General features: G+C 46.0%; 45 protein-coding genes, 3 pseudogenes and 1 riboswitch (2 of these 49 cut by a window edge). Of the genes and pseudogenes, 42 read left to right on the top strand and 6 right to left on the bottom strand.

Annotated features, from left to right (window positions below; all coding sequences use genetic code 11):
* The 3 genes in view from ACSR9A_RS07930 to ACSR9A_RS07920 are tightly spaced (at most 24 nt apart) and all read left to right on the top strand, a layout consistent with a single transcriptional unit that may run on beyond the window.
* Nucleotides 1-1,035, top strand: partial view of a DUF5704 domain-containing protein gene (locus ACSR9A_RS07930; protein WP_473756539.1) — the end only. 2,331 nt of this gene lie to the left of the window's left edge; the window shows 1,035 of its 3,366 coding nt (coding positions 2,332-3,366); its start codon lies off the left edge, out of view; the stop codon is at nt 1,033-1,035.
* A gap of 24 nt (nt 1,036-1,059) precedes the next feature.
* A complete protein-coding gene (locus tag ACSR9A_RS07925) occupies nt 1,060-3,282 on the top strand; it encodes a hypothetical protein (RefSeq protein WP_473756538.1) in 2,223 nt (740 codons plus the stop codon).
* An 11-nt stretch (nt 3,283-3,293) separates the two neighbouring features.
* Nucleotides 3,294-3,896 (top strand): pentapeptide repeat-containing protein, encoded by a 603-nt coding sequence (locus ACSR9A_RS07920; protein ID WP_473756537.1) that lies wholly within the window; start codon nt 3,294-3,296, stop codon nt 3,894-3,896.
* 628 nt (nt 3,897-4,524) lie between these two features.
* On the opposite strand, the pseudogene ACSR9A_RS07915 reads toward ACSR9A_RS07920, so the two are convergent.
* Nucleotides 4,525-4,782 (bottom strand): annotated as a pseudogene (locus tag ACSR9A_RS07915) (IS3 family transposase); the annotation flags it as partial.
* Nucleotides 4,783-4,965: 183 nt separating this feature from the next.
* Between ACSR9A_RS07915 and ACSR9A_RS07910 the strand changes: the two are divergent.
* The 24 genes from ACSR9A_RS07910 to ACSR9A_RS07795 all read left to right on the top strand — a co-directional run bounded on the left by ACSR9A_RS07910 (nt 4,966) and on the right by ACSR9A_RS07795 (nt 33,423).
* Nucleotides 4,966-5,406, top strand: a complete 441-nt coding sequence (locus ACSR9A_RS07910) for a hypothetical protein (RefSeq protein ID WP_473756536.1) — start codon at nt 4,966-4,968, stop codon at nt 5,404-5,406.
* A gap of 242 nt (nt 5,407-5,648) precedes the next feature.
* A complete protein-coding gene (locus ACSR9A_RS07905; RefSeq protein WP_473756535.1) occupies nt 5,649-7,850 on the top strand; it encodes an HNH endonuclease signature motif containing protein in 2,202 nt (733 codons plus the stop codon).
* A gap of 21 nt (nt 7,851-7,871) precedes the next feature.
* On the top strand, nt 7,872-8,345 hold the full coding sequence (locus ACSR9A_RS07900; protein WP_341281086.1) for an SMI1/KNR4 family protein: 474 nt from the start codon (nt 7,872-7,874) through the stop codon (nt 8,343-8,345).
* Nucleotides 8,346-8,749: 404 nt separating this feature from the next.
* Nucleotides 8,750-8,849: riboswitch (purine riboswitch) on the top strand.
* 496 nt (nt 8,850-9,345) lie between these two features.
* Nucleotides 9,346-9,831 (top strand): 5-(carboxyamino)imidazole ribonucleotide mutase, encoded by a 486-nt coding sequence (gene purE / locus ACSR9A_RS07895; RefSeq protein WP_341281087.1) that lies wholly within the window; start codon nt 9,346-9,348, stop codon nt 9,829-9,831.
* Complete coding sequence (gene purK / locus ACSR9A_RS07890) at nt 9,831-11,015, top strand: 5-(carboxyamino)imidazole ribonucleotide synthase (protein ID WP_473756803.1); 1,185 nt, start codon at nt 9,831-9,833, stop codon at nt 11,013-11,015. The genes purE and purK overlap by 1 nt, the downstream gene beginning before the upstream one ends.
* A 4-nt stretch (nt 11,016-11,019) precedes the next feature.
* Nucleotides 11,020-12,315 carry an adenylosuccinate lyase gene (gene purB / locus ACSR9A_RS07885; protein ID WP_341281089.1) on the top strand — a complete coding sequence of 432 codons (1,296 nt, stop codon included), beginning with the start codon at nt 11,020-11,022 and terminating at the stop codon, nt 12,313-12,315.
* A 16-nt stretch (nt 12,316-12,331) separates the two neighbouring features.
* On the top strand, nt 12,332-13,231 hold the full coding sequence (locus ACSR9A_RS07880; protein ID WP_341281090.1) for a phosphoribosylaminoimidazolesuccinocarboxamide synthase: 900 nt from the start codon (nt 12,332-12,334) through the stop codon (nt 13,229-13,231).
* Nucleotides 13,232-13,390: 159 nt separating this feature from the next.
* A complete protein-coding gene (gene purS / locus ACSR9A_RS07875) occupies nt 13,391-13,633 on the top strand; it encodes a phosphoribosylformylglycinamidine synthase subunit PurS (protein ID WP_046231574.1) in 243 nt (80 codons plus the stop codon).
* 3 nt (nt 13,634-13,636) lie between these two features.
* On the top strand, nt 13,637-14,332 hold the full coding sequence (purQ, locus tag ACSR9A_RS07870; RefSeq protein WP_473756534.1) for a phosphoribosylformylglycinamidine synthase subunit PurQ: 696 nt from the start codon (nt 13,637-13,639) through the stop codon (nt 14,330-14,332).
* Nucleotides 14,310-16,553: a phosphoribosylformylglycinamidine synthase subunit PurL gene (gene purL / locus ACSR9A_RS07865; protein ID WP_341281091.1), complete on the top strand. Its 2,244-nt coding sequence runs from the start codon at nt 14,310-14,312 to the stop codon at nt 16,551-16,553. Before purQ ends, purL begins: the two co-directional genes overlap by 23 nt.
* Nucleotides 16,538-18,016 (top strand): amidophosphoribosyltransferase, encoded by a 1,479-nt coding sequence (gene purF, locus ACSR9A_RS07860; protein WP_341281092.1) that lies wholly within the window; start codon nt 16,538-16,540, stop codon nt 18,014-18,016. Before purL ends, purF begins: the two co-directional genes overlap by 16 nt.
* 126 nt (nt 18,017-18,142) lie before the next feature.
* A complete protein-coding gene (gene purM, locus ACSR9A_RS07855) occupies nt 18,143-19,186 on the top strand; it encodes a phosphoribosylformylglycinamidine cyclo-ligase (protein WP_473756802.1) in 1,044 nt (347 codons plus the stop codon).
* The gene (purN, locus tag ACSR9A_RS07850) at nt 19,186-19,812 is read left to right on the top strand and encodes a phosphoribosylglycinamide formyltransferase (RefSeq protein WP_473756533.1); all 627 of its coding nucleotides are present in this window, start codon (nt 19,186-19,188) and stop codon (nt 19,810-19,812) included. The genes purM and purN overlap by 1 nt, the downstream gene beginning before the upstream one ends.
* 69 nt (nt 19,813-19,881) lie before the next feature.
* Nucleotides 19,882-21,432, top strand: coding sequence for a bifunctional phosphoribosylaminoimidazolecarboxamide formyltransferase/IMP cyclohydrolase (gene purH / locus ACSR9A_RS07845; RefSeq protein WP_473756532.1), 1,551 nt, complete (start codon nt 19,882-19,884; stop codon nt 21,430-21,432).
* A gap of 15 nt (nt 21,433-21,447) precedes the next feature.
* Complete coding sequence (gene purD / locus ACSR9A_RS07840) at nt 21,448-22,713, top strand: phosphoribosylamine--glycine ligase (RefSeq protein ID WP_473756531.1); 1,266 nt, start codon at nt 21,448-21,450, stop codon at nt 22,711-22,713.
* Nucleotides 22,714-23,560: 847 nt separating this feature from the next.
* A complete protein-coding gene (locus ACSR9A_RS07835; protein ID WP_473756530.1) occupies nt 23,561-24,652 on the top strand; it encodes a polysaccharide deacetylase family protein in 1,092 nt (363 codons plus the stop codon).
* Nucleotides 24,653-24,695: 43 nt separating this feature from the next.
* Nucleotides 24,696-26,114, top strand: a complete 1,419-nt coding sequence (locus ACSR9A_RS07830; RefSeq protein ID WP_473756529.1) for an FG-GAP repeat domain-containing protein — start codon at nt 24,696-24,698, stop codon at nt 26,112-26,114.
* Nucleotides 26,115-26,134: 20 nt separating this feature from the next.
* The gene (locus ACSR9A_RS07825; RefSeq protein WP_473756801.1) at nt 26,135-26,896 is read left to right on the top strand and encodes a response regulator transcription factor; all 762 of its coding nucleotides are present in this window, start codon (nt 26,135-26,137) and stop codon (nt 26,894-26,896) included.
* On the top strand, nt 26,893-28,302 hold the full coding sequence (locus ACSR9A_RS07820; RefSeq protein ID WP_473756528.1) for a sensor histidine kinase: 1,410 nt from the start codon (nt 26,893-26,895) through the stop codon (nt 28,300-28,302). Before ACSR9A_RS07825 ends, ACSR9A_RS07820 begins: the two co-directional genes overlap by 4 nt.
* Before the next feature lie 361 nt (nt 28,303-28,663).
* Complete coding sequence (locus tag ACSR9A_RS07815; RefSeq protein ID WP_473756527.1) at nt 28,664-29,245, top strand: thioredoxin family protein; 582 nt, start codon at nt 28,664-28,666, stop codon at nt 29,243-29,245.
* Between the two features lie 116 nt (nt 29,246-29,361).
* Nucleotides 29,362-30,183, top strand: a complete 822-nt coding sequence (locus ACSR9A_RS07810; RefSeq protein ID WP_473756525.1) for an alpha/beta hydrolase — start codon at nt 29,362-29,364, stop codon at nt 30,181-30,183.
* A gap of 257 nt (nt 30,184-30,440) precedes the next feature.
* On the top strand, nt 30,441-31,499 hold the full coding sequence (locus ACSR9A_RS07805; protein ID WP_473756523.1) for a DUF3048 domain-containing protein: 1,059 nt from the start codon (nt 30,441-30,443) through the stop codon (nt 31,497-31,499).
* 292 nt (nt 31,500-31,791) lie between these two features.
* A complete protein-coding gene (locus ACSR9A_RS07800; RefSeq protein ID WP_341281104.1) occupies nt 31,792-32,403 on the top strand; it encodes a DUF47 domain-containing protein in 612 nt (203 codons plus the stop codon).
* Nucleotides 32,404-32,427: 24 nt separating this feature from the next.
* Nucleotides 32,428-33,423: an inorganic phosphate transporter gene (locus ACSR9A_RS07795; protein ID WP_341281105.1), complete on the top strand. Its 996-nt coding sequence runs from the start codon at nt 32,428-32,430 to the stop codon at nt 33,421-33,423.
* Nucleotides 33,424-33,623: 200 nt separating this feature from the next.
* Here ACSR9A_RS07795 and ACSR9A_RS07790 read toward each other — a convergent pair whose 3' ends face one another.
* On the bottom strand, nt 33,624-34,193 hold the full coding sequence (locus ACSR9A_RS07790) for a tyrosine protein kinase (RefSeq protein WP_473756521.1): 570 nt from the start codon (nt 34,191-34,193) through the stop codon (nt 33,624-33,626).
* A 341-nt stretch (nt 34,194-34,534) separates the two neighbouring features.
* On the opposite strand from ACSR9A_RS07790, the gene ACSR9A_RS07785 reads away from it, so the two are divergent.
* The 9 genes from ACSR9A_RS07785 to ACSR9A_RS07745 all read left to right on the top strand — a co-directional run bounded on the left by ACSR9A_RS07785 (nt 34,535) and on the right by ACSR9A_RS07745 (nt 45,873).
* A complete protein-coding gene (locus ACSR9A_RS07785; RefSeq protein WP_046231556.1) occupies nt 34,535-34,825 on the top strand; it encodes a YerC/YecD family TrpR-related protein in 291 nt (96 codons plus the stop codon).
* Between the two features lie 13 nt (nt 34,826-34,838).
* The gene (locus ACSR9A_RS07780; RefSeq protein ID WP_473756519.1) at nt 34,839-35,633 is read left to right on the top strand and encodes a sirohydrochlorin chelatase; all 795 of its coding nucleotides are present in this window, start codon (nt 34,839-34,841) and stop codon (nt 35,631-35,633) included.
* A 354-nt stretch (nt 35,634-35,987) separates the two neighbouring features.
* Nucleotides 35,988-36,905, top strand: coding sequence for a diacylglycerol kinase (locus ACSR9A_RS07775; RefSeq protein ID WP_099517062.1), 918 nt, complete (start codon nt 35,988-35,990; stop codon nt 36,903-36,905).
* A gap of 152 nt (nt 36,906-37,057) precedes the next feature.
* Nucleotides 37,058-38,593, top strand: a complete 1,536-nt coding sequence (rlmD, locus tag ACSR9A_RS07770) for a 23S rRNA (uracil(1939)-C(5))-methyltransferase RlmD (RefSeq protein WP_473756518.1) — start codon at nt 37,058-37,060, stop codon at nt 38,591-38,593.
* An 819-nt stretch (nt 38,594-39,412) separates the two neighbouring features.
* Nucleotides 39,413-40,468, top strand: a complete 1,056-nt coding sequence (locus ACSR9A_RS07765; protein ID WP_473756517.1) for a DNA cytosine methyltransferase — start codon at nt 39,413-39,415, stop codon at nt 40,466-40,468.
* Nucleotides 40,465-42,432 (top strand): hypothetical protein, encoded by a 1,968-nt coding sequence (locus ACSR9A_RS07760; RefSeq protein ID WP_473756516.1) that lies wholly within the window; start codon nt 40,465-40,467, stop codon nt 42,430-42,432. The genes ACSR9A_RS07765 and ACSR9A_RS07760 overlap by 4 nt, the downstream gene beginning before the upstream one ends.
* The gene (locus ACSR9A_RS07755) at nt 42,422-43,279 is read left to right on the top strand and encodes a hypothetical protein (RefSeq protein WP_473756514.1); all 858 of its coding nucleotides are present in this window, start codon (nt 42,422-42,424) and stop codon (nt 43,277-43,279) included. Before ACSR9A_RS07760 ends, ACSR9A_RS07755 begins: the two co-directional genes overlap by 11 nt.
* A gap of 11 nt (nt 43,280-43,290) precedes the next feature.
* The gene (locus tag ACSR9A_RS07750) at nt 43,291-44,040 is read left to right on the top strand and encodes a DUF6339 family protein (protein ID WP_473756512.1); all 750 of its coding nucleotides are present in this window, start codon (nt 43,291-43,293) and stop codon (nt 44,038-44,040) included.
* Between the two features lie 156 nt (nt 44,041-44,196).
* The gene (locus ACSR9A_RS07745; protein ID WP_473756511.1) at nt 44,197-45,873 is read left to right on the top strand and encodes a DNA cytosine methyltransferase; all 1,677 of its coding nucleotides are present in this window, start codon (nt 44,197-44,199) and stop codon (nt 45,871-45,873) included.
* Nucleotides 45,874-46,015: 142 nt separating this feature from the next.
* Here the strand turns inward: ACSR9A_RS07745 and ACSR9A_RS07740 are convergent, their stop codons facing one another.
* Together ACSR9A_RS07740 and ACSR9A_RS07735 are read right to left on the bottom strand one after the other, a co-directional pair.
* Entirely contained in the window at nt 46,016-46,348 is a 333-nt protein-coding gene (locus tag ACSR9A_RS07740) for a transposase (RefSeq protein ID WP_473756510.1), read from the bottom strand.
* 51 nt (nt 46,349-46,399) lie between these two features.
* On the bottom strand, nt 46,400-47,077 hold the full coding sequence (locus tag ACSR9A_RS07735) for an HhH-GPD family protein (protein ID WP_473756509.1): 678 nt from the start codon (nt 47,075-47,077) through the stop codon (nt 46,400-46,402).
* 123 nt (nt 47,078-47,200) lie between these two features.
* Between ACSR9A_RS07735 and ACSR9A_RS07730 the strand changes: the two genes are divergently transcribed.
* The 6 genes and pseudogenes from ACSR9A_RS07730 to ACSR9A_RS07705 all read left to right on the top strand — a co-directional run.
* Nucleotides 47,201-48,616, top strand: a complete 1,416-nt coding sequence (locus ACSR9A_RS07730) for an ATP-binding protein (RefSeq protein WP_473756508.1) — start codon at nt 47,201-47,203, stop codon at nt 48,614-48,616.
* Nucleotides 48,613-51,351 carry a Z1 domain-containing protein gene (locus tag ACSR9A_RS07725; RefSeq protein ID WP_473756507.1) on the top strand — a complete coding sequence of 913 codons (2,739 nt, stop codon included), beginning with the start codon at nt 48,613-48,615 and terminating at the stop codon, nt 51,349-51,351. The genes ACSR9A_RS07730 and ACSR9A_RS07725 overlap by 4 nt, the downstream gene beginning before the upstream one ends.
* On the top strand, nt 51,341-52,285 hold the full coding sequence (locus tag ACSR9A_RS07720; RefSeq protein ID WP_473756506.1) for a PD-(D/E)XK motif protein: 945 nt from the start codon (nt 51,341-51,343) through the stop codon (nt 52,283-52,285). The genes ACSR9A_RS07725 and ACSR9A_RS07720 overlap by 11 nt, the downstream gene beginning before the upstream one ends.
* Before the next feature lie 11 nt (nt 52,286-52,296).
* A complete protein-coding gene (locus ACSR9A_RS07715) occupies nt 52,297-54,333 on the top strand; it encodes an AIPR family protein (RefSeq protein ID WP_473756505.1) in 2,037 nt (678 codons plus the stop codon).
* Between the two features lie 19 nt (nt 54,334-54,352).
* A pseudogene (locus ACSR9A_RS07710) lies at nt 54,353-54,517 on the top strand (23S rRNA (uracil(1939)-C(5))-methyltransferase RlmD); the annotation flags it as partial.
* A pseudogene (locus ACSR9A_RS07705) lies at nt 54,502-54,705 on the top strand (IS30 family transposase); the annotation flags it as partial. The pseudogenes ACSR9A_RS07710 and ACSR9A_RS07705, both read left to right, overlap by 16 nt.
* Nucleotides 54,706-54,729: 24 nt before the next feature.
* Here ACSR9A_RS07705 and ACSR9A_RS07700 read toward each other — a convergent pair.
* Together ACSR9A_RS07700 and ACSR9A_RS07695 are read right to left on the bottom strand one after the other, a co-directional pair.
* Entirely contained in the window at nt 54,730-55,200 is a 471-nt protein-coding gene (locus tag ACSR9A_RS07700) for a hypothetical protein (protein WP_473756504.1), read from the bottom strand.
* 87 nt (nt 55,201-55,287) lie between these two features.
* Nucleotides 55,288-57,671 carry the 3' portion of a hypothetical protein gene (locus ACSR9A_RS07695; RefSeq protein WP_473756503.1) on the bottom strand. It continues 202 nt past the right edge of the window, so 2,384 of the gene's 2,586 nt are visible here — the last part of the coding sequence; its start codon lies off the right edge, out of view; the stop codon is at nt 55,288-55,290.

The raw sequence follows: 57,671 nt of genomic DNA, 5'->3' as shown, positions 1-57,671 counted from the left end.
ATTTCGGATTTCACCATCACGGACATTGGCGATCTGCGCTATGAAACCGTCTTTCGCACAGGGAAAGGCTCGAAGCAGCATTCGGGTTATGTCTATGAATCCGGTGGACGCACGAAGGACCGAGAAGAGACGGCGCTAGCGAGCCAGCCTTCACGGCTATTGCCGATTCGACCAGGCTCGCATCCAAGGGAAGCGGCCACGGTGCCGCATAATGGGTACCCGATCTCGTTCTACTTTGAGACGATCGGCAGCTACAGCGGCAAGGACGCAGGCATCCAAATCCAGCCGAGCTTCTGGTTTGTGAGCAAGCAGGGCGGAAGCGCGCAGGAGGTGGACTTGTACTACGACGTATCCGGTCCACGGAACAAGCTGATTAAGGTCGGCTCGGCGCGAGATCAGGAGCTGTACAGCCGAACGTATCAGCTGGCGGATTTGCTGCGCGGGGTGACGACGACCTCGCTGAGCCAAGCAGCGAGCTATGAATATGATTATCTGTTATCCCCAGCGAATCGATTTGGCGCTTCCTGGGAGAAGTTTTGGAAGCACTACATTACGCGGAAAACGGTTATTAGTGCAGGATACAGCCTAGAAGAGCTGTCGTATGCGTCCCGCACGCTAGTGGGCCCAAGCGGTTCACAGGTGCCAGCTAGTGTGAATGCGGTGCAAGCGCTGCGGAGCGTGCAGCGGTGGTACGGGGAGTATAGCTTGCCGATCGCGCCGTATGTGCTGCCGAAGGGCACGAATATTTTAGAGGTGGCAAGGCAAAACGGCGGGGCACTCAATGGCAGTGAGGCTGCGTTTTTGAAAAACGGCTACCTGATGGTTCATTTTGACCTGAGCGCCTACCAGCAAGAGCGCAAGGCAAATCCGGAAATTCGGTATGACGCGCCGCAAGCAAATATGTGGGAAATTGAAGGACAGCCGCTCAGCAGTGTGAGTTATAGCGGTCAGACGTATCGTTTTCAATACGGGGATATCGCGATGTTTGAATCAAGCTTCTCGGTGCGCAATGACTTCCAAGGCACGGGGAGATAGAACGGGTAAGCGAGGAGGTGTGAAATGGCAGGCAAGCAGGTTGTATTTAAACCGGATGAAGTAAAGCGCCTGCAGCAGCAAATGGTGCGAATCGGAGCTGATACGGATGAGCTACGTCGGCGGGTGAGCGGGAAGCTAGCAAGCTGGGACCGCTCATTGCCGATGCTGAGCAACCTGGAGCAAATCCAAAGGCAGCTGACGAGTTTGACGCAGGAAGCGGAGCAGATGACGGAAGTGATCAGCAAAGCGCTGAAGGGTATCGAGCGGGTGCAGGCGGAAGCAGCGCAGGAAGCGAAACAGCTGGCGAAGGGGCTCAGCGGACTGGAGCGTTTTGACCTGTTGAAGCGGGTGGGGACGACAGGTGGCGGCAGCTATACGCCCGTGCCCGTCACCTTCCGTCCGATGGTAACAAACCTAATCGACCGGATCTTGCCACAGGCCAGCCGGGACCGCTGGTCGAGCGATCCGCTGGTGAAGGAGCTGCGGCGGGTCGCAGTTCTGCAAGGCGCGACCGCGGCGGAAAAGCTGGATGCGGAAATGAAGCTGGAGGCGATATTCGCCGAGCGGGATTTGATCGCGAAGGCGCAGACGGCGTATGCGGTGTACAAGCAGTTCGGCAATCATTTGCTGATGGCGGAGATGCACAAGCAGGCGGAGATTAGCCGAGAGAAGCTGAAGGCGCTTGGGGTAGCGGAAAGCTATTTTGCCCCAAATGTGAATATGACGAGCTATTTCAAGCAGGTGCCGCTGCTGGCGTGTGACTATGATCCGTCGTTTGCGCTGGAAGGGGATCTGACGACGCGGGTGCCGCTGCCGGACAATGCACGTTATCTCTTTATGGTGATGATGGCGCAAACGCAGGGTCCAATGGGAGAACTGGCGAGGGTGCAGCTTAAGGAAATTCATGCGCTGCAGCAAACGATTCGAACCGCTGCGGGCGGATTAGTCACGGCTGTGCAGCAGGGTCAAGTCAAGGGCGGTTTAAAAGACCTGCTGACGATATTGCAAGCGAGCCAAGCCTTAAGTAAATATGGCCCCCAGCCGAAGGAGCCAGAAGTACCGAAGACAGATAGTAAGGAAGAAGGGGCTCTGGAGAAATTCTGGAGACAAACCGCCTTACAGGTAACACAAAGCTTAGCGATCGGTTGGAAGCAAATTCAAGCAGAAGGAAAAGAGGTATTAGACGGGTTTCAGGAAAAAACAGCGCAGTTAGAGAAGCTGCTCAATGAAGGGTTAACAAGCGGTAAGCAGATCGTAATAGAAGGCTATAATCAAGCTGATGCTTGGTTAAATGAAATGTATGCAGATTTGGGACCGGCACTGAATCAGGGCAAGCAGGGCTTTTATGATTTCAGTGGGGGATTCGTAGCTGCGGTGGACGATGCCATGTTTTTTGGCCTGGCACAGCATGTTGTAGAGAGTAATAATGAAGGAAGCGGAATGGCTAAGGATGCGGTGAGCTATCAGCTCGGGAAAGTAACGGGCGATACCGTGATGTTAGTGGGCGGTCTCATGGCGATGGCAGGAGGTGTTGGCGGAGAAGTAGGGGGGACGGCTCTATATGCAGCAGGATTTGGACTTGGTGGTTTTGCTGGAGCTCCCATCCAAGTAGCAAGCTGGGGGCTATTGGTCGGCGGAGGAACAGTAGTCGTCCAAAGTGCAAAAAACATCCCCGGTGACGTCAGCGATTTGTTCTCTAACATATGGAAGTCCGATAGTGGCCCGAAAGGCAAAGGGGATATTGATGTTCCTAAGGTTGATACTGGTGGTACGGGTAAAGGAAGTAAGCCCAATCTATATGATGAAGCAGGAAACTATACTGGAGGAAGAAATCAGAAAGGATTGGAGGATTTAGCAAGAGATCCTTCAAGTGGTGGGAAGATAGAACCTAAAAATGTAAATGAAAGAGATGTTGGATTAGCATTAGAAGCAAGAGGCGATTTAGGAAGAATAATTCGTGATCCCCAAGCAGAAAAGGGAGCAGAGTTTATTGACACCGCTACAGGCTTAAAGTGGGACGTGAAAAGTTTTGAATCATATCCAAGTGGTAGGAATGGAGTGCCTATAACAAATCCCAAAAAGGGTGCCTTTTCTATTAAAAATGGTATGCAAAAAATATATGAAGAGTTTTCTAAAGGGAATAACGTGATTATTGACACAAAAAAAATGGTGCCTGAGCATATTGAACAACTGAAGAAAGCTATTGATGAAGCAGGAATAGCAAATAGAATAGTATGGTATCCTTAAGGAGTGAGAAAATGGAAGAAGATATTCTTAGTATGTTTCATTTGCATAAAAAGTGGGTTGAGACAACTGGTAAAGAAGGAGAAATGTTAAAGTTAGATGAAGCGGACTTAAGAAGTTTTGATTTATCCGATATATTGCTTGAACAAGCATATTTAATAGAGTGTACTTTTGATGATCTCAAACTGGAAAATATTGATTTTCACACATCATTATTAGCATCGTCAACATTTAAAAATGCATATTTGGATAAATGTGATTTTTATAAATCAGATCTCAGATATACAGATTTTTCTAATTGCGTCATTAAAAGTAGTAGATTTAGTAAAGGTGATTGTTGGGAAGCAATATTTAGAAATGCATATTTAGTAGATTGTAATTTGATTAATGTATCGTTTTACTTAACGGATTTTAGTTGGGCAAGACTAGAAAATATAGATATAAGTGTAGCGACATTTGAAGAAACTTTATTAAGCGGAGTAACTTTGATAAATATCAAAGGTATAGAAGAAGCTCATATTAAAAGTATTAATATCGGTACGTTGGAGAAACCAGTTTTGTTGAAATCAGATGAAGCAAAGAAATGGATGTTAGAAAAATGTATAGTAAGTGGTTAAGCTGTTTGGCTACCGGTACCGGAATAATAAATAATTCAACCAAAAACACATCTAACATATGTAAATCGAATTGAACTAATATTCCACATTCGAGTGTAACGACTTGATGTGGTTTATTATTGTTCAAAAAATAGAAGACAAGCCTTTATGGGCGGTCTTCATCTAAATTCAAATGAATGTTTTTGTAGTAGAGAGTAATAATGAAGGAAGCGGAATGGCTAAGGATACGGTAGGCTGTCAGCTTGGGAAAGTAACGGGCGATACTGTGATGTTAGTGGGCGGCCTCGTGGCGATGGCAGGAGGTGTTGGTGGAGAAGTAGGGGGAACGGCTCTGTATGCAACAGGATTTGGTGCTTTGGCAGGAGCTCCCATCCAAGTAGCAAGCTGGGGGCTCTTGGTCGGCGGAGGAACGGTAGTCGTCCAAAGCGGAAAAAACATCCCCGGTGACGTCAGCGATTTGTTCTCTAATATATGGAAGTCGGATACCGGCCCGAAAGGCAAAGGGGATATTGATGTTCCTAAGGTTGATACTGGGGGGACGGGTAAATATGGTGAAGATATATCTAAACTGGGCACTGGTTCAGTTGGAGATTTTACTAACTTAAAAGCTGCATCAATTGATGAAATATTATCTAGAATTCCGATTGCGTTTAGCATTGTAGAAGCAGAGGATGTATTCAAAGATGCGTTTGCGTGCTTGCTCCCGAGTTTTAGAGCGCTCCAAATAAATGAGTTTCTTTTTAAGAACGCTATGGAACGCTTCGATGCAAGCATTGTCATAGCAGTTTCCTGTGCGACTCATACTCTCCTTCATATTGTAGGTTTTTAGATGGGCTTGGTAGTCTTAAGAAGCATACGGACTGCCTCGATCAGAGTGATGCAAGACTTAGATTGAATTGTTTATGATGAAGCTAAATAACCATTAGATGATTTTTCAACAACTAGAGCCTACCCACAAACTTAAGTCAGCTATGGTTCAATAGGGCATGCCGGAAAAAGATTTGATGGTATAGGCTCATTTTTTATTTTGTATGGGACCATTTCATTAAAGCTTGTAAGGAGTGGTTTTATGAGTAAGATGGTCATATTACGAAATTATTCGGAATGCAAAAAATACACAATTTGGATTGGGGAGGGCTATAAAATTGTAGAAAAAGATACAGTTGATAGACAAGAGCAGGGGATTTCAGGACTAACGGAAGATGAAGTTATGGTTGGAGTGTTTGTGAAAAATGATGATGCATTTTTTTTAATGGATAATAAAGAATATAAAATTTGTAAAAGTGATTTCGAATGTTCAAATAACTATATTGATAAAAAAACGAGGAAGTTTAAGTTTATAAACCACAGTGATTTGATTTGTGAAATTATTTATGAACCATATATTGATCCAGGAATGGTGATGTATGATTCTGATCCGGAGGAGTTTGATTTTTTGCTTTTTTTAAGTAACAACATTTTGCAAAGTAAAGAGGCTCTTACTAATTTCGTATTTGCAAGAAGTAAATGAAGATTGTTTTGCTCAAGTAAAGCGGGATTTTAATTTAGGAGAGTCAACTCACTTGCTAATATGCATTGTTACGATGCGACACAAGCGAATATGCAGGAGATCAAAGGATAGTCGACGAGCAGCGAGAGTAATAGTGCCATAAGTGCCAGTATGGAGATTTCGCAATGTTTGAATCAAGCTTCTCGGTGCGCAATGACTTCCAAGGAGCGGGGAGATAGGACGGGGAAGCGAGGAGGAGTAAAGTGGTAAATAAGCAGGTTGTATTTAAACCGGATGAAGTGAGGCGCCTGCAGCAGCAGATGGTGCGAATCGGAGCAGACACAGATGAACTGCGGCGAAGGGTGAGCGGGAAGATCGCGAGCTGGGATCGCCCCTTGCCGGTGCTGGGTAATCTGGAGCGAATTCAGAGACAACTGACGAGTTTGACGCAGGAAGCGGAGCAGATGACGGAAGTGATCAGCAAAGCGCTGAAGGGCATCGAGCGGGTACAGGCGGAAGCAGCGCAGGAAGCGAAACAACTGGCGAAGGGGCTCAGCGGACTGGAGCGTTTTGATCTGTTGAAGCGGGTAGGGACGACAGGTGGTGGCAGCTATACGCCCGTGCCGGTCACCTTCCGCCCGATGGTGACGAATCTGATCGACCGTATATTGCCGCAGGCCAGCCGGGACCGCTGGTCGAGCGATCCGTTGGTGAAGGAGCTGAAGCGGGTCGCAGGCCTACAAGGCGCGACTGCGGCGGAGAAGCTGGATGCGGAAATGAAGCTGGAGGCGATCTTCGCCGAACGTGATCTGATCGCGAAGGCGCAAACGGCGTATGCGGTGTACAAGCAGTTTGGCAATCATCTGCTAATGGCGGAGATGCATAAACAGGCGGAGATTAGCCGAGAGAAGCTGAAGGCGCTTGGCATAGCAGAAAGTTATTTTGCTCCAAACGTGAATATGACGAGTTATTTCAAGCAGGTGCCGCTGCTGGCGTGTGACTATGACCCATCGTTTGCGCTGGAAGGGGATTTGACGACGCGGATACCGCTACCAGACAACGCTCGCTATTTGTTTATGGTGATGATGGCGCAAACACAGGGTCCAATGGGAGAACTGGCGAGGGTGCAATTGAAGGAAATTCATGCGCTGCAGCAAACGATTCGAACCGCTGCGGGCGGATTAGTAACGGATGTACAGCAGGGTCAAGTGAAAAGCGGGCTGCTGAACGTGCTGACGATTTTGCAGAGCATGCAGGCATTAAGTAAGTATGATCCACCGCCAAAAGAAGTGATCGTCGAGGAAAAACCGGGCATGCTGGAGAAGTTTGGGCAGGATGCGAAACAGACACTTGAACTCAACTGGAACGTGTTGAAAAACCAAGCGGCAGTGGAATGGGCTGCGATCAAAAAATTAGGTAATAGCATTGCCGAAATCGGACAGGATTTATACAATGCCCATGCGGATAGAGCAGCGAAGAGCAACGACTCGGTCTATGATTTTTTTAACAACGCGACGATGGGCTTGATCAGTGTACCCGGAGCGCTATGGGAGGAACATGTTGATCGAACGGAGAATCGGAATGAGTCGGTGTCTGCGTATTTGGATTATTTGAGCTTGGGCCTAACCGGGATGGTGCAGGGAGCATTTGCCCCAGAAGATCCGAATTCCAAGGAGCATGTGCAGGATGTAATCGGAGTGCTCGGCTTATTGTTCTCGGTTAAGATAAAGGGGCCAGGAGGAATAGAACCGACGGTTCCGAAAAGTCCAGAGGTAAAACCGGAGGGTGCAGGAAGTGGCCGAGGACTAGAATTTGGCAATCAGCTTGTGACCCCTGATGGGATACAATTTATGGACTCTTTTCCCAACAACAAGCCGCCTATTGAAGTCCCAAAAACAGAAGTGCAGAAGCGATATTTGGAAGAAATGGATCGACTGAAGCGAGAGGCTGAGGGGACGGGGCATATTGGCAATACAGTCAATCATAAAAATATAGATGATTTTATTAATGGCATTAAGAAATTTGATGAGGTCATTGAAGACTATGCCAAAATCTACAAAGAATGCATTGACTCCAATAAGCCTTGGTCTTGGGATGATACCATCCCAAATGGAGATAGCTTATCTGCTTCTCAAAAAAGAAAAATAAAGGAATTGGCAGTGTCAAAAGGCCTTATACCTGATATTAAAGTAAATAAAGTAGATGGAATGAGATATGGATTTGCTGATTTTGCAGGAGCAGGTGTTGTTGAAAAAACAGTCCATCTGCCAGAAAGTTTTTGGAAGCTATCTGACAAAGAGCAGTTTAAGTGGCTAGATGAGCAGATAGGTGGTACAAAAAAAGGGATGACTTGGCATCACACGGAAGTACCTGGTAAAATGGAGCTGGTTCCATTTGGTATTCACAATATTATACCTCATAATGGTGGAAGAACAGCAGGCATGTGGGCAGATGCCCCAAGGTAAATAAAGTCGGGAGGTATAGGTATGGAATTTAAGGATGGGTTTATCATTTATCCATTGCCAGATAATACTTTACTAGCTGAAAAAGAGCGTAAATGGAGAATTGAATTACCAGAAGCATACAAACAATTTATTTCGAAATATAATGGTTCTTCTCCAATAAAAGATAGCTTTGTATGTAATGGTCATAGTTATACGATTGATAGGTTTTTATGCATACTAAAGGTAACCGGGGATAGAGATGATGAGTTTTATGATATTGGTGTAGTTAGAACCCAGTTGGATGAACGAATTGTTTCAGATGAGGATTTAGTAGGTACCGAGTTGTTGCCGATTGCGGTTTTATTTGCAGGTGATTTTGTATGTTTAGACTATCGTGATAATGCTAAGGAGCCTTCTGTATGTGTTTGGAATCATGAAGAATCAGCAGACTTAGAACCGGTCACATATTTTACTAGTGCGAGTTTCGAAGAGTTTCTAGCAATGTTAACTGAATAAAATATAGCATCACTTTATAAATTAAAAAACAGGTTGAATTTGGTCAGGTATTGCTTGCCATGTTTGATCTGTTTTTTGGTTCTCTATAAGGGGACGGGTAAAGGTAGCTCTATTTCCTCCGCTTCCTTTTTCATAAATGAATGAAATTTACATTCGTACTGTGTTATTCTGCGGAGGCCTTGGAAACCCTCTCGACAAATAAGCAGGGCCCTGCGAATATTCCTCCCATAAATCCACTTCACTTATAGCTGTCTGCGCGTAATCCCGAGTAGATTCCTGTCATATTATGATATTTTACCTGCCAAAAACGAACTTTAATAAAAGCTACTCTTTTCAACGTTCGTATTTTGTTGACAGCCCCGTGGGGATTAGATAAACTGGAAGAGGTCAGTAGCGGAGCAATCCGTTTATTATAGTGTTGGTCTCGTATAATCTCGGGAATTGGCCCGAAAGTATCTACCCGAAAACCACAATTTTCGGACTACGAGCAAGCTTGAAGCTGGTATGCTTGAGCTGCCTTTTTTGAACAAGAAGCAAGTATAAGTAGTATAAGTTTTACACTTATATTCGGCGTCTGGTTCTCCGCGAGACGAAGCTTGCCGTTCAAGGACGGCGATAGCCGTTTCACCTTAAAATATAGGCAAGGATATCATTTCGTTATCCTTTCTCTATATTTCTCGGAATGAAACGCGCCGCGCCGCCAAGGATGGCGTCTGTCGTTTCACCTTAGGGCAGCCTTGTGCTACTTTGTGCCTTGTTTTTTGCAAGGTTGCGGAAGTGGCGGCTTACTTCAGGCATAAAGAGCGCCAAGCGGTTCCCGGAAGTCGGGAGGCTGCGCTGTGCGCTCGGCTCGGGTCCCGCAGCATACGTATGATTAATACTCTTACGGTAGCTGTCGGGATTTTTCTGTTGAAATCGGGCAGTTTAGAGGGTAAGGAAAGCGTCAAGCTACGGTTTTATATGGTTTACCTATTATATAGATGAAAGAAGGTTTGAACGCATGTCTGCGAAGGTAGGCGTCATCATGGGCAGCAAGTCGGATTGGGATACAATGAAACTGGCTTGCGATGTGCTGGAAGAGCTCCAAATTCCTTATGAGAAAAAGGTTGTGTCGGCGCACAGAACGCCCGATTTAATGTTTGAATATGCGGAAACGGCAGTGGAGCGCGGACTTAAGGTCATTATCGCGGGGGCTGGCGGAGCTGCACATCTTCCCGGCATGGTCGCCGCCAAAACGGTGCTGCCGGTTATTGGCGTTCCTGTCAAATCTTCGAATCTCAGCGGTCTCGACTCGCTGCTATCTATCGTGCAAATGCCGGGCGGCATTCCGGTAGCTACAGTAGCAATCGGAAATGCTGGCGGCACGAATGCTGGACTGCTGGCCGCACAGATGCTGGGCGCGTTCGATCCGGACATTCAGGCACGCGTGATCGCACGGCGCGAGCGCGTCAAGCAGGAAGTGCTCGAAAGCAGTGAGACGCTATGATGGTCGAAGCGGACAAGCAGCGGCCGGATAACATCCGCACGCTGCTGCCAGGCAGCACAATCGGCGTACTCGGCGGCGGGCAATTGGGCCGGATGATGGCGCTCGCAGGCAGCACGATGGGCTACAAATTCGTCGCGCTTGATCCAGCGGTGGATTCGCCTTGCGGACAAGTCGCAGATCAAGTGGTCGGCGCCTATGACAATCATGAGGCAGCGCGCGAGCTGGCGCAGCGTTCAGATGTCATTACGTATGAGTTTGAAAATGTGAATGCTGAAGTTGCCGCGATGCTGATGAAGGAATCTTACGTGCCGCAAGGCAGCAAGCTGCTTTATACGACGCAGCATCGGCTGCGGGAGAAGCGGGCGATTGAGGCGGCTGGCGTGAAGGTTGCGCCTTACAGCGAAATTCGCAGCAGCGAAGAGCTTCATATAGAAGCTGAACGTTTAGGCCTGCCGTGCGTATTAAAAACAGCGACTGGCGGCTACGACGGCAAAGGGCAATGGGTCATCCGCGCCGCGGAGGAGATCGACGAGGCGTATGAAACGCTGAGCCGGGCTAAAACCGAGCTTGTGCTGGAGAAATTCATCTCCTTTGAAAAAGAGCTGTCGGTCATTGCGGCGCGCAGCCCGCAGGGCGAGGTCAAAGCATTCCCAGCGGCGGAAAATATCCATATCGACAATATTCTTCATTTGTCGATTGTGCCGGCCCGGATCGAAGAAGGCATTCAGCGCCGAGCCGAGCAGCTGGCGATGCAAATCGCCGAAGGGCTGGGCGCGGTCGGATTGATTGCCGTTGAGCTGTTTTTGACGGCTGACGGAGTGCTGTATGTGAATGAGCTGGCACCAAGGCCGCATAACAGCGGGCATTACACGATGGAAGCGGCACATACGTCGCAGTTCGAGCAGCATGTGCGGGCGGTATGCAATTTGCCGCTTGGCCGTACGGACCTGCTGACGCCAGTCGTGATGGTGAATGTGCTCGGCCAGCATGTAGAGCCGGTCATTCAGCGTTTTGGAACCCGGGATGAAGCGGCAGTGCGCCTCGGCGTAACACCGAAGCTGCATCTGTACGGCAAGAAGGACGCCGTTCACAAAAGAAAAATGGGCCACATTAACGTGCTTGCTCCCGATGTGGAAGCAGCGCTGCAATGGATAGATGAAACAACAATTTGGAAGGTGGAGTAGCTACATGTTAGAGCGTTACAGCAGACCGGAAATGAGAGCGATTTGGACCGAGGAGAATAAGTTCCAAGCATGGCTGGAGGTTGAGCTTTGCGCATGCGAGGCTTGGTCGGAGCTGGGCATTATTCCGAAGGAAGACGTAGAAGAGCTTCGTAAAAACGCCAGCTTCAACATCGACCGCATTTATGAAATCGAGCAGGATACACGCCATGACGTTATCGCCTTTACGCGCGCTGTATCCGAGACGGTTGGCCCTGAGCGCAAATGGGTGCACTACGGCCTGACATCGACGGATGTTGTAGATACGGCAACAGGCTACCTGCTGCTGCAAGCCAATGCGATTTTGCAAAAGGATATTGAGCGTTTCATCTCGATTTTGCGCGAGAAAGCGATTCAGTATAAAGATACGCCGATGATGGGACGTACGCATGGCGTTCATGCTGAACCAACTACTTTCGGCCTCAAAATGGCACTGTGGCATGAAGAGATGAAGCGCAACCTGGAGCGTTTCCTGCATGCAGCTGACGGCGTGCAATACGGCAAAATTTCCGGTGCTGTCGGCACTTACGCGAACATCGACCCATTCGTAGAAGAATTCGTCTGCAACAAGCTCGGCACGAAAGCTGCGCCAATCTCGACGCAAACGCTGCAGCGTGACCGCCATGCTGAATACATGGGCACACTGGCACTCGTTGCTTCGTCGCTGGACAAGTTCGCTACGGAAATCCGCGCTTTGCAGAAGAGCGAATTCCGCGAGGTGGAAGAGCCTTTCGCTAAAGGTCAAAAAGGTTCATCGGCTATGCCGCACAAACGCAACCCAATCGGCTGCGAGAACATTTCAGGTCTGTCACGCGTCATTCGTGGACATATGCTGACGGCTTATGAGAACATTCCGCTGTGGCATGAGCGCGATATTAGCCACTCGTCCGCAGAGCGCGTCATTTTGCCAGATGCAACGATGCTGCTGAACTACATGCTGAACCGTCTGGGCAACATCATTAATAATCTGCAAGTATTCCCTGAAAATATGAAGCGCAACATGCAGCGTACGTTCGGCGTGCCGTTCTCCGGCCGCGTCATGACGAAGCTGATCGACAAAGGCTTCAGCCGCGAGCAGGCTTATGACACTGTTCAGCCGCGCGCCATGCAGGCTTGGGAAGAGCAGCGCCAATTCCGCGACATTATCGAATCGACGAAGGAAATTACCGAGCTTCTGTCGACGGAAGACATCGACGATTGCTTTAACCCAACATGGCATTTGAAGCATGTGGATACGATTTTCACCCGTCTTGGATTGAACTAAGGAGGCTTACTGGCAAATGACTGCATCATCTCAAAGCTTGTCTACTGCTGCTCCATATGTAAAAGCGCCCCTTCTATACAAGGGGAAGGTTAGAGAGCTTTATGATCTGGGCGAGCATTTTCTCATCGTTGTAACGGATCGCATCTCGGCGTTCGATTATGTGCTTGATCCGGCTGTGCCAGAGAAGGGCAATGTGCTCAACCGCCTGTCGGCGTTCTGGTTTGAGCAGACGGCTTCGATCCAGACGAACCACGTCGTGCATACCGATGTGGACAAGCTGGGCGAGCTCATTACCGAGCCTGAGCTGCTGCGGAACCGAATTATGGTGACTCTTAAAGCAGAGCGTATTGACATTGAATGCGTCGTGCGCGGCTATATCACAGGCGGCGGCTGGAGACAATATCAGCAGACGTCAGCGATCAATGGCATTGAGCTTCCGGCAGGCCTGCGAAAAAATGAACGTTTTCCGCAGCCGATCTTTACGCCAGCGGCGAAAAACGACGTCGGCCATGACGAGGATATTCCATTCGAGCGGATGCAGGAGCTGGTTGGCGCTGAGCTTTCCGAGGAGCTGCGCGACCGCAGCATCAAGCTTTATGAGTTCGCTCACGCTTATTGCGCCGAGCGCGGCATCATTCTCGCCGATTGCAAATTTGAATTTGGCCTGATTGACGGTAAGGTTATTCTCATTGACGAGATTTTCACGCCGGATTCCTCGCGTTTCTGGGCAGAGGGCAATTTCGCCTATGACATTGAGATCGACAGCATGGACAAGGAGCCGGTGCGCACCTATTTGCTCGGCTCAGATTGGGACAAAAACAGCAAGCCGGACCCGCTGCCAGAAGCGGTTGTTGCAGAGACTACGAAGCGGTATCAGGATATTTACCGCCGCTTGACCGGCTCGGAAAGCTACTAGCTATTTCGTGCACTTAGAGATATAGATCAACGATTCATGCAAAACGATAAAAGCAAAGCGATTTTGCTGGAGGGAGCCTGTGGGGTGCTCGCCTAAAGCAGAAGAAAAGCGAAGCAGCGTTAACGCTACAATATTATTTTCATTATCAGGAGGCCAACAATGAAAGCAACCGTCTACGTAACAATCAAGGAAAATGTACTTGATCCGCAAGGAACAGCTGTACAAGGAGCTTTGCACTCGATGGGCTTTGCCGAAGTGGAAAAGGTTCGGATCGGCAAATATTTGGAGCTTGAGCTGGGCGATATTGACCGCAGCGAGGCAGAGAAGCGCATCAAGGAAATGTGCGAGAAGCTGCTTGCGAACACGGTCGTAGAAGATTACCGTTTTGAGCTGGAGGGATAGGCGATGAAGTTTGCGGTTCTGGTTTTTCCAGGTTCCAACTGTGATATTGATTGTTACAAGGCGGTAGAGGAAGCGATTGGCCAAAAGGTAGAGTATGTATGGCATACATCGACGGATCTTTCCGGCTATGACGCGATTTTGGTGCCAGGAGGCTTCTCCTATGGCGATTACCTGCGCTGCGGCGCGATTTCCCGTTTCGCTCCTGTTATGAATGAAGTGAAGAAAGCAGCGGAGGAAGGCAAGTTCATTCTCGGCATTTGCAACGGGTTCCAAATTCTTACGGAAGCAGGCCTGCTGCCAGGCGCTTTGATTCGCAACAGCGGCCTCAAATTCCGCTGCCATCAGACACCGCTGGAGGTCGTGAACAACGGCAATCCGTTCACGAACCAGTATGCGGAAGGCGATATTATCAACATTCCGATCGCCCATGGCGAAGGCAACTACTATTGCGACGACGCGACGCTGGCACAGCTGGAAGCGAACAATCAAATTATTTTCCGCTATGCGGGCGACACCAATCCGAACGGATCGGTATCGAACATCGCGGGCGTGAGCAACGAGCGTGGCAACGTAGTCGGTATGATGCCGCATCCAGAGCGTGCAATTAACCAATTGTTCGGCTCAGAGGACGGCAAAAAAATGTTTACATCGATTTTGAATGCATGGAGGGAACAGCATGGCGCAGCAGTTAACAGCTAAGGAACCGACAGCGGAACAAATCGCGGATCAGCGGATTTATACGCAGTTCGGCGTAACGGATTATGAATATGAGCTGATTTGCGGATTTCTTGGCCGTCAGCCAAACTATACGGAGATTGGCGTATTCAGCGTCATGTGGTCGGAGCATTGCTCTTACAAAAACTCTAAGCCGATTTTGAAAAAATTTCCGATCACTGGACCTAAAGTTCTAATGGGACCAGGCGAAGGCGCAGGTATCGTTGATATTGGCGACAATCAAGCGGTCGTATTCAAAATCGAATCGCATAACCATCCCTCCGCGGTTGAGCCTTACCAAGGCGCAGCTACAGGTGTAGGCGGTATTATCCGCGATATTTTCTCGATGGGCGCACGTCCGGTTGCTTTGATGAACAGCTTGCGCTTTGGCCGTCTTGAAAATGATCGCGTTAAATATTTGTTCGAAAATGTTGTCAGCGGTATCGCTGGCTACGGCAACTGTATCGGCATCCCGACTGTCGGTGGTGAAGTCATGTTCGACGAGAGCTACGAGGGCAATCCGCTCGTTAACGCGATGTGCGTGGGCCTTATCGATCATGATAAAATCCAGCGCGGTGTCGCTAAAGGCGTAGGCAACCCGGTATTTTACGTCGGTCCGGCAACTGGTCGCGACGGCATCCACGGTGCAACCTTCGCTTCGGTCGAGCTGTCCGAGGAATCCGAAGAGAAGCGTACGGCGGTTCAAGTCGGCGATCCATTCATGGAGAAGCTGGTTATGGAAGCAACGCTTGAGCTGATCGATTCCGGAATCGTGCTTGGTATTCAAGATATGGGCGCAGCTGGCCTAACTTGCTCCAGCGCCGAGATGGCTTCGAAAGCCGGCAACGGTCTCGAGCTGTACCTCGATGAAGTGCCGCAGCGCGAAACAGGCATGACGCCTTACGAAATGATGCTGTCTGAATCGCAAGAGCGCATGCTCTTCGTTGTAGAGCCGCAGCATGAAGCGCAGGCGAAAGAAATTTTCGAGCGTTGGGGCATCATTTGCGCCAAAGTCGGCAAAGTAACGGATGACGGACGTCTCCGCTTGTTCCACCAAGGCGAGCAAGTGGCCGATATGCCGGTAACAGCACTTGTTGACGAGTGTCCGGTTTATGACAAGCCTTCGCAGGAGCCAGCGTATTACAGTGCGAATGCGGCAATCGACACTACGGCTTATCCGGAAGTAACGGATTTGACGGCTGCGCTTGAGAAAGTGCTCGCTTCGCCAACAGTGGCCAGCAAAGAGTGGGTTTACAATCAATACGACTACATGGTGCGTACGTCGACAGCGGTACAACCGGGTTCGGACGCAGCAGTCGTTACAATTAACGGTACACGCAAGGCACTCGCGATGACAACCGACTGCAACAGCCGTTATGTATATCTTGATCCAGAAGTGGGCGGACGCATTGCCGTAGCGGAAGCTGCGCGCAACATCGTTTGTTCCGGCGCAGAGCCGCTGGCCATTACGGACAACCTGAACTTCGGCAGCCCAGAGAAGCCGGATGTATTCTGGCAGATTGAGAAATCGGCAGACGGTATGTCCGAGGCTTGCCGCGTACTGGAAACGCCAGTTATCGGCGGCAACGTCAGCTTGTACAATGAAAATGCAAAAGGCGCGATTTACCCGACGCCGGTTATCGGCATGGTAGGTCTCGTTCATGATATCGATCATATTACGACGCAAGGCTTCAAAAACGAAGGCGACGTCATCATTCTCGTCGGCGAAACGAAAGCCGAAATGGGCGGAAGCGAGCTGCAATACGTGCTGCAAGGCGTGAACGAAGGCCGTCCTCCGGTTATTGATCTAGCTGTTGAGAAAAAGATGCTCGGCGCTGTGCTGAGCGCGATTCAAAGCGGCCTGGTCGCTTCGGCGCATGACTTGTCCGAAGGCGGTATTGCGGTTGCACTGGCAGAATCCTGCATAAGCGGCAAGCTTGGTGCAGAAGTTAATGTAAATACAGAGCTGCGCGCTGATCATGCATTGTTCAGCGAATCGCAATCGCGTATTTTGCTGTCGGCGAAGCCGGAGCAAGCAGCAGCGCTGCAAGCATTGCTGGCTGAGCAAGGCGTTGCCCATGCGGCAATTGGTTCGGTTAAAGGAGCTGCTCTTTCGATCAGCATCAATGGCAAATCCGGCATTCAGGCGCCGGTACAACAACTGGAGAAGGTCTGGAAGGATGCGATTCCATGTCTGATGAAATAAAGCAGCCTAAGCTTTGGTCAGGCGATTATTATAATCAAGGCGGCGGTCGGGAGGATTTCTTCGACAAGCTGCGCGAGGAATGCGGCGTGTTCGGCGTCTTCAATCATGCAGACGCAGCATCGCTTTCCTACTATGGCCTTCATGCGTTGCAGCATCGCGGCGAGGAATCTGCGGGCATTTGCACCGTCGACACGACGGACCGCAATCGTTTCAGCTATCACCGCGGCATGGGACTCGTCAAGGAAGTATTCGACAAGGAGCGCCTAGCGGGGCTCCCTGGCGATCGCTCTATCGGCCATGTGCGTTATTCGACAGCAGGAGAGAGCAAGCTGGCAAATGCGCAGCCGCTGATCTTCCGCTATCGGGATGGCGATCTTGCGGTAGCGACGAACGGCAATATCGTAAATGCGCCGGAAATCCGCAAGGAGCTGGAGAACCTGGGCTCTATTTTCCAGACGACGAGTGATACCGAGGTTATTGCGCATTTGATCGCCCGTTCGCCGAAGGATTTTGTGACGGCAGCGAAAGAAGCGCTTCAGCGTATCGTTGGAGGCTTCGCTTTCCTGATTATGACAAACGACAAGCTGCTGGTCGCTTCTGATCCGAACGGACTTCGTCCGCTCGTGGTGGGCCGCATCGGCGAGGGCTATGTTTTTTCTTCCGAGTCGTGCGCGTTTGAATCGATTGGTGCCCAGTATTTGCGTGACGTTCAGCCAGGCGAGCTGCTTATTTTTGATCAGGATGGCATGAAAGAGGATCGTTATGCGGAAGTGACGCGCCGGGCGACCTGCGCGATGGAATACATTTATTTTGCCCGTCCCGACAGTGACATTCATGAGATCAACATTCATTCCGCGCGCAAGCGGATGGGCAAGCAGCTCGCGATGGAATCGTTCGTCGATGCTGATATCGTAACGGGTGTGCCGGACTCCAGTATATCTGCGGCAATCGGTTATGCGGAGCAGACGGGTATTCCTTATGAGCTTGGACTTATCAAAAATAAATACACCGGCCGTACGTTCATCCAGCCTTCACAGGAGCTGCGTGAGCAGGGCGTGAAGATGAAGCTGTCCGCCGTGCGCAAAGTCGTAGAAGGCAAACGGGTCGTCATGATTGACGACTCGATCGTTCGCGGCACAACGTCGCGCCGGATCGTCAATATGCTGCGTGAAGCGGGAGCAACGGAAGTGCACGTGCGGATTACATCGCCGCCTTTCAAAAACCCTTGCTACTACGGCATTGATACGCCGAGCCGCGATGAGCTTATTGCATCTTCCCGCACGGTGCAGGAAATTTGCGAGCTGATCAATGCGGATTCGCTGACCTTCCTTAGCGACAGCGGCTTTATTGATTCGGTTGGCGGCAATGACGGCGCTTATAACCGGGGCATGTGCCTCGGCTGCTTTGATAATGATTACCCGACGCCTGTTGATGAGGAATCGGACAAAAGCTGCAGTTGCTAGACTTTAGCAGTCTGGCTGCAGCATGAAGCTGTAATAGTGCAATTTAGAACTAATAGTGCTGCCTGCCACTTGCGCGCCTGATTCAGGCGTGCCAGCTTGGCGGCTACGATAAAGGGGTTGAACGATGTGGCAGAAGCGTATAAAAAAGCTGGCGTCGATATAGCGGCTGGCAACGAAGCGGTCGAAAGAATGAAGAAGCATGTCAAGAAGACGTTCCGTCCTGAGGTGCTGACAGATCTTGGCGGCTTTGGCGGCCTGTTCGGCCTAAACAAGGATAAATATGACGAGCCGGTGCTCGTATCGGGTACAGACGGCGTTGGCACGAAGCTGAAGCTGGCTTTTGCAATGGACAAGCATGACACGATCGGTATCGATGCGGTTGCCATGTGTGTCAATGACATCATTGTACAAGGCGCTGAGCCTTTGTTCTTCCTCGATTACCTCGCTTGCGGCAAAGTCGTGCCTGAGAAAATCGAAGCGGTCGTTAAAGGCATCGCAGATGGCTGCGTACAGGCAGGCTGCGCGCTAATTGGCGGCGAGACAGCGGAAATGCCAGGCATGTACCAAGGCGACGAATACGATATCGCGGGCTTTACGGTCGGCGTTGTCGATAAGAAAAAAATCATCGATGGCACGACCATTGCGCCCGGAGACGCAGTGATTGGACTTGCGTCAAGCGGCATTCACAGCAATGGCTATTCGCTCGTTCGCAGATTGCTTCTGGAAGAGAGCGGCTATGCGCTGGATCAGGAGCTGGCAGAGCTTGATGGCGCGAAGCTTGGCGATGTATTGATCGAGCCAACGCGCATTTATGTGAAATCGGCGCTTAAGCTGATTGAGCAAGTGAAGGTGAAAGGCATGGCGCATATTACAGGCGGCGGCTTCATCGAGAACATTCCGCGCGTATTGCCGGAAGGCGTGAACGTGAATGTGGAATACGGCTCTTGGCCGATCCACAACATTTTTGGCCTCATGCAGGATAAAGGTTCGATTACGAATCGTGATATGTTCACGACGTTTAATATGGGTATTGGCCTCGTAGTCGTTGTACCGGCTGATGAAGCGGAAGAAGCGCTTCGCGTAGCAAGTGGGCTTGGCGAGAAAGCTTACCGCATTGGAACAGTAACGGAAGGCAGCCGCATCGTCACGTTTACAGGAGCGACGGTGTAATGGCAGCGAAGCGTATAGCCGTATTTGCATCAGGTCAAGGCACCAATTTTCAAGCCTTGGCCGATGCGGCATGGCAGGGGGAGCTCGATGCAACTATCGAGCTTCTTGTTTGTGATAAGCCGTCTGCTCCGGTTATCGAGCGGGCGCGTAAGGCTGGCGTAGAAACGTTTATTTTTAAGCCGAAGGACTATCCGTCCCGCGAAGCGCATGACAGCGTGATTTTGGCGGAGCTTGAGCGCCGCGGCATTGAGCTGATTGTATTGGCTGGCTATATGCGCATCATTACACCGGTGCTGGTGGAGCCTTTCTATGGGCGGATGATCAATGTCCATCCTTCACTGCTGCCAGCGTTTCCCGGCATTAATGCGATTCGCCAGGCGCTTGACTACGGCGTGAAGCTGACGGGCGTTACCGTGCATTATGTGGACGGCGGACTCGACAGCGGCCCGATTATTGCCCAGCAGGCAGTCGGGATTGCGGACGGCGAGACGGAGGATGAGCTTGCGGTACGCATCCATGCGGCGGAGCAGCAGCTGCTTCCGCAGGTCGTGCGGCAAATTGCTGGCGGACGGGTACAGCTGGACGGACGTTTGGTGCAGATTAATGTGAGCAAGCAAGCTGAGTGATCGGGCATTCATAACGATAAAGCGGTTAGAGCGTAACAGGGTTAAGACAAATAAGGAGGGCTTTGTGGAATGGCTATTCGTAGAGCATTAATCAGCGTATCCGATAAGACGGGTATTGTGGAGTTTTCGCGTGAGCTGGCAAGCCAAGGCGTGGAAATTATTTCGACAGGCGGAACGTTCAGCTTACTGGAAAAAGAGGGCATTCCGGTCATCGGCATTTCCGATGTAACGGGCTTCCCGGAAATTTTGGATGGACGCGTCAAAACGCTGCACCCTGCTGTACATAGCGGCCTGCTCGCTGTGCGCGACGATGAAGAGCACCAGAAGGTGATGGAAGAGCTGGGCCTCAGCTACATCGACCTCGTTGTCGTCAATCTGTATCCGTTCAAGCAGACGATTGCTAAGCCGGATGTAGAGTATGCGGATGCGATTGAAAACATCGATATCGGCGGTCCAACGATGCTGCGCTCTGCTGCGAAAAACCATGCATTCGTTACCGTTGTCGTAGACGCTGCGGATTACGCGGCTGTGCTGGAAGAAGTAAAAGCGGGCGGCGACACGACGCTTGAAACACGCAAGCGCTTGACGGCGAAAGTATTCCGTCATACAGCAGCTTACGATACACTGATTGCTGAATATTTGTCCAAGCAGACAGGCGAAGAGCTTCCAGAAAGCTACACCGTTACTTATGAAAAAGTACAGGATCTCCGCTACGGCGAGAACCCGCATCAGAAGGCTGCTTTCTACAGCAAGCCGCTTGCTTCGACAGGCAACATTACGACAGCTGAGCAATTGCACGGCAAAGAGCTGTCCTACAATAATATTAATGATGCAAACGCAGCGCTTGCGATTGTTAAGGAATTTGATGAGCCAGCGGTTGTTGCCGTTAAGCATATGAATCCTTGCGGCGTAGGTACGGGCACTGACATTCATGAAGCGTATCAAAAAGCGTATGCGGCTGATCCGACCTCGATCTTTGGCGGCATCGTTGCGGCGAACCGCGTAATTGGCGCAGACACAGCTGAGCTGCTTGGCCAAATTTTCCTTGAAATTATTATTGCGCCGGACTTTACGCCGGAAGCGCTGGATATTTTGACGAAAAAGAAAAACATTCGCCTTATGAAGCTCGGCGAGCTTTCCGTTGCTGCGGCTGACCGCAAGCCTGAGCTGCTCGTGACGACGGTTGACGGCGGCATGCTCGTACAGGAAAGCGATGTTCGCAGCCTGACGGAAGCAGACCTGCAATTCGTAACTGACCGCAAGCCGACTGAAGAAGAGCTGAAGCAATTGTTGTTTGGCTGGAAAGTCGTGAAGCATGTGAAATCGAATGCGATTTTGCTGGCGAAAAATAATATGACGATTGGCGTAGGCGCAGGCCAAATGAATCGTGTAGGCGCTGCTCGCATTGCAATCGAGCAGGCTGGTGCGCAGTCCGCTGGCGCTGTACTGGCATCGGATGCCTTTTTCCCAATGGGCGATACGGTTGAGCTGGCAGCTAAAGCTGGCATTACGGCGATTATCCAAACGGGCGGCTCCATTAAGGATGCCGAATCGATTGCCGCAGCAAATGCTAACAACATTGCCATGGTACTGACTGGCGTTCGTCATTTCAAGCATTAAGAGGGAGCTGACAAGATGCGAATTTTAGTAGTAGGCGGCGGCGGCCGCGAGCATGCGATCGTATGGGCGCTGAAAAAAAGCGAGAAGGTCCGCAGCATCTATTGTGCGCCGGGCAATGCAGGCATCGCGCAGCTGGCAGAATGCGTGCCGCTGGCTGTCAATCAATTTGACGAGCTAGTCGAGTTCGCTAAAGATGCGGCTATCGATCTCGTATTCATCGGTCCGGATGATCCGCTGGCGGATGGCATCGTTGATGCGTTCGAAGCGCATCAAATTCCGGTATATGGTCCGAATAAAGCGGCAGCGGAAATTGAAGGCAGCAAAATTTTCATGAAAAATTTGCTCAAGAAATATAATATTCCAACGGCTAAATATGAGACGTTTACCGAATATGAGGCGGCTTCCGCTTATTTGCAGGCACAGCAGACGCCTATCGTCATTAAAGCGGATGGACTTGCGGCAGGCAAGGGCGTAACCGTGGCCTTTACGATGGAAGAAGCACAGCAGGCGCTGAAAGAAGCGATGCTGGATAAAGTGTTTGGCGATGCGGGCAACCAAATCGTAATTGAGGAGTTTTTGGAAGGACAGGAAATGTCCATCCTTGCTTTCGTAGATGGAGAGACGGTGCGGGCGATGGTGCCAGCACAGGATCACAAGCCGATTTTCGACGGCGATAAAGGTCCGAATACGGGCGGTATGGGCACGTATACGCCGCTGCCGCATATTGATCAGGCGATTATCGACGAGTCGATTGCGAATATTATTATTCCAACGGCGAAAGCAATGGTAAGCGAAGGTCGCCCGTTCCGCGGCGTATTGTTCGCGGGTCTGATGATTACGAAGGATGGCCCGAAAACGATTGAGTTTAATGCACGTATGGGTGATCCGGAAACGCAGGTTGTGCTTCCACGTCTGGAAACCGATCTTGTCGACATCGTATTGGCTTCGTTGAATGGCAGATTGGAGCAGCTGGATATTACTTGGAGCGATGAAGCAGCGGTTTGCGTCATTATGGCTTCCGAGGGTTATCCAGCCTCGTATCCGAAGGGCCGCGTCATTGAAGGGCTGGCGAAAGCCGAAGCGCAAGGCGCGCTAGTGTTCCATGCGGGAACAGCTGAGAAGGACGGCCAGTTCGTAACAAGTGGCGGACGTGTGCTAGGTGTTGTCGGTCGCGGCCGTGACATCGCGGAGGCACGTGCTCGTGCTTATGATGCGGTAGGCGTTATTCATTTCGATGGCATGCAGAGCCGATCGGATATTGCGGCGAAGGCACTGGTTTAACGATTATTTTCAAATGAAGTCATTCATATATGAGTATGAGTAAAGTCTACACAGCTTGAAGCCGCCTATGTGCGGCTTTTTTTAATTCAATTAGGGTTCTACTAGGATATGAATGCAAAGCGGAGTCGGCTTTCAGCTCTTTGCTTAGCGTTTATTCTAGGGTGATTTTCTCCGCCGAATTCAAGGCTTATAGAACCCCATTATACGAATGTTGCTGAGTCCTCTGTGGGTATAAGCACTGTTTCAGAGACTGCTATGGCTGAGGTCATCAGCTGGGAAGCTCACTGTTTTTTTGAAGGACTGAGGTTCCGCTATTCTGGCTTTTACCCTGATTTGAGGCCGCACGCGGACAGGAACGCCGTTATTGCCTTCATTATCCCGTCAAAATGGCGATTGACCGCACATTAGCGGCTCCTGAGTCCGCCGCCTTGCCCAAACCCGTGATTTGGTTGAAATAGCGGCTGCTGTGTCCGCCAAGTCTAACTTTGTTCAAGGGGTCAGACCCCAAAACCAAGAGCATGACGCTGGCTTAATCAGTAACTGAATCGATTTCGATCGATTTCGTTTGCATACCATGCCCTAGTAACACAAGAGCCGAAGTCGTTCCATTTTTTAATCGTATAGTGCTGTTTGCTATGAAAGCAGCGGGGGGCAGCTAATATAAGCTTGTTTGATCATTAAAGTTTCATAGGAACCATATTACTATATTCTGGTATATAACAATAGCGCGTAATAGTGAGGATTTCTGCTGTCAAATGCGGGCGAATGGTGTAACTAATTTGTAACGCACTACGTCTATGAATGCGATAAGATAAATCTATCAGCAGGGAATAGAAGGGTGAATCGGATGAAGTATAACACACGAACTAGAGTTAGCAGCATGAAGACGCGCAAAAGAACAAAACAAAAACTAGCAGTAGCAAGCTTTCTACTTGTGGCACTAGCCTTATGGCTTGGTGGCTGCGGGACTAAGGCTTCTTCGAGCCTTGAGGTGCTTATGCCAGGCAAAGAGGGAAGCGCAAACATCCAGCAGGGAGCTTCATCCGAGGACACTATCCATATTAACCATCCGACGTTGGCGGAAGGGACTAACAGCGGTACGGACACGGCAAGTCACCCAGCGAGCACCGATGCTTCCCATTCCCCTCAGAAAGGAACGGATGCTGCATCCGGCACAAACGGTGGAACTGGCGGAAAAACACAAGGCGGAGGTTCCAAAATAGGAACGAGCGTAACGAACAGCACTTATACAAATAAACCTTCAAGCACACCTGCAAGCTCACCAACACCAACAAGCAAGCCGTCTCCCACAGCAACGCCTTCGGCGTCTCCGCAAGGGGAGAAGGGAACGAGCAAGCCGGATAAGGAGCAGAAGCTTGTCGCGTTAACCTTTGATGATGGACCGGATAGCCGTTATACACCAGCAATTTTGGATATCCTGAAAAAGAAGGGCGTTAAAGCGACTTTCTTCGTAGTCGGCGTTCAGGTGAAGAAGGACCCGGATGTGCTTCAGCGCATCGTGGACGAAGGCCATGAGATCGGCAATCATACGACCCATCATAAAGATTTGACGAAGCTGACCAAGAGCCAAATTTGGGAAGAAATCACCACAACGGATAAGCTGATTAAAGATGCAGTCGGCTTTACTCCAAACCTGGTGCGTGCACCATATGGAGCGGTGAACAGCACGGTTAAGCAGCTAATGAAGGAAAAAGGAAGAGAATTGGTAAGCTGGAATGTGGATACCCGTGACTGGGCGGGAACGTCTGTAGCTGTGATGAAGCAGAACATTAGCGAGCATACGAAGCCGGGTGGTATAATATTGATGCATTCTTTTGGAGGCAAAGGTATTAAAAACACGGTGGACATGCTGCCAGACGTCATTGATAGCTTGCATAAGAAGGGCTATACGTTCGTCACGATTGACGAAATGCCTTGATTCCGGTCTGCTTTCGAACCGTAAGCTAAGGGGGCTTAAGCGATTGTTTATATCAAAAATAAGCGGGGCGCTGCTTGCAGCCGCCTTGCTTTGTTTATTAGCAACCGGCTGCCGCTATACAGCGGCTCCTGCGGATTTGCTTGAAAAGCCTACTATCGCCTCGGACAAGCAGGCGCTCGTTCAGGCTGTGCAGAAAGCTTTGCCGCCGCATGCGCAGCTGGCGCTTCCGATGCGCGATGACAAGCTTGGCGCCGTGCGACTGCTCGATGTAGATGGCGACGGTGTAGACGAGGCGCTCGTTTCTTTTAACAATGAGTACAGCTCTCCTGAGCTGATGCTGCTCCGGTATCGGGGCAACACCTGGAAGCCCTATTATACGATTCAGCAGCCTTTATCGATGCGAATGGACTGGATGAAGGTAAGCGACTTTGACAAGGACGGCAAGCTGGATCTGGCAGTCGGCTGGATTGGCTCCTATGATGGCTCCAATATGGTCGAGCTGTATTCGCTTGGCAAAACGCCAGTACGCAATGAGGAAGGAAAGCTTGTGCTTGAGCCGGAGGATTCCCTGCCTTATTTGTATGCGGAAGCGGGCGATCTGAACGGAGATGGCAAGCTGGAGCTGGCGGTCGTCACGGGGGATTGGGCGAATCAGGAGGTACAGCTGCCGAACTATAAGCTGACGGTATATGAATGGACAAAGGGCAAGTTTCATGCGCTGCAGCAGCTTGATCTTAGCAATGATGTCATTAACTACGACCGGCTGTTGATTGGCAAAGTTTCCGAGCGGCAGACAGGTGTCGTATTGGAGGCTGCGGTAGGCGCCCATTCGATGTATACGTTTATGTATGTATGGGACAAAGGCAAGCTGCGGCCGGTTGCGTTATCCGAGCAGGGCGAGTATGAAAATGCGCTCGTGTCAGGAACGCCGACGCAGAATGAGGATATTAACGGCGATGGCATAATCGAGCTATCTCGGCCCAAAGAGCCCGCAGGCTATCCGGATCTGCCTTATGCCGGAATGCTCTGGGTTAATGAGTGGCTGCAGTGGGATGGCGATAAGGCGTTCAAGCTGGTCAAGGAAGAGTATTCAAATTACAGCTACCAGATCAGCTTTACGATTCCGGATCAGTGGAAGGGCCGCTATACGCTGAGAAGCCCGGACGTCCATCAGGAATATGGCATTGTCACCTTTGAATATTGGAATGAAGAAACCGGCTACAAGTCTGAGCTGGGCACGTTATATGCTGTTCCAGCAACCAAGTGGGGCAGTATTCAGGAAGAGTGGAAGGAGTCAGACCGCGCTTACAATGTCGTGCTCAACTATGCGGGCTTGGTGTACATTTATGCGCAGCAGCTTGCTCCTCCAGAGACGATGGAGATCAGTGATCGCCAGCCGTTTTATGCGATGCAGCTGAGCAAGGAGCAACTGCCGGAATTGCTTGTGCCGAGGCCGGACTAATGGAAAAAGTGGGTGGACCTATGCGTATTTTGCTGCTGGAAGATGAAGAAGCGATTCGCGGCTTTGTCCGCATTAATTTAAAACGCAACGAGATGGAAGTGACGGAAGCAGGCGACGGTGAAACGGCGCTCGCTCTGGCTGATTCGGAGGGGCCGTTCGATATTGCGCTGCTTGATGTTATGCTGCCGACAATTAGCGGCTTTGAAGTATGCGAGCAGCTGCGCAGCAAATTTCCGAGCATGGGCATTATTATGCTGACTGCGAAGTCGCAGGAAGAGGATAAAATTCACGGGCTGGAGCTTGGCGCCGACGATTATGTGCAGAAGCCGTTCAGCCCCGGCGAGCTGATTGCCCGAATCAAGTCGCTCTACCGGAGAATGCAGCCGAGTGCTGCGCTGCTTCAGGCGGCGGCAGCCCAAGAGGCAACGGCTGGTCTTATGACGCAGGCTGCACAAGCAGCACAAGCGGATGATGAGCTGAAAATTGGGCCATTTCGCCTGTCGGTATCAGCGCGCAAGCTCTGGAAAAACGATGAGGAAATTATTTTGACCCCAACCGAATGGACGCTGGTGCGGCTTTTAATGGAGCGGGAAGGCAAAAGTGTCAGCCGCGATGATATTTTGAGCGAGGTTTGGGGCCGTTATTATGTGGGCGACCTTAAGGTTGTTGACGTTAACATTAGGCGGGTGCGCCAAAAAATCGAAGACAATTCCTCTGAGCCTGCTTTCATCGAAACGGTGTGGGGCTTCGGCTACCGCTGGAGAAGGGGCAGCAGCGGATGAACAGTCTCAAGACGAGAATCGTGTGGAGCTATTTGCTCCTGATTGCACTCGTTGTCGTCGTGCTCGGTGGACTTTTTGCCACGCTGATTACCAACTATTATTATGGCAGTGCACAAAGCTCGGTTAAACAGCGGGCTGTGTCAGCCCTTGCCACGCATAATCGGACGATGGCCTCCCTGAAAATGCATGATCAAGCTGATTATATGCTGCAATATATGGTGGAGGGCGATACGCGGCTCCAACTGCTTGATGTGTACGGAAAGGTGCGCATGGACTCGGACGGGCTGGTCGAAAATGTACAGTACAACACGCTGGACGTGCAGGCCGCGATGAACGGGCAGACGGACATTTGGCAGGGCAATGATCCTTATTATAAGGAGCGGGTTACTTCAATTACGATACCGGTCTGGAACGATACGCATGTGGTATCTCTGCTGCGTTATTCGGCCTCCATCAGTGCCGTGGATGATATGGTGAGCCAACTGCTGCGCATGTCAGCAGTTGTGGGGCTGGCTGTCATTTTGCTGTTCCTTGGGTTAAGCCTATGGCTGGCGCAGCGTATTGTACGCCCCATTCGCGAGCTGACGCGTGCAGCGAGGTATATGGCTGATGGCGATTGGACAAGGCGGGCGACGAAGCGAAGCAATGATGAAATTGGACAGCTGGCGGAAACGTTCAATACGATGGTCATAGAGCTGAATAATCGCGAGAAGCTCAAAAATGATTTTATCTCCTCCATTTCCCATGAGCTGCGAACGCCGCTTACGTCGATCAGAGGCTGGAGCGAGACGCTGAAGGAAGGCGATCCGGCCGACAATGAGGAAATGAAGCTGGGGCTGCAAATTATTAGCCATGAAACGCTGCGCCTGTCGGGGCTTGTAGAGGATTTGCTCGATTTCTCCAAGCTGTCGGCAGGAAGCATGGAGCTTCATGCCGAGCTGCTGGATCTCAACAGCCCGGTGAAAGAGACGGTCGCCCAGCTTGGTGTCCGGCAGGATCAGACAGGCGTAAAGCTGCTTGTGACGCTAGGCAAATCACCAGTGATGGTGTATGCAGATGCGAACCGCTTGAAGCAGGTCATCATTAATTTGATTGACAATGCGTTCAAGTTCACGCCAGCAGGCGGCACGATTCGAGTGTCGGTCTCCGTTACGCCTGACGAAGATTATGCGTTGCTGACCGTTGCCGATACCGGCTGCGGCATCGATCCCGAGGACATCCCCCATGTGACGGAGAAGTTCTATAAGGGGAATACAGGGCAGGGGGGAAGCGGGCTAGGGCTCGCGATCAGCAAGGAAATTACCGAGCTGCATGCTGGCGAGATGAAAATAGACAGCGAGCGTGGAGCTGGAACGGTAATTATGATTAAGCTGCCGATCAGCCATCAGGATAAACCAGCAACTTAACCTATATGTATGAAGGCAGATGAATGTATGGCATATGCGCAGAGGAACGGAATCAGCCGCCCAAGAGGGCGGCTAATTTTTATTGAACAGCAGATTGCGGTTGAAAAATACCCAGACGACAGCAACGACGACACCAAACGTAAGCATAACGGAAAGCCAGTGATCGGTAAGCCATACGATCCATGCAGGCATATAAGCTCTACTCCTTTCTTGGCGGCATCATAAGCAGCCTATATAAGTTGAATGATGATTTGCGGCTTTAATTAATATGTCCGAAGCACTCCCGGGCCATCAAAAAAAGCTTTGCCTAATTGTGGTATAATCGTAGGTGATGGTCATTTCATACTGGGAGGGATTTATAATGTCTTTCACTGTTCAGATTGGTCAGCAAGCACCAGATTTCACGCTTCCGGCGACGGATGGCAAGAGCTATTCGCTGCAGGATTTTGCCGAAGCGGACACGCTGGTTGTATTTTTCACCTGTAATCATTGTCCTTATGTCGTAGGATCGGACGAGCTCACGCGCAAGACTGCCATCAAGTTTAAGGAGAAGGGCGTTGCTTTCGTCGGCATTAATGCGAACAGCATTAATACGAAGCCCGATGATTCCTTCGAGCATATGGTGGAGCGAATGAATGAACTGAAGTTCCCTTGGACGTATTTGCGCGATGATACGCAGGAGGTAGCGAAGGCTTATGGGGCGCTGCGTACGCCGCATTTTTTTGTTTTTGATAAAGAGCGCAAGCTCGTTTATACGGGCCGGGGAGTTGACCAGCCGAGGGACGCAGGCAAAGTGACGGTTTATGATTTGGAGCGCGCACTTACCGAGCATACGCTGGGCAAGGAGGTTTCGGTGCCTTATACGAATCCGATTGGCTGCAATGTGAAGTGGGATGGACAGGATGAGCACTGGATGCCGGTTGAAGCTTGCGATCTTGTATAAAAAACGGATTGACAGCGGCATCTGCGGGTGCTATTATTGCTTTAACAAATTCAAAGTATTCGGGTAGGAATTAATATAATTAAGACGCTGTATGGAAACGGCAGGAGGTTTTGGACATGGAGAAGCATCTGGTATTGCGCCATGAAGGATTGGAGCTGGCAGCTACGCTGCATTATCCGACGGATGAGAAGAAGAACGACGACTGCAAACGGCAGGCGATCATTATTTGCCACGGATTTGTTGGCAGCCGCATCGGGGTGGACCGCTTGTTTGTGAAAGCAGCCCGCGCTCTTGCTGCCAAAGGCTCGTATGTGCTGCGCTTCGATTATGGCGGCTGTGGCGAGAGCAATGGCGATTATGGCTCGCTTGGCTTCGACAGCATGGTCGATCAGACGCGCACAGCACTTGATTACATCACGAGCATGGAATGCGTAGATCCGCGCAAGATTGTATTGCTCGGACATAGTCTGGGCGGAGCGGTCTCGATTATGACAGCCGTTAAGGATAAACGGGTCAAGCGCCTTCTTCTATGGTCGCCAGTTGCTTATCCCTTCAATGACATTGTCCGAATTGTCGGCAGGAAGGGCTATGATGAAGCGGTCCAATCTGGCAGTGTTGATTATTCCGGCTTTACGCTGAAGCCCGTCTTCTTCGACTCGCTGCTGGAGCATCAGCCTTTCCAGGCAGCTACGCGCTTCTCCGGCGACGTTCTGCTCGTCCATGGCACGAGCGATGAGCTTATACCGGTCGATTACAGCTTCCTTTATCAGAAGGTGTTCTGGACCCGCAGCGAGGGACTGTGCGACAAGGAAATTATTTTTCAAGCGTCGCATACGTATTCCAACCGCCAGCATCAGGAGGAAGCGATTCGCATCAGCTCTGAATGGCTGGAGGGTCTGGATAAGAAGCAGCAGGAATGGCATCATTGGAGCATCTAAACTGGAAAAAAGGGAGTGCCGCTTACGGCGGCATCCGGCTTTATGGCAGGACCTGTTACGCGGGACTCACGCGTGAGCAGGTCCTGTTTTTGCTTAATCTGTTACTCCTTCTATCATCCTGTGGTATAGTAGAAAGGTAGAAAAGGCAGCAAAGCTGCTTTTGCGAGCTTTTTGCTGCGTAAATTGTCATGTTATCTATCATGCTAGAGGATAGATTTGAAATTATAAGATTATTCGGATAAAGGCGGGTATCATTCATGAAATTGGGAAAAAGAATCGGTTTATCGTCCAGCATTCTGCTGCTGCTTGTACTGCTTGCAGCTTGTGCGGGAGGCAATAAAGGGGAAGCGGTTCCAACCGCATCACCAGAGCCAAGCGCTTTGCCAAGCCCTAGCGTGTCACCGGGGGCATTGCCGTATCAAGCACCACTAACGGGAGTTGGACGGCAGACAGAAGCCTTAGAGCGCCCGATTGCCGTCATGATCAACAACCTGAAGCCGGCTCGCCCGCAATCGGGATTGTCGAATGCCGACGTCGTGTGGGAGGTGCTTGCCGAAGGCGGCATTACGAGGCTCGTTGCGCTGTTCCAAAGCACGGACGCCTTGACCGATTCGATTGGCCCAATTCGCAGCATACGGCCTTATTTAATTAATATTGGCGAAAGCTACGGTGCTGTGCTTGCCCATGCGGGCGGCAGCAATGACGCATATGCGATTTTGCAGCAGCAGAAGAAGCCGTATTTGGATGAAATTTCGAATGCGGGCGCCTATTTCTGGCGGAGCAAGGAGCGCAAGGCGCCGCATAATCTGTATTCGGATCTGGAGAAGCTTCGTTCCGGAGCGGAGAAGAAAAATTACAAGCAGGATACAGCGGTGCCGGCCTATGTATTTGCCGAGAACGGCGCAGCGGAGGCGACGACGCCTGCGACGGCGGTCACGATTCATTTTACGCTGAAGGATTATAAGGTATCTTATGCCTATGATGAGGCGAGCAAGCTATATAAGCGTTCCATCAACGATGAAGCGCATATTGACCTCAACAATAATGAGCAGCTCACGGCAACTAATCTGGTTGTACTCGCTGCAAGCCATAAGACGCTGGACAATGAAGGCCGGCTCTCGGTCGATTTGCAAACGGGTGGAGATGCGATGCTGTTTCAGCAGGGCCGGATGACGGAGGCGTCATGGGTACGGGCGCCGGATCATATGATTCGGATCGTGAAGGATGGCAAGGAGCTGGCTCTGGTGCCGGGCAAAACCTTCTTCCACATTGTCCCGAATACAAAATCGATTGCCGATCATGTGATGTATGGGTAAAATAAGCGCGGTTCGGAAACACTTTTAGCAGGTGAAGAGTGCTTTCCGCGTCCGCAATAATAGCTAGTTATGACGCTGTCTCTTTAGGAGGCGGCGTTTTGTTTTGGAAGCGGAGGAAATGAACGGAGTGTCGGCATAGATTGAAAAAAAGAAATTTTTTTCATAAACGTTAATATTCCGTTAACAATTTTAAAGTAAACTGTGTTAAGATATTCTGGGCTTATCCACCAAAGGTCACCATAGGTCGACAAAATGCCCAAACAAAACATCCAGCCGGGTAAAGGGGATTACGATGTTCAAGAAAAAAGATATTTTCTTTAAAACGTTTGAAGAAATGGCCGATGCGCTCGTTGTTGCTGTTGAGTATTTCTCGAATGGTTTGTCGGATTTGTCCGATGTCTCTACTTTTGCCAAGACGATGAAGGAATACGAAAGCCAGTGCGACCAGTATGTGCACACGATTTTGAAGGAATTGAACAAAACGTTCATCACTCCGATTGAACGAGAAGATATTATGGCGCTGACAAGCTCGCTTGACGATGTGCTGGATGGAATTGAGGCTTGCGCTTCGCGTTTCGAAATGTACAACATCAAGGAGAAGGATGAGTACATTCAGCTGTTTGGCGACATTTTGCTGCGCTGCGCGCATCAGATCAAGAAAGCCATTTATTTGCTGACGCAGAAGAAGCTGCTGGCTATTCGTGAGCCGAACATTGCGCTCAATGAGCTGGAAAATCAAGCCGATGATCTGCTTCGCGTATGTATTACAAGCTTGTTTGCGAACGTAAGCGATCCGATTGAGCTAATGAAACGCAAGGAAATTTATGAAATGCTGGAGCAAACGACCGACTATTGCGAGGATGTAGCCAATACGCTGGAATCGATTATTATGCGCAATAGCTAACGCGGAAAGTGGGAGTCAACTCTAATGGATTCATATATTTTATGGACGGTTGTCATTCTGGCACTCGGTTTTGATTTTATTAACGGCTTCCATGATACCGCGAATGCGATTGCGACGTCGGTATCTACCCGTGCGCTCAAGCCTCGCGTAGCCATTATGATGGCTGCGGTGATGAACTTCCTCGGTGCGATTATGTTTACCGGGGTAGCCAAAACGATCGGAAGCGGCGTAGCGAATCCTGCTGATTTGCCGAATGGTGTCGAAGTCGTTATCGCTGCGCTCATATCGGCTATTATCTGGAACCTGGTTACGTGGTGGTTCGGAATTCCGTCCTCCTCGTCCCATGCGCTCATCGGCTCGCTGGCTGGTGCGGTTATTGCAGGTTCAGGAATGGGCGCGATTAATGCGTCGGGCTTTACGGATATTGTTAAAGCTCTCATTTTATCGCCGCTTATTGCTTTCTCGGCTGGTTTCATCATTATGTGGCTGCTCAAGCGGATTTTCGCCAAATCGAGCCCGCATCAGGTGAATAAAGGCTTCCGTTTCAGCCAAATCATAACGGCGGCCTTCCAATCGTTCTCGCATGGTACGAATGATGCGCAGAAGGCGATGGGAATTATCACGTTTGCGCTCGTTGCTGCGGGAGTTCAGGATAACTTGGATGTTCCGCTATGGGTTAAGCTGTCCGCTGCTCTGGCGATGGCGCTTGGTACGTCCGTCGGCGGCTACAAAATCATTAAAACGATGGGTACGAAGATTTTCAAAATCGAACCGATCAATGGCTTTGCTGCCGATGTAGGCTCGGCTGTCGTTATTTTGACGGCTACCGTGCTGCATTTGCCAGTAAGTACGACACATGTTATCACGTCTTCGATTCTAGGTGTAGGCAGCGCGAAGCGCTTCTCCAGCGTGAAATGGTCGATGGCGGGCCGAATCTTGGTCGCTTGGGTCATTACGATTCCGATCACGGTTCTGATGGCAATGGCTGTCTACTGGGCAATAGATTGGTTGTTCATTTAAGCTTGTATAGCGTTTTGAGGCCCGGTCCGTTAGTGGACGCGGGCTTTTTTGTTGCGCGGGGATGGGTGGATGGTGAAAAATAGAGCTTCTGCCAGCAAGGCTTGCTGCTGGCAGAAGGGAAGGAAAGCGCGCCGGTTACCGCGCTTTTGTTGCTGCGGAGGCAGGCCGAGTTTGCGGCGCTGCTCTCCGCTGCTTGGGGCTTAGCGCCGGCGTTTTCTCCTGCGTCTGCGGTTAGCGGGGCCTGTGGCTGAGCCGCTGCCGGATTTGCGGCGCCTGCGTTTAGGGACGAACTCTTCCACGTCATCGGTGGCGTCGTCCTCGGCCCCTTTTTTCCCAAAGGAGCCCATGATCACCTTCACAAGCGGAGCCATCTGGGATACGCTGCTCATGACCTTCTGAACCTTCGTCACGGTGGACAAAATCCCATCAATGCCGCCTATACGGTCGACGAAGCCTTTAATCTCTCCTAAATTCGCGAGCGAGAATGCGCCGCCTTTGGCAGGTGCTACGGATTCGGCAAGCTCGGCTGCGGTAGCTGGGACGATGGTTTGGGATTCCGGCTGTACGGCTTGAACCGATTGAAGCGGCGGCTGGAACTCTGGGATCGCATTTTCATTCAGTAAGCCGGATACGCTGGCCTTATGGTTAACGGCGGGGCTGAGCTGGCTCTGCCCTTGGCGGCTGCTGCGATGCTGGAATTGCTGCGGCTGCTGAGCATGCGGGTAGCGGGGATATTGGGGATAGCCGCCGGGATTATTGCGATAGTTCACGCTGATCACCCTTTTATTTTTTATAGTCGAAACGCCGTGCTACATGGTGGAATGCTCTGCCGGTGGGAGACGAGGTGCGTTGTGCAAAGCGGTCCTAGTGAAGCGCGGGCTCCTCCGCCAGAGCGGCGGTGAAGCGGTGTACACTTGGTATTAGTCTATGGCATAGGCAAACGTAAGGATTGGACGAATGTCACGGGTCCTGCAGAAAAATAACGGCAGATGCCCCCCGTTTTCTCTTCTGTTCTGTAAAGCGTGAATACGGTAATGCTTGAAAAAAACGGTTAAAAAAGCTACAATGTGAGCATTGGAAGTCCGGTTCGAAGACTAGAGGAGTGAAGAATATGCAGCTCAAAAAGCTGAACGATAAAGCAGTAGATCAATTGTTTGAGGCCATCCTAACTTTAAAATCCGTTGAGGAATGTTATGTGTTTTTTGATGATTTGTGCACGGTCAATGAAATTCAGTCGCTGTCGCAGCGTCTGGAAGTAGCGCGCATGCTCGGCAAGGGCAGCACGTACAATCAGATTGAAGCGGAGACAGGCGCGAGCACAGCTACAATCTCGCGGGTGAAGCGCTGTTTGAATTATGGCAACGACGGGTATAAAATGGCTTTAGAACGTTTAGGACGGTAGGTGCGTGAAAGCCATGAAAAAACCCGGTATTCTCGTTATAAGCCACGGCTCGCGCGATGCGCAGTGGGTGCGGCTTGTAGATGAAGCAGTAGGACGGGCAACAGAGACGATGCAGCGGGCCGAGGTGCCCGTGTATTCGTCTTTTCTTGAAATTGTAGAGGGCCGGCTCATTCAGGACGGCATTGACGAGCTGGAGGCACAGGGCGTAACCGAGCTGTATGTGCTTCCGCTGTTTATTTCATCAGGCAGTACGCATATCGATGAGATTGGACAGGCTTTTGGCTTTGCGCCGATCTCGGATTTTGAGGGCGATCTCGGCATTTTTCGGGTGAACGCGCATGTCCATATGGGGATGCCGATTAATGATGATCCCGAAATTGCGGAGCTGCTGCTGGAAAATTTAAAGCCGCTTAGCGCGGACCCGAGCCGCGAAGCGCTGCTATTAATTGGCCACGGCAGCAAGGAGCCGGTGTTCCATGAGCGCTGGCAGCAAGGCTTGGACGCGCTAGCTGGACGTATACGCGAGCTGGGCGGTTTCGCGCGCGCGGAAACGGCTATGCTGCTGCCTGATCAGGCTGCAGCGCGGTTGAAGGGCATGCAGGTGGAACGGCCGGAGGAAGCGGTTATCGTCGTGCCGCTATTTTTGAGCAATGGCTATTTCACGAATGAGGTCATTCCGGAGCGCTTGTCGGGACTTGACTATCGCTATAATGGAAGGCCAATGCTGCCTGATCCGGCGATTGAGCGCTGGTTGGTGCGGAATATGGTGGATTGGCTGGCGGGGCTGGAGCGGACCGAGGTCAAATGAAGTGAAGTGTAATGAAGTATAATGAATTGAATCGAATTAAAGTGAAGCGCAGTGAAATGAAGTGCATTGAAGTGCATTGAAGTGCATTGAAGTGCAGTGGATTGAATCGAAGTGGATTGGATTGAAATAAAGTGAAGTGCTTTGAAGTGAAGTGGTTTGAAGGGCGCAAAGATGGAGTGAAATTTACGGTTGGTAAATGAAATGAACACCCGGTAGGCGGGTAATCGTATAATAGTGGAACGTGGATTTTTGAAAGTTGAAGGTGGAAAGCAAGATACGAATCAAGCATGCGCGAAGGCGATAGGTAGGCCTGCCGACACATGAGAAATTGCAAATGGCTTGGAGGTCACGCTGATGTCAGCATATAAAAGAGCAAGATTGATCTATAATCCTTCTTCCGGCAGGGAAGAAATGAAGCGCAGGCTTCCAGATATTTTGCAGCGGCTGGAGCGCGGCGGTATTGAGACGAGCTGCCACGCAACGATAGGCGAGGGCGATGCGACGCTTGCGGCTGCCGAAGCCGCGGAGCGCGGCTATGATCTAATTATTGCGGCGGGCGGCGACGGAACGCTGTATGAGGTTATTAATGGGCTGGCGGAAAAGCCGAATTTGCCGCCGCTGGGCATTTTGCCGCTAGGGACGACGAATGATTTCGCGCGGGCGCTTGGCATTCCGAAACATTGGGAATATGCGGTTGATCTGATCATTCAGCAGTATACGCGTCCGATTGATGTCGGCAAGGCGAATGAGCGATATTTTATCAACATTGCCGGTGGCGGCTCGATGACGGAGCTGACGTATGATGTGCCGAGCAAGCTCAAGACGATGATTGGGCAGCTGGCGTATTATATGAAGGGCATGGAGAAAATGACGCGCCTCAGCCCGACCGAGCTGAAAATCCAGGCCGCAGGCGTTGGCGATTTTCATGAGGAATTTATGCTTTTTCTCATCTGCAACAGCAATTCGGTTGGCGGGTTTGAGAAGCTGGCTCCAGACTCGAAGCTCGACGATGGATTGTTTGACGTGATTTTGCTGCGTAAATGCAATTTGCCGGAGTTTATCCGCCTCGTGTCGCTCGCGCTGCGCGGGGAGCATATGAATGATCCGCATATTATCCATTTCCGCACGAATGAGATGAAGGTAACGACGCCAGACTACGTGCAGATCAATCTCGACGGCGAGTACGGCGGCAAGCTGCCGTTTACGTTCTCGGTGCTGCCCTCGCATTTGCGAATTTTTGCCGATGAGATGGGCGAGTCGACCTATCGGTAGTATAATGGATTTATGTGAGCGGAAGTGGATAGGATAGATCAGGGATTCGTGTATGATGGCGAGTCATTTTGTGAAAAAGAATAAGAGCAGAAAGTTGGCCGCTTAGCGGCCTGCTTGCGTTAATGGCGATATAGAGCGGAGCGGGTAGAGCAATGAACAGAAGGAATAACAGAGGTGGCGGCGGACGTGGGCGCAGCAATTCCCAGTCGAAGCCACCGGAAAATGTGCCGGTAAGCAAAAATGAAGAGGTCGTCCTCGATATTATCGGACTGACGCATGACGGGGAAGGGGTAGGCCGCGCGGAGGGCTATACCCTTTTTGTGCAGGGCGCACTCCCTGGTGAGCGCGTGCGCGCGAAGGTCATGAAGACGAAGAAGCAGTATGGCTATGCGCGCTTGCAAGAGCTGCTGGTCGCGAGCGATGATCGCGTCGAGCCGCCATGCGATATTTACAAGCAATGCGGCGGCTGCCAGCTTCAGCATATGGAATATGAAGCCCAGCTGAGCTGGAAACGCCAGCATGTAGTGGACAATCTGGTGCGGATCGGGAAGCTGAGTGTGGCTGGGGAAGCGGAGAAAGCACAGGCAGGTGGATCGGCGGAAAATAAAGCGGCGGAAGCAGCCGTTATTGTGCATCCGACCATTGGGATGGATGAGCCTTGGCGCTATCGGAATAAGGCGCAGGTACCGATTGGCATGATGACAGGCGGTCATGCTAATGACGGTGATGGTGCGGAGAGTAAGCTGATTGCTGGTTTTTATGCGCGGGGCAGCCATCGGATTATAGATATGGATGATTGCCTGATTCAGCATGACCGCAATGATGAAATCGTGCGGGCAGTGAAGGCGATTGGCCGCGAGCTAGGCGTAACTGGCTATGATGAGGAGAGCGGACGCGGCGTGCTGCGCCATGTAATGGCGCGTACGGGCTTTGTAACGGGCGAAATGATGGTCGTGCTCGTGACGAACGGACGCAAGCTGCCGCAGGCTGAGCGCTGGGTGGAGCGCATCCGTGAGGAGCTGCCAGGTGTGACGAGTATCGTTCAAAATGTGAATGAGCGGAACACGAATGTGATTTTTGGCGATGAGACGAAGGTGCTGTGGGGCAGCGATGTTATTTATGACGAGCTCGATGGTATTCGCTTCGCGATATCGGCGAGATCGTTTTATCAGGTGAACCCGCTGCAAACGGTGACCCTGTACCGCAAAGCGGTGGAGTATGCGGCGCTAACCGGGACGGAGTCCGTCATTGACGCTTATTGTGGGATCGGGACGATATCGCTGTTTCTGGCGCGGCAAGCCGGGCGCGTGTACGGCGTTGAGATCGTGCCGGAGGCGATTGAGGATGCGAAGCGTAATGCGGAGCTGAATGGTATTGGGAATGCGACGTTCGAGGCAGGGCCTGCCGAGGTCGTCATTCCGCGCTGGCGCGAGGAGGGCGGTATAGTGCCCGACGTCATCGTCGTCGATCCGCCGCGCAAAGGCTGCGATCCTGAACTGCTGGAGACGATTCTGGCAATGCAGCCGGAGAGAGTCGTGTATGTGAGCTGTAATCCGTCGACATTGGCGCGGGATTTGCGGGTGCTCGAAGATGGAGGATATCGGACGGTTGAGGTGCAGCCGGTGGATATGTTTCCGTGGACGACGCATGTGGAGTGCGTTGCTGTACTGGTGATGAGTACGGAATAGATTTGTTTCGATTGAAAGACCCTATTGAGTAAAATACTATTGAAAAATAATAAAGCTAAACGAAAATTTTTTCGATAATCTTGGGAGAGGGCGTTTTAGCTTTTTTCAATGTTTCTGGCTGAATCTAAGGAATAAATGAACAAAATAACAAGTGTGCTGATTTGGTAATTAACAATATAGCGTCACAATTGTTATAAACAATAATTGGTAAAGTATTTCTAGTCGAATACAAGATAAATAACGATAAACCAAGTACATTTATCTTATCTAATTCTGTCAGTCTAGCTATTGGTTTAAGTACTCTCTCAATAGAACAAATTTTATAGAATAGAGATTCATGCGCCAGATAAAGAAGGAGCCAAAATATTAAAGTTCATGTTAGTTATGAACGACGCTTAAAGAATAGAGCTAAAGCAATAGAGAAACATGGGACGACTTGTAAAGTCTATGGGTTTAACTTCAATGAATTTATGGGAGTGACCTGGCACGACATTTTATTGAAATTCATTCACTACTCTGATATCAAGAATAAGTGAGGAACAAAATATAGAACCCGTAAGTGATTTAATTCCTGTATGTTCTACTTTTCATAGTTTAATTTATCGCCAGAGGGACATAGTTTTGTCAGTAGAAGAAGTATTAATAATAAAGATTTCTCGAATTGAACAGACCTTTTATTAGAGTCTTACAAAGTTTTAATCTTTTCCGTCTTAACTTTGCCTTTCTATATGCAGATGTCTTACATTTTCTCTGAAACTCATCTATTATTAAATATAGTATCTTACAAGTGAATGAAATATTATTTTGGAGATGGCATCTTTGGATTTGATCAAGCAAAATCAATATACGGTAGGTAGTCTCTTTGCAGGAATTGGTGGATTCTGCCGGTCATTCAAGAATGAAGGATTTAATGTAGTGTGGGCGAATGAGCTGGACAGCTTTGCATCTCAGACATATCGTCATAATTATCCGGAAACTAGACTGATGGAGAAATCCGTAGAAGAACTTTCGGTGGGAGCTGATGAGCTGGTGCCGGTAGACGTTCTAACTGCTGGGTTTCCGTGTCAGTCTTTTTCCCTTGCAGGTAACAAACTTGGGTTTAAGGATCCACGAGGACAGTTGTTTTTTGAGATTGTTCGTTTGATAAAAGAGTTTGGTGAGCGAAAACCTAAGATTATTGTATTGGAAAATGTGAAAAATTTGATTTACCATGATGATAAAAGCACTATTAATACAATTGAAGAAGAGCTTAAAAGGGCTGGTTACTGGTTCAGAGTTCCTCTAGATCAAAAAGGTAACTTGATATCGCAACGTAGTAATGCAGTAGTCCTAAATACTAAGGAGCATACAGATATCCCACAAAATAGAGAACGTTTATACATGGTTGCTTTTTCGCAGCAGCATTTTAAAATGAATACGTTCAAATTTCCTAATACTGTAGAAGAGATGAACGATGTAAGATCATATCTTGATATACAGCATAAAGCGGACGAAGAATATTATTTTGACGAAAACAGTAAGTATGGTAGGATGTTTGCCGATAAAATAGCTGAAGGAAATGAGGATTCAGTTTATCTGCTGCGGCGTGCATATGTACGTGAAAATAAGAGTGCTGCTGCTTTTACTCTGACGGCTAACATGGGTGAAGGTGGGCATAACGTTCCTGTAATTAAGGATGATTGGGGAATAAGGAAGCTATCACCTATTGAATGTGCTCGGCTACAGGGATTTCAAGATTCTTTTTTTTCTTTTCCAATAGGAATGCCTAAAGGTAAGCAATACAAGCAGGTTGGCAACGCAGTCACAGTTGACTTAGTGCAGAAGTTGGCAGCGGAATGCAGAAGAAATTTAGCTGAGCAGGGAGCAAGACTATGATAAATTGGAATTTTCCACCTAACAACTACGGACAAGTTACTGGGCTAAATGATGCGGGTATTGAAACATTTAAGGGGAACCCATGGGATTCACTTGCCCGAGAGATTAATCAAAATTCGTGTGATGCTAGAGTTTCTGGAAGCATCGAACCTGTGAGAGTAGAGTTTGAAATTAAAGAACTTCCAGCATCTTCCTTCCCTAGAAAAGACGTGTTCATCAGTGTTCTAAATCAAAGTTTGGATTATTGGAAAGAGAATGAGAAAACAGTTAGCTTTTTTGAGCAGGCATTAAACGTTATGCAATCCGAAACAATCAGATTCCTGAAAATAAGTGACTACAATACTACTGGACTAACTGGAGCAAATCAAGGCCATCACGGAGGGTGGCATAATCTAATCAAGTCGGTGGGTTCCTCAAACAAAGATTCCAAGTCTGGGGGCTCCTTTGGTATTGGAAAACATGCCCCTTTTGCATGTTCAGATCTTAGGACAGTTTTTTACAGTACTAAAGATCTACATGGAATTGATGCGTTCCAGGGGGTGGCCAAGCTGGTCACTCATTTTAATGAGCAGGGGGAACCCACTCAGGGAACGGGTTATTATGGACAAAAAGAGAAAAATGAGCCAATACTTTTTAAAGAAGAAGTTAATGAATTTTTCAGAAGAGATGAAGTTGGGACTGATATATTTATAGCGGGATTCAATGCGGAAAAGGATTGGGAGACTAAAGTCATTCGCTCCGTTTTAGAAAGTTTTTTCGTTGCCATCTTGGATCAGAAATTGATAGTGAAAGTTGGAAAAACAGAGATAAACGCCGAAACGCTACCTAGTATACTGGGCAAATACACTAAGGAGGAATTAGACTGTTTATCATTTTCTTATTATGAGGCTTATACTCTGTCTAATACTTCCAAATTTGTACTCGATAACTTTCAGGATCTTGGGGAGATTCGAATGTACATACTGCCGGGAAAAGATGCACCTAAACGAGTAGCAATGGTCAGAAGTACAGGGATGAAGATCTACGATAAAGGTGGCTTTCGAACTCCATTTAAATTCTCCGGTGTATTGATTGCAGATGGAGACAAAGTTAATGAATTTCTTCGGAAGATAGAGCCTCCTACACATACTGCATGGGAAGCTGAACGGCATGATGATCCAAATTATGCAAAAGGGATCATAAAAAAGTTATATGGTTGGATGAATGAGCAGATTAGATCAATTTCGCTTGGGGATGCTTCTGAAGAATTAGATGTTGAGGGGCTGAGTGATTATCTCCCTGATAAAGAAGATGACATTAACTCGGCTCCTGCATTAGCCGAAGAAGAGGGAGAAAAAAGTGAGCCCAAAGAAATTGAACTTCAAGTAAATTACCGGCAGAGCAAGCCGAATACTATTAACATAATAAGTGAGGGTGATTTGCCAGGCTATAACCACCAACAAGAGGCAGAAGAAAGCAAACTTGATTCTAGTATGGATTCAGATATTAATAATGTAGAGTCGTTTGATAATAATACTGAACACAGCAATGATGAAAAGGGAGAGGAGAAGGGTTTCGAAGAACATAACCAGTCTGACTTTAATCAAGACAATAAATCGGATAAAGAAAATAATAATGAATTGGAACAATTAGGAGACGAAGAACAGCTACAGCCTAAAGTAAATAAAAACCTACGTATAACTCAATCTAGAATTTTTTGTACTGATCCTGCTAAAGGGACGTATAAGATGACACTTATGTCCAACGAGGAAGGATATGGATATGTTGGAGTTAATATTATAGGGGAAGTAGGAGGCGAGCAGGCTAAAGTACATTCGGCTGAGCAGTTTGAGGAGAATGTGCATATAGAGAATGATGTGAAGATTGGTCCAGTACGTTTCGATAAGAACGAGCGAACAGTGATAACTTTTACGCTTAAGGAACCGTTGCGGTGCGCTCTGGAGGTGGCTATCTATGCAAATTAGTTCTAGACAGTATCCGCATCCTGTACTTGCGTATACTTCCGATGATTTTATAAATAGCGATTTTCAGGCTTCCCTTAAAAATATTAAAACTAACAGTTTATATATTTTTGATGCAAATTGCGTCACAAGCAGTGACGGGATAAACCATCTTATAAAGAATCATAAGGCTAAGTTTGCATTTCATTTTGAATGCCAAACAACACGTTATCGCAAAGTATTCTCCTCGTTCGATAGTGATTTTACTTTCAACCTTCCTGCCCAAGATATTGAAGGGAAAGTGCAAATCTGTGCATTTATTATAGCTATTGAAGATATAGAACATTATGAACTACCGGAGTTTCATCCTGACTATGAAGGCTACAGCTTTCAAATTAGTAAGGGAGATATTCTTGCTATCGATGCTGAAAGATCATTTTTTGCTGAAAAAGACATTGACCCATTAAAGATAATTCCGTCAATTTTCTCTATTCAGCCTAATCGTAGTGATTACGCTCAAGCTATTGAAGTAGATTCCTCCGGAAATAAGATTATTATTAAATTGTCCGTAGAAAACTTTGATTATTATAAATCTATTTCCTTAAATTCCAATTTTCAACCTATTCTTTCTTCGTTAATTGTTATTCCAGCTCTAGTATCTATTCTTGAGACGCTAAGACATGAGGAGACAACTCTTGACTATGAAGAGTGCCGTTGGTATCAGGTTATTTTGCTAAGACTAAAGGATTTTGGAATAGAATTAAGTTCTCACAGTTTTGAGCAGGAGTCTACAATCTCCATTGCACAGAAACTGATTGGGGATCCGCTTAGTCAGTCTTTTTCAGCATTAATGAATTTAGAGGAAGATTGAGGTGCTAAAGTTTGAATTTACATTATGTAAGCGATAGTTCCCTAGATGATATAAAATCAAATATAAAACATAATATTTCGTATTATTCTTCTAACATCCCTTGGTTGGATCAGTATTTTGGTTCTGAGTCTTGGAGTTTTCCTTCAAAGATACGAGTAGAGGATATAGACCTACACATGCCAATAAGTTCAACTGTTCATTTTGACTTGGAAAATACTAAAAAGGTATATTCTACATTAAAAGATATAACTTTAATTCAAGCTTGCGATGAGAGAATGTGGACGTATTTAGCTCATCAAACTTTTTGGAATTATATGCGAGAAAGATGGCCAGTTGAAACCTATTTGAAAAAAGAAAAACCTGAAGATACGATAAAGGAACGTTATTTTTTTATGTCAAACAAAGGTAGAGCACTCGTTCGTAACGGAATTGCCCGACTATGGTGGTACGGATATGTGTCTTATGATGAGGAGAGGGAGGATCCTTTCGAACTTACTGCTATGCTCTTATCCAAGTTGGATATTGCTCAAAGTTTGCTTGAACGTGTATTCTCCGGAAATAGGGATATAACTCGAGCTGTGTTATCTGTTATTCATCAGAAAGATAAAATTGAAGGTATAGGAGTAAGTAGAAATATTTTCAGAAACTTAATGATGTATATTAACCAGCTGGGTGGAGTTACCATTCTTGATGCCCTTGATCGATCAGAACTAGAGAGATTAATTGAGAAAAAACTTAATAATCTCCTGTATGAAAGTTAGAGTCTGCCAATAGGCAGACTCTTTCTATGCTGGTCATTAACGTGATTTCAGAGTAGAATAAAATTCTTCTAAAAGTAATTGATTGTTTTTTGCACGTGAGTATGATAAGCTGCTTTTAATGGAACAGGTGTTCTTGATTGAGGAGGGTTCGAAGAAATGAATGGTAAGTTGCTAGCTGTTGATCTTTTTTCTGGAGCAGGTGGTTTAAGTTTAGGTTTTGTACAAACTGGTCAGATAAGAATAGCAGCAGCTGTCGAGAATAATAAATCAGCACAGCAAACCTATTTAGAAAATCACCCTGACGTAAATATGTATGGTGATATTAGAAATGTTGATTACAACCAAATATTAAATGAATGCAAAAATATGGGGGCAGTCAAAGTGAATATTGTTTTTGGAGGTCCCCCCTGCCAAGGATTTTCAAATGCAAACAGACAAAAGGCAGCATTAATCTCTGCTAATAATCAACTTGTAAAGGAATTTGTCAAAGCAATTGAATTGCTTAACCCAGACGGCTTTGTTATGGAGAATGTTAAGGAACTTAAGTCTAATAAGCATAAATTTTTCTTGTCTTCACATGATGAGCAGGAGGTTGATGAGCTTGGACTTCTACCATCGGAAGAGAAAGTTTCCTTAGGGGAGGTAAATACACTTAAGTCTGAGCTTTTAGTTTTTTTGAATGAGTCGTTACGTGTCTCTATTCCTAGTTATGTGATCGGGAATAAAGTTCTATTTTCTAAACTGAATCATTTATACAGAAAGAAAAATAAAGCTGAAGTATATCTCAAGAAAACTCGCCTCGCGATTAAAAGTTTCTATTGTAATTGGGAAAATCTTCATGAGTATTACTGGAGCCCAGAGTACAGAGAGAAATGGATGCAGCTGAAGGATCTATTACAGAATGAGGAAAGTTCATTAGAAGAGGTTTTCACATGTCTAAACGAAGTTATCGTTATTCAGCAGATTATCATGCGAGCTGGGGAGATTGAAACTAACGGGTTAAAAGCTAGTCAATTCTACTCAGAAAACAATGAAATCTTTATAAATCTTCAAACATATATTGTATTAGATTACTTGAAAGCAAAATTTAAAAATTTAGGTTATAAATTCAATGAGGATCAGTTGGTATTGAATTCAGCTAATTTCGGAGCTCCTCAGCAAAGAGAGCGTTTTTTCCTTGTTGGTGTAAGAAATGAATTGGTCAAAAATATAGAAGTAAAGCTACCTGAGCCCATTATTAAGAATACGGAACAATTCTATACTGTGAAAGATGCTATTGAGGATCTTGAAAATGTAGAGCCTTTAATCCTTATGGAGGAAGACCAACCTGTAGTTAAAACGAATATTCAAAATGTAAACCCATTGCTAAAATATTTACAGTCAGGATCTAAGGACGTTAGAAACCATATTATGACTGATACAGGGGAAACTGCACTTCAGAGATTTAAGATGCTTCTGCCAGGACAGAATTTTCACCACCTAGATGATTCTTATAAAGATACGTATTCTAATCCACAGCGAACTCAAAATACAGTGTATCTGCGACTGAACTATAACGCTCCCTCTGGGACTGTTTTGAATATCAGAAAATCTATGTGGATTCATCCTATAAAAAATAGAGCTGTAAGTATAAGAGAAGCTGCTAGGTTGCAAACCTTTCCCGATAGTTTTTTGTTTATGGGGGCTAAAGATGCCCAATACCAACAGGTAGGAAATGCAGTACCTCCCCTGTTAGGGAGAGCTGTTGCAGATCAGCTTCTTTATTATTTAGGGCACTCTCCTGTAAAGTCTCTGAAAGATGTAATTACACCACTAAAAACTGTTGATTTATAAAAATCCCTGTTCTATTTGGTCAAGACCCCATTTAGTAGACATTGAAAAACACCAAGGCAACAAGCTGGCGCCGGTACTCAACTAGGGTCAGCTTGTTTAGCTATCACTACACCCAATCTTCGTTTATTCGATTGTTTATCCTTCATTTGGTCAACCATGATGTGCTTGTAGTATGAACCTCCTGATTCAAGATTTGTAACCACTTTTTTAGAATGTCTACCTCTAACTGGAGGCGCCGGATCTCTCGTTCCTGCTCGGTTTCCATCCGATGAGGTTCTTCTCTCCTGTCCTCAAACGCTTCGTGACCGCTTTCGCGATATTTACTCATCCACACGTTAATCCGATCCTTGTCTTGTACACCCAAATGTTTTGCTATTTTTCGAAACCTCCAGCCTTCTTCGCTATGAAGGCGGATAGCTTCCTCTTCCAGTGACTTCGGATAGTGTTTAAACTTCTGTCCTTTGTTTGCTCGCATAAAAATGCACTCCTAGAATTTTATCGGATAAACCAGGGGGGATTCCAATATCTATTCTAAGGGGTACTTCAATTTGAGCAGGGATTCTTTTTTATAGTGAATACATTGAACATTTAGAAGGCATTCTTTGCACTTGGGGTTAACCGTTGTACAGATCATTCCAGCAAAGTCTAATACAGCTAAATTTGCTGTCCTGAAGTCAAAGTCGAAAACATACAAGTTTCTAATCTTCGAAGCAAGTAATTTGTCTGTCCTTGGACGGGGTTTGTCTGATTTGAGGTCAAAGTATCTTATAAATAATCTTATGACATTAGTATCGATGGGAACTGTATTTTGGTGATAAGCATAGCAGAGCACTGCGTTGGCAATGTAGTCTCCAACACCCGGTAATTTTATTAGTGCATCGTATTCATTAGGTACTTTTCCATTAAAATTAGTAGATATTTGGTTAGCTGTTGATTTAATTCTAGATGCGCGGTAAATTAGACCAATAGGACTAATTATTTCAATCAATTTTGATTCTGAAGCCTTAGACAGTTGTTGCACAGTAGGAAAACTAGAAAGTAGAGATTTATACACATCTTCAACCTTCCTTACATGGGTCTGTTGAAGTAAAAATTCTGCGACGAGTAAATGATATGGATTTTTGGTAGTGCGCCATGGATAAATTCTTTCATTTTGATTAAACCATAGCTTCAAAGTACTCCAAAAGAAGGGGATTTTTTTCATTTTGCACCTCATTAGCAGTATCTATATTAATGTAAGATTAAACTTTTACCGATTAATATAAGTATGAGCACTTAGGTATTACACATTTTGTGATTCGAAAGCATAGCGAAAAGGCGTGGATACATGAAAAAGGAAGTCATAAGTCCAAACATTAGAAATTTTATTATGTCACTTCGCGATGTAGGCTATACATTTGATGTAGCTGTAGCAGATATCTTGGATAATAGTATTGCAGCTGAAGCATCGGAAATAGATATTCTGATGCTCGGAGAGCCAGAGCTTATCTTTTGCATGCTTGATAATGGCAATGGAATGGCCACGACAGAACTAGTTGAAGCTATGCGACTGGGTACTAAAAATCCCAACGAAGAGAGAAGTGAGCATGACTTAGGCAGATTTGGTTTAGGATTGAAAACAGCTTCTTTTTCTCAGTGTAAACGCCTAACAGTGATTTCTAAAAAGAACAAAAAAACTTCAGTCAGACAGTGGGATCTGGATTATATCGCGAATGCAGACGAGTGGATTCTACTTGCACCGTCGCTTACTCAATTAAACAAGCTACCTTTGTTGAAAAAACTAAGAGACCAAGACAGTGGAACACTTGTTGTATGGCAAGGAATAGATAGCGTAAGTAAGTCCGAGTTATCTTCAGTTATTATGAATTTAAGGAGGCATTTGTCTCTTGTATTCCATCAGTTTTTGGAAGGTGGTCCTAAACAAAAGGCGATTATTATACAGATTAATAATAATCCTTTAGCACCATTTAATCCTTTTAATGTAAATCATCCTGCTACGCAGCAACTTACGAGTGAAAATCTTAAAATCAATAAATCGATCATTACTGTGCAGCCTTATATTCTTCCTCACCATTCGAAGCTGTCTCAGCAGGAATATGAAAAATATGCTACAGAAGAAGGCTATACAAAATCGCAGGGATTTTATTTGTATAGAGCCCGTAGGTTGCTGATCTATGGAACTTGGTGGGGGCTTCACCGTGTAAACGATGCTCACAAACTGGTTCGAATAAAAATTGATATTACGAATGATCAGGACAAGTTTTGGGGAATTGATATCAAAAAGTCAACTGCGAGCCCCATCTCGGAAATTAAGAATGATCTCAGAAGAATCATTCGTCAGGTAACAGAAAAAGGATCAAGGTTATACACTGGTAGAGGACGCAGAATCGAAGATAAGACGTCAACAAAGTTTTGGGAACTGGTTCCTCATGAGTCGCGTTTACGATTTGCATTGAATCAAGAGCATCCTCTCTTAGAAAAGCTGCAGGAAGAGCTGTCTGAGGATAATCGTAGGCTTCTAGATATGTACTTGAAAGGGCTGCAGGCCTATCTACCACTTGAATCGATTCAAGCGCAGCTGCAGCAGAATCCTTATGAGATTCAGCAAGAAGCAATGATAACAGAAGAAGATATTAAAGAGTTAGCTGAACGGTTGAGGGAAAAAGGAATAAGAGAAGAAACTATTCGGCGACTACTTAAAACGGAGATATTTAGAAATCGAGAGGAGTTATTTAACAAATGAAAAATAACAGCTATCAATCTATAAAGCAGTATGTATATGAAGGTTTAGAGGCAGTAGACGAGAAATTGCAGGTTGAAAGAATACACCAGGAAGTTGAGGAAACAAAGAAACAAATTAATGAGATCGGGTTAAATTCTTTTGCTAAGTTTTTAAGAGTAGTTTATTTAGACGAACTTAATATAAAAGATTGGGAAAGAATGAAAAGAGAATTAGAAACCGAATTCGATGTAGCAATGGAAAATGGTATTCTTGTACAAGGATTCGAACAGCAAAAACGCGATAATTCCTGGTGGACAGTTAAAGAAAAACAGAAAAATGAAAACTATTATTGGAAAAGATATAAAGAATACATGAGCCGAACTTTAGTACCCGAAGTTATTAAAACTACTGATGAAGATACAGATAATGTAATGAATAATATTGGAGATCCTTTTTCTGATTCTTTTAGTAGGTTAGGGATGGTAGTCGGGCATGTACAATCAGGGAAAACTAGCAACTATACTGGATTAATATGTAAAGCTGCAGACGCTGGATACAAGTTTATAGTGGTTATAGCAGGTTCAATGAACAACCTAAGAGATCAAACACAAGCAAGATTAAATGAATCATTTGTAGGAAGGGACTCAAATGGTTACATTGGAACAGGTAAATTTAGAGGCCTGCAATCAAATCGTAATCCTGTATCGTTAACCACTGCCAATTCGGACTTTAATAAGCGTGATGCTCGCATACAGTCGCAAGGCATGAGTTTTGATAACATTAACAGTCCTATATTAGTGGTAATAAAAAAGCATCCTAATTCATTGAAAAACGTGATTAAGTGGATAGATAGTCATTATAATGAGAAGGTTTCTAAACATGCTATGTTGCTTATTGACGATGAATCAGACTATGCTTCAGTAAATACTGCTACTGACGAAAAGCCTGCCACGATTAACAAGTTAATTCGGAAATTGCTGAATTTGTTTGAAAAAAGCTCTTATGTTGCCTATACTGCTACTCCATATGCAAATATTTTTATCAATCATTTAGCTAACAATGAGGAAGTAGGCTCTGATTTGTTCCCACGTGATTTTATATATGCATTAAAAGCACCTAAAAACTATTTTGGAGCACGGAAAGTGTTTATTGAAACTTATCCGCAGCACATAAGATTTTTAGAGGACTATGAGGAGTTTATAGATCCTAAACATAAAAAAGATGATGAATTGATAGATATACCTCAAAGTCTTTATAGAGCTATTAGACACTTTGTTATTAATATTGGAATTAGACACTTGAGGCAACAAGATAATAAACATAACAGCATGTTGGTTCATGCAACTAGGTTTACTAATATGCACCAAAAAGTAAGTGTATTTATTTATGATTACGTTACTAAACTTCAAAAGGATTTAGAGAGCTATGGGAATTTGTCTATGGAGATTCGACCAAAATGTCTAATTGATGATCTAGAAGAAACGTATAGAGAACAATATCTGCTTCTTGAATTTAGTTGGGAAGAAGTTTTGAGAAAAATAGCTAAAATAAGTGAAAGTATAATGGTTCGAGAAGTTCATAATGATTCTAAGTTACCAGTAGAGTATAGTGAAGAAATTCCAACAAACGCTATAGTCATTGGCGGAACAAGTTTATCTAGAGGCTATACATTGGAGGGCCTAAGTGTAAGTTACTTTTTAAGAAATACCGTCTATTATGATACTCTAATGCAAATGGGAAGATGGTTTGGCTATCGTAATGGTTACGAAGATCTTTGTTACGTTTACATGCCTGAAAAGATTGCTCAAAACTTTGCGACTATAATTGAAGCAACTGAAGATCTAGTAGAAGAACTAAACAGGATGGCTCGACAAAAGAAGACACCTAATGATTTTGGACTAGCTGTAAAGTTTCATCCAGATACGGGTCTACAAGTAACAGCAAAAAATAAATTGAAAAATAGCTTAGATACAACAATAGAAATGAAATTAGATGGTACTGCAAAGGAAACAAGCTGGCTACTTAAGGATGATGCTATCAATCGAGAAAATCTAAATTTAATTGAGTCTACTGTAAATACTCTTGTAGAAGATTATAAATCTAAATATGAAGAAGTTAAAAATAATCATTTGTGGAGAAATGTTGATAGAGATCTGGTACTTGAATTCTTAAATTCTTTTAGAGTTTTTTCTTCAGATCCATTTGGACTCAACTCTAGAATGCCTATTAAGTTTATAATTGAATATGCGCAAAGACAGGATACTAAATGGGATATTGCATTATATAGTGGTGGAGAAGATAGAGCATATAATATAAATGAGATTTTTATAAATAAAGAGGAAAGACAAATTTTAGTGAAAAATAATTATTATGAAATAGCTAATCGTCAGGTTTCATCTGGTGGCGCAGAGACTATTTCTTTACTAGAAGATGAATTAAGAAAACAGCTTAGGAATAAACGGAAGGAAGCAAGAGGAGAGATGAAAAATCCATTACTTATGCTTCATATTATAGATGGGAAAATAGTTGTTCCGAAACACGGTATTAAAAAAGTTAAAGGAGTTGAAAAAGAGGGAACATTTAATTTCCCTACTGGTGAAGAAGTAGAAGATCTAGCTGCCTTTGGAGTCAGTTTTCCCGATAAGCCAGGCGACTTCAGCAGAGTTGTAAGACTCAAGATGAATACAGTTGCTATTCAGGAAATGTGGGAAGAAGAAGAAGAGGAAGGAGAGGAATTTGCACTAAATGAAGAATAATCCATGGAAACAGATGAGTAGATTAGTTCAAAGGCGAGTTGATTTTAAAACTCCTCATAATTTGTATTGGATTACTGATTCTCAAAATAACTACGGTCTTTTAATTCAAGTGGAAAACTTTGTTAAGATTCGAGAAAGCAATATTGATTTGAAAGGCATTCAAATTATTAAAGATTGTTCTACGAAAGGAAAAATAGACCTATTTTTGATTTTGCAAAATCAACAAGATTGGGAGATTTTCTTTTCTCTCTGTGAAGACCTTATTAAAGTCATTTTAGAACACTCAGAAGGTACTGAAATGTTAATAGCAGTAGAAAAGCGTCTTAAGCGTTGGCAACAGCTACTTCAGCAGGATAAAAGAACTCCGTTTTCTATTGAAAGGCAGATGGGATTGTTTTCTGAGCTGTGCTGTTTAAAAGATGTTGCTACTCCAAAGTATGGAGTTCACCAGGCTCTTAAGTCATGGAACGGTCCTGAAGCTGACAAACAGGACTTCTTGCTGGACGATGCAGTGTTGGAAGTGAAATCGTACAGAACTTCTAAAGGAGATGCAGTTAACATCTCCTCTCTTAAGCAGCTGTACAGCGAAAAGAATTCGATTTACTTAGCAACCTACGCTTTAACGTCTTCGGAAAATGGGCAGTCGATTGAAAAGTTAGCAAATGAGATTAGATTTTCATTGAATGAACAAGGTAGCGCGGCCGACTTGGATTCTTTTGAAGCCAAACTTATTTCCTATGGGTATGCTCCTGAACTGATCAAGGAAGAATTAAACAGCTTTATTGTAGACAAACATCGTATATTCCACGTTACAGAAGAGTTCCCTAAGATTACACCTAAGAATGTTGTAGATTCTATTCTTTCAGTTACTTATTCGATTGAACTGACAAAATGCCAAAAGTTTGAAATCAGCTTAGAGACCTTTCTGAAGTGAGGGAATAAGATATGATTAGTTTAGAGGAATTCCATCAAGACTTTTTGCAAAGCATTTTAGTCGACGCGGAGAGCAGGGGATTAATGCGGAGTCAGGCTTTTTTTGAAAATACATGCGAGACTTTAGTCAGCATAGGGGAGCTTACTAGCGACTACACAGCCGCGGATTATACAAAGACTGGCATCGAAGTTCATGGTTATGATTATGACGAGACTAGAGAGATGCTCATAGTGTTGGTCCATCAGTTTTTCCAGGAAGATTATATCGAGACACTCAATAAGACGCAGATTACAACGAAGTTTAAGAGGCTGAGAGCTTTTGTGCAGAAAAGCCTGAGAGGGCTTCACAGAGAGATGGAAGAAACCTCAGATGCGTACTCTATGGCTTATAACATCTATCATTACGCTCAAATCAAGAAGATAAGCAAGATTAAATTAATTGTATTAACAGATGGGAAGATGACCAGGACTCTAAGCGAGTTGCCTTCAGAGAGAATCGATGATATCCCTACTGACTTAAGAGTTATTGATATAGAATATATTTATAAGATCAATCTTTCAGAGTATACAGACAATAACTTTGAAGTGAACGTCAAACTGCCCTGCCTGGAGATTCCGACCAGCGCTGAAGAGTATCAGTCTTATCTTTCATTCTTGACAGGTGATGATCTTGTAGGGATCTATGATCAATTCGGACAGAAGCTTTTTGAGCAAAATGTCAGAACTTTTCTCCAATTTAAAGGCGGCGTAAACAAAGGAATTCGAAATACGATCGAATACAATCCTGAATTGTTCTTTGCTTACAACAATGGAATCACTGCGACAGCCAGTGAAGTAGAGTTTGATGAACAGGGAAATATCGGTAAAATTATAGATTTTCAAATTGTGAATGGAGCCCAAACGACATCGTCTATTTATGCGGCTAAGAAAAATTCTAAACTAGATGTATCTAAAGTAACAGTACAAATGAAATTATCAGTAGTTAAAGACAAAGAAAAACAGTATGATTTTATATCGAAAGTGTCGGAATATGCCAATACTCAAAATAAGGTGAATAAGTCTGACTTTTTCTCTAATAATCCATATCATAAAGAAATGAAAAGCAATTCACAGCGTTTGTGGGCTCCAAGTGTAGCAGGATCACAACGCAGAACACATTGGTTTTATGAAAGGGTAAGGGGAGAATACCTTAACGAACAGGTATACTTGACAAAAGCAGAAAAAACTAAGTTTCAGCTCGAAAATCCGAAATCTCAACTCATTGACAAAACCTTTTTATCTAAGAGTGAAAATTCTTGGCTTAAAAGGCCAGATGTTGTTTCCAAAGGGGCACAGTATAGCTTTGCTTCTTTCGCAAATTACATCACAGAGTGGCTTGAGAAAGATAATCTTGCTATCACCGAAAGCTATTATAAAGATGCTGTAGCACGTATTATTCTGTTTAAAAATGTAGAGAAGATGATTTCAAACGCCTCCTGGTATGACGGAGGATTCCGCGCACAGACAGTTACCTACACTATTGCTTATCTGTCACAGCTAGCAGAAAAAGCAGAAAGCCACTTTAATTTTAATTTGATTTGGGAAGAACAGCAACTTCCAATAGAGTTAGTACCTATTATCAATGCCATAACAGAGAAAGTTTATGACTCCATCACTGATCCACCAGGCGGTTCAGCAAATATAGCACAGTGGTGTAAGAAACGTGAATGTTGGGAAAGAATAAAGAAACTTGATCTTTGTATAGAACTAGACAAATCACTTTTAGTTGAAAAGGAAAAGAGCAAATATATTAAGCGTGAAGCAAGGAAAGAGAAAAAGCTTACGAGTGGTATAGAGGTTCAGATTCTTGTTGTGAACATGCAGAGACAGGTGTGGATAAAAATGCTTGAACATTTCAAAAAATATCAATCAGTCAGTAATGTTACACGATTTCAGATGGATATTTTAGAAAAAATGGCGTTAGGTTCTTTAGGGGCTCCATCTGAGAAGCAAAGCAAAGTGTTAAATCTATTATATGAAAAAGCAATTGGTGAAGGAATAATAAGTTAAAGGGTATTAAATGTTATTTGTACAGTTTTCCATCTTCCCGCGTTCGTTCTATCAAGTCAATCCGGTGCAGACGGAAGTACTGTATGTTAAAACCGTGAAGTACGTAGGTCTGAGCAGCAAAGAAACCGTCATTGATGCCTATTGTGGCATCGGGACGATCTCTCCATTCCTTATTCATTCGGACAACGAGACACGTATGAAAATGCGAACGGACTGATAAGAGAGTTCTTTCCAAAGGGCTATGATTTCGCAGATGCTACAGAAGAGGAGTTAGCGTGGACTTTGTTCCTTATTAATAATCGCTCTCTAAAGTGTCTAGGATGGAAAACCGCATACGAAGCTTTTCAAGTTGACGTGTCGCAATTAGCTTGACAATCTGTCGAATGAAAAGGCTTGTTAGAACATAATACCGTCGAATACAAAAGAGTTATTCATTCTAAAAGTGATTTCCTCATGATTTTTCCAGTTCCAGCAGAACAGATTTTCATAAAAGCTATAGCTTACTTTTAATCTATTAAAGTTTAGAGATTGGGATATTTCTTTTCGAATTAAATCTAAGCGTGAATCCTCTAGCCATTTTTGCCAATGGTGCGGAAGAAGATAAGTGTGCGAATAAAATGACTGTAAAAATGAGTCAGGAAGCATCGAATCGTATTTCATTTGTATATAAGAATATATTTCGCCTTTTTTGCTTGATGATATCATTAAAGCATTGTCAAAATAAAAACAGAAAGCTACTAATCCATTTGAGCTCTCCGATTTATGACTTTTGTTGAACTGTTGGATTAATAGAAGGGTGATGTGCTCCTTAATAAATGAGTCTGGTTTAACATTGAAGATTTGTTCACTCACCGTTAGCCCTGGCATAGTATACCTCCTAAAAAAACACTATAACAAGAACATGTGTTCCTGTTATAGTGCAATTATACCATTTTACTCAAATTAATTGAATACCTATTTTTTCCTGCGTGTTAACTTCTTTGTGATTGTCGCGGTGTCCAAGATTGAGTAACTCCTCGCTGCAATTTCAATATCCTCAAGCTTCTCATCAATATATTCCTTGGTTATAATGACATCATCGGTCGAGAATATTTCAGCCAATATTTTATGAAAAATATCAGGAATTTTATCAATTTTATCCTTGTTATAAACATATTGATTATATAGGTAGGCAAGGTCTTTGGAGTTTATGAACACAGGTTTTGTATAATGCCCACTAACAATCTCCTTGCGTATAAATTCAGCCATTGCTCGTGCTTGTCTATCTCTAAATTTGTTACCAATAAAAATATGAGAAGTTATTTCTCTTGAAGTACAGTAACATGAAATATCTATTAATTCATTTAATAGCTTTATATAATGTAAACCTTTACGATTTTCGGAGGCACCTAGAATATAACCTGAGCTTTTTAAAGTGAATTTACAATCATAAGTAAACCCATGCTTAATTTCAAGGGACCTTGCCCCGGTATCCTCCTTATATTGCAGGGCGAAAATTCCTTCAGGAACAGCACGGCCAGAATATTCTTTCCCCCACTTTTCAGAGTTAGGAAATAAAAGCTTAAGTATAGTAAAAACATCATCTTCAAGCATATCCTCATCATAAAACTCTTTAAGATCGCTTGTTTTATCACCGATGTAGGAAAGATTTTTGGCCGCCTTCATGGCAGCAGTAACAACTTGGTGATGAATACGTTTTTCTAAGTCGTTTAGATACGTTTCCATCATTTTATGAAATTGATCTTTCCCATGGTGAACATAAATTTCGCCTAGAGTTGTCTGTTCAATCGTTTCAAGAGTAAAACGATCACTTGTCTGTTTATCAATTCCATAGCATATGATAATAGTAGGGGTCAGCTTTCTTTCGATCCACTCTAGTGTCTTTTTAGTTAGCAAACTATCTGTAACCAATAGTTGATAAGGGCGATTATTGTAAAAGAAGCGCTTAAAAATAAATTCTCTATTTTGGAAAGTTTGTTTAGAAAAATTTGAATTATCACAGAGATTATGTTGAGTAACAAAGTCATCAACCAGGCGATACACATACTTTTCAATATTGTCTCTGTTTGGAATTAATTCTTTTATTGTGAGTTGGTTCACCAATTCCTCACATTCAGGGCATATCAAGCCTTCTTCTCTAACATATTCTGAAAAAAAATCATAATCTGTGGTCGTAAAGCTACATTGTGAGCAGTTAAAACTACTCTCTTCAATTGAATCAATCAATAGAGAGGCTTTCAACTCAGCAAATATATGTTTATGTTCATCAGTGAATTGATCAGTGTGAGCAAATCTGAAAATTTGATCAACTTTAAATGCTTGGCCACCATCAAATTTATTTTGCACAGGTTGGTTAAGCGGAAAACCGAACTTTTTTAAAAATTTATTTTTAATTGCTCTTTTAGTAGTTTCACTTAAACTGCTATCGTTAAGCTTGAAAACCACATTGCCATCTTCAAGCACGATTGATCGAATCGATTTAGTATGTTTTTCCGAACGAAAACCAATTTTTTTAATATCTTTAAGACTGTAGAGATCAATGATTCCTCTTTTGAAAGCATCATTTACACTGGGCCAGATATCGCTATTTTTGAGTTGTAGCATGATATCAGGTGACTTAATTAGTAATGAATTAGAGAATGTAATAGACTCAATGAAGAAATCCTCAGGATTTTCTGCAACAACAGAAGTACCATCCCTAAAAAGTTGAATAATATCATCTGAGCTATAATCAGTGAAAAGTTTGTTCTCCATTTTGCGCAAAATGGTGTTAAACTGCTCATCGAAATATTTTTTTACCCCTTTAACATCAGTATTTGTTGCCTTGATCTCTAATGTTTTATCATTATTATCGACTGCAAATAATATTTGATCGCGATCTTTTATCCGCTTGTTCTGGTCATAGCCAGGCTTCTTTGTATCTTTCATCTTTTTATAAACAAGATAGATCGATTGTTTTTCACCAGCATCACAGTGTGCGACAATTCTGTAATCACTACTGCGACCGGAATTTTTGTACATAGTATCTACAAGTTTTTTTTGATAGTTGTGGTCATTGCTCAGTTTGCTTCTTATATCAGGAAAATTTTTATCAGAATCAGCAACGTAAAGATCACCTGAAGCCTTGCTTCTCCAATCATGAAGTACAAGAACCTCAAACAGCCATGATGGGTTTGTATAGAACAGATGGATTAATTTAATTAATGGAGTTACGGATGGAATAGCATACTCCGGTACTTTACATCTGAAAACTTCCTCAACCGCTCTTTTCTTTCTTCTTAGAAAATCTTTTAAATAAAGAAAATCTAAAAATTCCGGTGTTTCTTTCAGATTCTGTT

The organism is Paenibacillus sp. R-74696 (assembly GCF_055814915.1).
This window is presented reverse-complemented; position numbering and strand designations above follow the sequence as displayed.

Bases quoted from the DNA above. Each gene is read 5' to 3' on its own strand.
- ACSR9A_RS07820 (WP_473756528.1), top strand. From the start codon at position 26,893: ATGAACAGTCTCAAGACGAGAATCGTGTGGAGCTATTTGCTCCTGATT.
- ACSR9A_RS07825 (WP_473756801.1), top strand. From the start codon at position 26,135: ATGCGTATTTTGCTGCTGGAAGATGAAGAAGCGATTCGCGGCTTTGTC.
- purQ (WP_473756534.1), top strand. From the start codon at position 13,637: ATGAAGTTTGCGGTTCTGGTTTTTCCAGGTTCCAACTGTGATATTGAT.
- ACSR9A_RS07740 (WP_473756510.1), bottom strand. From the start codon at position 46,348: ATGCGAGCAAACAAAGGACAGAAGTTTAAACACTATCCGAAGTCACTG.
- ACSR9A_RS07835 (WP_473756530.1), top strand. From the start codon at position 23,561: ATGAAGTATAACACACGAACTAGAGTTAGCAGCATGAAGACGCGCAAA.
- purB (WP_341281089.1), top strand. From the start codon at position 11,020: ATGTTAGAGCGTTACAGCAGACCGGAAATGAGAGCGATTTGGACCGAG.
- purS (WP_046231574.1), top strand. From the start codon at position 13,391: ATGAAAGCAACCGTCTACGTAACAATCAAGGAAAATGTACTTGATCCG.
- ACSR9A_RS07925 (WP_473756538.1), top strand. From the start codon at position 1,060: ATGGCAGGCAAGCAGGTTGTATTTAAACCGGATGAAGTAAAGCGCCTG.
- ACSR9A_RS07815 (WP_473756527.1), top strand. From the start codon at position 28,664: ATGTCTTTCACTGTTCAGATTGGTCAGCAAGCACCAGATTTCACGCTT.
- ACSR9A_RS07715 (WP_473756505.1), top strand. From the start codon at position 52,297: ATGATTAGTTTAGAGGAATTCCATCAAGACTTTTTGCAAAGCATTTTA.
- ACSR9A_RS07880 (WP_341281090.1), top strand. From the start codon at position 12,332: ATGACTGCATCATCTCAAAGCTTGTCTACTGCTGCTCCATATGTAAAA.
- ACSR9A_RS07745 (WP_473756511.1), top strand. From the start codon at position 44,197: ATGAATGGTAAGTTGCTAGCTGTTGATCTTTTTTCTGGAGCAGGTGGT.
- purF (WP_341281092.1), top strand. From the start codon at position 16,538: ATGTCTGATGAAATAAAGCAGCCTAAGCTTTGGTCAGGCGATTATTAT.
- purH (WP_473756532.1), top strand. From the start codon at position 19,882: ATGGCTATTCGTAGAGCATTAATCAGCGTATCCGATAAGACGGGTATT.
- ACSR9A_RS07805 (WP_473756523.1), top strand. From the start codon at position 30,441: ATGAAATTGGGAAAAAGAATCGGTTTATCGTCCAGCATTCTGCTGCTG.
- ACSR9A_RS07730 (WP_473756508.1), top strand. From the start codon at position 47,201: ATGAAAAAGGAAGTCATAAGTCCAAACATTAGAAATTTTATTATGTCA.
- ACSR9A_RS07735 (WP_473756509.1), bottom strand. From the start codon at position 47,077: ATGAAAAAAATCCCCTTCTTTTGGAGTACTTTGAAGCTATGGTTTAAT.
- purL (WP_341281091.1), top strand. From the start codon at position 14,310: ATGGCGCAGCAGTTAACAGCTAAGGAACCGACAGCGGAACAAATCGCG.
- ACSR9A_RS07760 (WP_473756516.1), top strand. From the start codon at position 40,465: ATGATAAATTGGAATTTTCCACCTAACAACTACGGACAAGTTACTGGG.
- ACSR9A_RS07900 (WP_341281086.1), top strand. From the start codon at position 7,872: ATGGAATTTAAGGATGGGTTTATCATTTATCCATTGCCAGATAATACT.
- purN (WP_473756533.1), top strand. From the start codon at position 19,186: ATGGCAGCGAAGCGTATAGCCGTATTTGCATCAGGTCAAGGCACCAAT.
- ACSR9A_RS07800 (WP_341281104.1), top strand. From the start codon at position 31,792: ATGTTCAAGAAAAAAGATATTTTCTTTAAAACGTTTGAAGAAATGGCC.
- ACSR9A_RS07775 (WP_099517062.1), top strand. From the start codon at position 35,988: ATGTCAGCATATAAAAGAGCAAGATTGATCTATAATCCTTCTTCCGGC.
- purD (WP_473756531.1), top strand. From the start codon at position 21,448: ATGCGAATTTTAGTAGTAGGCGGCGGCGGCCGCGAGCATGCGATCGTA.
- ACSR9A_RS07700 (WP_473756504.1), bottom strand. From the start codon at position 55,200: ATGCCAGGGCTAACGGTGAGTGAACAAATCTTCAATGTTAAACCAGAC.
- ACSR9A_RS07725 (WP_473756507.1), top strand. From the start codon at position 48,613: ATGAAAAATAACAGCTATCAATCTATAAAGCAGTATGTATATGAAGGT.
- ACSR9A_RS07780 (WP_473756519.1), top strand. From the start codon at position 34,839: ATGAAAAAACCCGGTATTCTCGTTATAAGCCACGGCTCGCGCGATGCG.
- ACSR9A_RS07920 (WP_473756537.1), top strand. From the start codon at position 3,294: ATGGAAGAAGATATTCTTAGTATGTTTCATTTGCATAAAAAGTGGGTT.
- ACSR9A_RS07755 (WP_473756514.1), top strand. From the start codon at position 42,422: ATGCAAATTAGTTCTAGACAGTATCCGCATCCTGTACTTGCGTATACT.
- ACSR9A_RS07785 (WP_046231556.1), top strand. From the start codon at position 34,535: ATGCAGCTCAAAAAGCTGAACGATAAAGCAGTAGATCAATTGTTTGAG.
- purE (WP_341281087.1), top strand. From the start codon at position 9,346: ATGTCTGCGAAGGTAGGCGTCATCATGGGCAGCAAGTCGGATTGGGAT.
- purK (WP_473756803.1), top strand. From the start codon at position 9,831: ATGGTCGAAGCGGACAAGCAGCGGCCGGATAACATCCGCACGCTGCTG.
- ACSR9A_RS07720 (WP_473756506.1), top strand. From the start codon at position 51,341: ATGAAGAATAATCCATGGAAACAGATGAGTAGATTAGTTCAAAGGCGA.
- ACSR9A_RS07910 (WP_473756536.1), top strand. From the start codon at position 4,966: ATGAGTAAGATGGTCATATTACGAAATTATTCGGAATGCAAAAAATAC.
- ACSR9A_RS07795 (WP_341281105.1), top strand. From the start codon at position 32,428: ATGGATTCATATATTTTATGGACGGTTGTCATTCTGGCACTCGGTTTT.
- rlmD (WP_473756518.1), top strand. From the start codon at position 37,058: ATGAACAGAAGGAATAACAGAGGTGGCGGCGGACGTGGGCGCAGCAAT.
- ACSR9A_RS07810 (WP_473756525.1), top strand. From the start codon at position 29,362: ATGGAGAAGCATCTGGTATTGCGCCATGAAGGATTGGAGCTGGCAGCT.